General features: G+C 60.7%; 40 protein-coding genes and 2 pseudogenes (1 of these 42 only partly in view). 26 read left to right on the top strand and 16 right to left on the bottom strand.

All coding sequences use genetic code 11. The features are described 5' to 3' along the window. Window positions 1-333: nucleotidyltransferase domain-containing protein (locus BSG20_RS11685; protein ID WP_143147475.1), on the bottom strand; the 333-nt coding region annotated here is incomplete at its 3' end. A gap of 127 nt (window positions 334-460) precedes the next feature. Here BSG20_RS11685 and BSG20_RS11680 point away from each other — a divergent pair. The 10 genes and pseudogenes from BSG20_RS11680 to BSG20_RS11635 all read left to right on the top strand — a co-directional run. Next, window positions 461-823, top strand: a pseudogene (locus BSG20_RS11680) (gluzincin family metallopeptidase); the annotation flags it as partial. 203 nt (window positions 824-1,026) lie between these two features. Then, a complete protein-coding gene (locus tag BSG20_RS11675) occupies window positions 1,027-2,055 on the top strand; it encodes a substrate-binding domain-containing protein (protein WP_072374657.1) in 1,029 nt (342 codons plus the stop codon). Window positions 2,056-2,236: 181 nt separating this feature from the next. Then, complete coding sequence (locus tag BSG20_RS11670; protein WP_072374660.1) at window positions 2,237-3,763, top strand: sugar ABC transporter ATP-binding protein; 1,527 nt, start codon at window positions 2,237-2,239, stop codon at window positions 3,761-3,763. A gap of 16 nt (window positions 3,764-3,779) precedes the next feature. After that, window positions 3,780-4,769: an ABC transporter permease gene (locus BSG20_RS11665; RefSeq protein WP_072374662.1), complete on the top strand. Its 990-nt coding sequence runs from the start codon at window positions 3,780-3,782 to the stop codon at window positions 4,767-4,769. A gap of 1 nt (window position 4,770) precedes the next feature. After that, the gene (locus tag BSG20_RS11660) at window positions 4,771-5,778 is read left to right on the top strand and encodes a sugar-binding transcriptional regulator (protein ID WP_072374664.1); all 1,008 of its coding nucleotides are present in this window, start codon (window positions 4,771-4,773) and stop codon (window positions 5,776-5,778) included. Continuing rightward, window positions 5,775-6,770, top strand: coding sequence for an aldo/keto reductase (locus BSG20_RS11655; protein ID WP_072374666.1), 996 nt, complete (start codon window positions 5,775-5,777; stop codon window positions 6,768-6,770). The genes BSG20_RS11660 and BSG20_RS11655 overlap by 4 nt, the downstream gene beginning before the upstream one ends. Window positions 6,771-6,781: 11 nt before the next feature. Next, window positions 6,782-8,530, top strand: a complete 1,749-nt coding sequence (locus BSG20_RS11650) for a glycerol-3-phosphate dehydrogenase/oxidase (protein WP_072374668.1) — start codon at window positions 6,782-6,784, stop codon at window positions 8,528-8,530. Next, complete coding sequence (locus BSG20_RS11645; protein ID WP_072374670.1) at window positions 8,503-9,345, top strand: class I fructose-bisphosphate aldolase; 843 nt, start codon at window positions 8,503-8,505, stop codon at window positions 9,343-9,345. Before BSG20_RS11650 ends, BSG20_RS11645 begins: the two co-directional genes overlap by 28 nt. 101 nt (window positions 9,346-9,446) lie before the next feature. Continuing rightward, the gene (locus tag BSG20_RS11640) at window positions 9,447-10,976 is read left to right on the top strand and encodes an FGGY-family carbohydrate kinase (protein WP_072374672.1); all 1,530 of its coding nucleotides are present in this window, start codon (window positions 9,447-9,449) and stop codon (window positions 10,974-10,976) included. A 2-nt stretch (window positions 10,977-10,978) separates the two neighbouring features. Continuing rightward, entirely contained in the window at window positions 10,979-12,598 is a 1,620-nt protein-coding gene (locus tag BSG20_RS11635) for a GMC family oxidoreductase (protein WP_093041123.1), read from the top strand. Between the two features lie 1,411 nt (window positions 12,599-14,009). Here BSG20_RS11635 and BSG20_RS11625 read toward each other — a convergent pair. Further along, on the bottom strand, window positions 14,010-15,842 hold the full coding sequence (locus tag BSG20_RS11625; RefSeq protein ID WP_072374676.1) for an adenylate/guanylate cyclase domain-containing protein: 1,833 nt from the start codon (window positions 15,840-15,842) through the stop codon (window positions 14,010-14,012). A gap of 359 nt (window positions 15,843-16,201) precedes the next feature. Here BSG20_RS11625 and BSG20_RS11620 point away from each other — a divergent pair. The 3 genes and pseudogenes from BSG20_RS11620 to BSG20_RS11610 all read left to right on the top strand — a co-directional run. After that, window positions 16,202-16,486, top strand: a pseudogene (locus tag BSG20_RS11620) (amidohydrolase family protein); the annotation flags it as partial. A gap of 14 nt (window positions 16,487-16,500) precedes the next feature. After that, entirely contained in the window at window positions 16,501-17,547 is a 1,047-nt protein-coding gene (locus BSG20_RS11615) for an AI-2E family transporter (RefSeq protein WP_072374681.1), read from the top strand. Between the two features lie 690 nt (window positions 17,548-18,237). After that, window positions 18,238-19,122, top strand: coding sequence for a DUF2971 domain-containing protein (locus BSG20_RS11610; protein WP_072374684.1), 885 nt, complete (start codon window positions 18,238-18,240; stop codon window positions 19,120-19,122). 354 nt (window positions 19,123-19,476) lie between these two features. On the opposite strand, the gene BSG20_RS11605 is transcribed toward BSG20_RS11610, so the two are convergent. Then, the gene (locus BSG20_RS11605) at window positions 19,477-21,276 is read right to left on the bottom strand and encodes a diguanylate cyclase (RefSeq protein ID WP_072374687.1); all 1,800 of its coding nucleotides are present in this window, start codon (window positions 21,274-21,276) and stop codon (window positions 19,477-19,479) included. A gap of 278 nt (window positions 21,277-21,554) precedes the next feature. On the opposite strand from BSG20_RS11605, the gene BSG20_RS11600 reads away from it, so the two are divergent. Together BSG20_RS11600 and BSG20_RS11595 are read left to right on the top strand one after the other, a co-directional pair. After that, window positions 21,555-22,259: a GntR family transcriptional regulator gene (locus tag BSG20_RS11600; protein ID WP_072374690.1), complete on the top strand. Its 705-nt coding sequence runs from the start codon at window positions 21,555-21,557 to the stop codon at window positions 22,257-22,259. Between the two features lie 125 nt (window positions 22,260-22,384). Further along, window positions 22,385-23,347 carry a dihydrodipicolinate synthase family protein gene (locus BSG20_RS11595; protein ID WP_072374693.1) on the top strand — a complete coding sequence of 321 codons (963 nt, stop codon included), beginning with the start codon at window positions 22,385-22,387 and terminating at the stop codon, window positions 23,345-23,347. 75 nt (window positions 23,348-23,422) lie between these two features. Here the strand turns inward: BSG20_RS11595 and BSG20_RS11590 are convergent, their stop codons facing one another. Then, a complete protein-coding gene (locus BSG20_RS11590; protein ID WP_072374696.1) occupies window positions 23,423-24,460 on the bottom strand; it encodes an Ldh family oxidoreductase in 1,038 nt (345 codons plus the stop codon). A gap of 150 nt (window positions 24,461-24,610) precedes the next feature. Between BSG20_RS11590 and BSG20_RS11585 the strand changes: the two genes are divergently transcribed. From BSG20_RS11585 to BSG20_RS11550, 8 genes are all read left to right on the top strand, one after another. Continuing rightward, entirely contained in the window at window positions 24,611-26,128 is a 1,518-nt protein-coding gene (locus BSG20_RS11585; RefSeq protein WP_072374699.1) for an aldehyde dehydrogenase (NADP(+)), read from the top strand. A 185-nt stretch (window positions 26,129-26,313) separates the two neighbouring features. After that, window positions 26,314-27,123: an ABC transporter substrate-binding protein gene (locus tag BSG20_RS11580; protein WP_072374702.1), complete on the top strand. Its 810-nt coding sequence runs from the start codon at window positions 26,314-26,316 to the stop codon at window positions 27,121-27,123. Window positions 27,124-27,191: 68 nt separating this feature from the next. Then, entirely contained in the window at window positions 27,192-27,857 is a 666-nt protein-coding gene (locus tag BSG20_RS11575; RefSeq protein ID WP_072374704.1) for an amino acid ABC transporter permease, read from the top strand. A gap of 12 nt (window positions 27,858-27,869) precedes the next feature. After that, entirely contained in the window at window positions 27,870-28,523 is a 654-nt protein-coding gene (locus BSG20_RS11570) for an amino acid ABC transporter permease (protein WP_072374707.1), read from the top strand. Next, window positions 28,516-29,238 (top strand): amino acid ABC transporter ATP-binding protein, encoded by a 723-nt coding sequence (locus tag BSG20_RS11565; RefSeq protein WP_072374710.1) that lies wholly within the window; start codon window positions 28,516-28,518, stop codon window positions 29,236-29,238. The genes BSG20_RS11570 and BSG20_RS11565 overlap by 8 nt, the downstream gene beginning before the upstream one ends. Then, window positions 29,238-30,479 carry an NAD(P)/FAD-dependent oxidoreductase gene (locus tag BSG20_RS11560; protein ID WP_072374713.1) on the top strand — a complete coding sequence of 414 codons (1,242 nt, stop codon included), beginning with the start codon at window positions 29,238-29,240 and terminating at the stop codon, window positions 30,477-30,479. The genes BSG20_RS11565 and BSG20_RS11560 overlap by 1 nt, the downstream gene beginning before the upstream one ends. An 87-nt stretch (window positions 30,480-30,566) precedes the next feature. Continuing rightward, the gene (gene lhpI, locus BSG20_RS11555; protein ID WP_072375178.1) at window positions 30,567-32,258 is read left to right on the top strand and encodes a cis-3-hydroxy-L-proline dehydratase; all 1,692 of its coding nucleotides are present in this window, start codon (window positions 30,567-30,569) and stop codon (window positions 32,256-32,258) included. A 9-nt stretch (window positions 32,259-32,267) separates the two neighbouring features. Then, entirely contained in the window at window positions 32,268-33,296 is a 1,029-nt protein-coding gene (locus BSG20_RS11550) for a trans-3-hydroxy-L-proline dehydratase (RefSeq protein WP_072374715.1), read from the top strand. 196 nt (window positions 33,297-33,492) lie between these two features. Here BSG20_RS11550 and BSG20_RS11545 read toward each other — a convergent pair whose 3' ends face one another. From BSG20_RS11545 to BSG20_RS11495, 11 genes are all read right to left on the bottom strand, one after another. Continuing rightward, window positions 33,493-34,476 (bottom strand): ABC transporter ATP-binding protein, encoded by a 984-nt coding sequence (locus BSG20_RS11545; RefSeq protein WP_072374719.1) that lies wholly within the window; start codon window positions 34,474-34,476, stop codon window positions 33,493-33,495. After that, window positions 34,469-35,476 carry an ABC transporter ATP-binding protein gene (locus tag BSG20_RS11540; RefSeq protein ID WP_072374722.1) on the bottom strand — a complete coding sequence of 336 codons (1,008 nt, stop codon included), beginning with the start codon at window positions 35,474-35,476 and terminating at the stop codon, window positions 34,469-34,471. Before BSG20_RS11540 ends, BSG20_RS11545 begins: the two co-directional genes overlap by 8 nt. 1 nt (window position 35,477) lies before the next feature. Beyond that, window positions 35,478-36,395: an ABC transporter permease gene (locus BSG20_RS11535; RefSeq protein WP_072374725.1), complete on the bottom strand. Its 918-nt coding sequence runs from the start codon at window positions 36,393-36,395 to the stop codon at window positions 35,478-35,480. Beyond that, complete coding sequence (locus tag BSG20_RS11530; RefSeq protein WP_072374729.1) at window positions 36,392-37,315, bottom strand: ABC transporter permease subunit; 924 nt, start codon at window positions 37,313-37,315, stop codon at window positions 36,392-36,394. Before BSG20_RS11530 ends, BSG20_RS11535 begins: the two co-directional genes overlap by 4 nt. Window positions 37,316-37,363: 48 nt before the next feature. Beyond that, window positions 37,364-38,944 (bottom strand): peptide ABC transporter substrate-binding protein, encoded by a 1,581-nt coding sequence (locus BSG20_RS11525; protein WP_072374732.1) that lies wholly within the window; start codon window positions 38,942-38,944, stop codon window positions 37,364-37,366. Window positions 38,945-39,592: 648 nt separating this feature from the next. Then, a complete protein-coding gene (locus tag BSG20_RS11520) occupies window positions 39,593-40,822 on the bottom strand; it encodes a class I SAM-dependent methyltransferase (RefSeq protein WP_072374735.1) in 1,230 nt (409 codons plus the stop codon). A 4-nt stretch (window positions 40,823-40,826) separates the two neighbouring features. Then, window positions 40,827-41,897, bottom strand: coding sequence for a CDP-glucose 4,6-dehydratase (gene rfbG, locus BSG20_RS11515; protein ID WP_072374738.1), 1,071 nt, complete (start codon window positions 41,895-41,897; stop codon window positions 40,827-40,829). Next, window positions 41,894-42,661 (bottom strand): glucose-1-phosphate cytidylyltransferase, encoded by a 768-nt coding sequence (gene rfbF, locus BSG20_RS11510; RefSeq protein WP_072374741.1) that lies wholly within the window; start codon window positions 42,659-42,661, stop codon window positions 41,894-41,896. Before rfbF ends, rfbG begins: the two co-directional genes overlap by 4 nt. 40 nt (window positions 42,662-42,701) lie before the next feature. After that, window positions 42,702-43,487 (bottom strand): cephalosporin hydroxylase family protein, encoded by a 786-nt coding sequence (locus BSG20_RS11505; RefSeq protein WP_083539898.1) that lies wholly within the window; start codon window positions 43,485-43,487, stop codon window positions 42,702-42,704. Beyond that, on the bottom strand, window positions 43,465-44,535 hold the full coding sequence (locus tag BSG20_RS11500; RefSeq protein ID WP_244541313.1) for a class I SAM-dependent methyltransferase: 1,071 nt from the start codon (window positions 44,533-44,535) through the stop codon (window positions 43,465-43,467). Before BSG20_RS11500 ends, BSG20_RS11505 begins: the two co-directional genes overlap by 23 nt. Window positions 44,536-44,537: 2 nt before the next feature. Then, a complete protein-coding gene (locus BSG20_RS11495) occupies window positions 44,538-45,359 on the bottom strand; it encodes an NAD-dependent epimerase/dehydratase family protein (RefSeq protein WP_072374743.1) in 822 nt (273 codons plus the stop codon). Between the two features lie 125 nt (window positions 45,360-45,484). Between BSG20_RS11495 and BSG20_RS11490 the strand changes: the two genes are divergently transcribed. Next, a complete protein-coding gene (locus BSG20_RS11490) occupies window positions 45,485-46,015 on the top strand; it encodes a dTDP-4-dehydrorhamnose 3,5-epimerase family protein (protein WP_072374746.1) in 531 nt (176 codons plus the stop codon). 98 nt (window positions 46,016-46,113) lie between these two features. Next, window positions 46,114-46,569: a GFA family protein gene (locus BSG20_RS11485; RefSeq protein WP_072374749.1), complete on the top strand. Its 456-nt coding sequence runs from the start codon at window positions 46,114-46,116 to the stop codon at window positions 46,567-46,569. A gap of 65 nt (window positions 46,570-46,634) precedes the next feature. On the opposite strand, the gene lepA is transcribed toward BSG20_RS11485, so the two are convergent. After that, on the bottom strand, window positions 46,635-48,467 hold the full coding sequence (gene lepA, locus BSG20_RS11480; RefSeq protein ID WP_024316243.1) for a translation elongation factor 4: 1,833 nt from the start codon (window positions 48,465-48,467) through the stop codon (window positions 46,635-46,637). Between the two features lie 142 nt (window positions 48,468-48,609). On the opposite strand from lepA, the gene BSG20_RS11475 reads away from it, so the two are divergent. Next, window positions 48,610-48,616: the start of a helix-turn-helix domain-containing protein gene (locus BSG20_RS11475; protein ID WP_072374752.1), read on the top strand. It continues 560 nt past the right edge of the window; the window shows 7 of its 567 coding nt (coding positions 1-7); the start codon lies at window positions 48,610-48,612; the stop codon falls past the right edge of the window.

Genomic DNA, 48,616 nt, shown 5'->3' with positions numbered 1-48,616 from the left:
CTTCAACAGCTGCTCGTCGATGCCTTGCCAGAGGTCATGCTCGTCGGCAAAGGCCTTGGTGTTGACGACGATCAACAGGTCGTAGTCAGAGCGGTAGCCGCTGAGGCGATCCTCGACCCAGTCACCCCTGGCGTAGGATCCATACAGGATGACCTTCAGGATCCTGCCGGCGCTTTTCTTCTCCGACAGCTTGCTTGCTTGAAACCCCTCGACCTCGGCAAATAGGATCTCGATGATGCGCGCCAACTCGCGCCGCTTCCTGTCCGGCAGGTGCTCAATGTGATCGGTCAGGGTCAAAGCAGCGTCGAAGCCTTCAGTGTGAATCGCATCCATCGTAGCTGTTCCATCATGATTGCACACCCCAAACCGTTTACGCGAACGTCATAATAACCACAATTATAAGATGGATAAGTTTCGAGTGGGTACCTAAGCGGAGGTCCGCAATGGGGCCGAGGAGCGCTTGATCTCGCGCGCCGTTGAAGATCTCGCAGATATTGCCGAATTCGATCCGGCTGCCGAGGCACCCGTGCAGTATGCTTTCGACCGCGCTTTCGAAAGAAACTCAGACGGACTTGTCGAAGCACTGCTCGATGCGCGCGATATCGCCGGAACCTATCTGGCAGAAACCTTATGGGCTCTCGCTCCCGATTTTCTGGACTACGGAGATGTCGCGAGAGCGTTGCTTGCGATTGATCGGGACGAAAGTGGTGGCCAATTCGCAAGGATCATCAGCAGGAACTTCAGGCAGCGGGCGATCGGCGAATTACACGCTGGTCCACACCTCAAAGGCGGCGAGCATCGCAGCCATGTCCACTCTGCGCGGATGTTCTCCACCCAGCCTCATTCAGTCCGCTTCGCTTATCCATGAAATATATTTCATTAAGTGAATTATATTGACATACATTTCGTCTTCGCCTTTATTGCTCTCATCGGACTTCGAGGAGGAAGTTCGGTTTCAACGCGGTCAGCGGCGTCGACGTGACGCCCTCAGGCTTTTGGGAGGGGCTTCGGCCTCGAGGAGGAATCTTGCGCAAATTTATCAGCTCGACCGCCATGGTGGTCCTTGCAGCAACGCTTTTTACCGGCACAGCATCCGCGGAAACGGACAATCCGTTCCGCTGCAAACCTGGTGAAAAATACGTCATGAACGTCATGGTCTCGGGCGTGGAATACTGGTTCCCGGTCTATGAAATGTTCAAGCAGGCAGGCCAGCAGCTCGGCTGCGAAACCGAATATACCGGCACGCCGGAATATGACGTCAACAAGCAGATCGCAACCTTCGACCAGGCTCTGGCCCAGAATCCGGCTGGCATCCTCGTCCATCCGATGAACTCCGATCCGTTCATCGAGCCGATCAACCGCGCCATCGAGCAGGGCACGGCCGTCGTCACGTTTGCCGCCGACTCGCCCCTTTCCAAGCGCGTCTCGTTTATCACCTCGGACAACACCCGCGAAGGCATCTATGCCGCCGACGCAATCGCCGAGAAGCTGGGTGGCAAGGGCGAATATGCAGTTCTGGAAAATCCGGGTCAGGACAATCACGACAAGCGCATCGCCGCCTTCATCGGCCGTATGGAAGAAAAGTGGCCGGACATGAAGCTGGTCGGTCGCGCCGCTTCCAACCAGGACCCGACCAAGGCCTATCAGGGGCTTTCAAGCATCATCCAGGCAAATCCGAATCTCGGCGCGGTCTTCATGCCGGAAGCGAACTCCGCGATCGGCGCCTCACAGGCGTCCAAGGAAAACGGCGGCAAGGTTCTTGTCATGTGCGCCGACGTCAACGCCAACATTCTCGACATGATCAAGGCTGGCGAAGTCTTCGGCTCGATCAACCCGAACCAGGGCATGCAGGGTTACATGGGCTTCATGCTGTTGTGGCTTTCCAAGCATCCGGAACTGATCGACCCAATGAACGACGCCAAGCGCTCGGGCTTCAACCCGATGAGCATCCCGGTGGTCGATAATGGTCTTTCGATCGTCACTGCCGAAAATGCCGAGGACTTCTATTGGGATAAGTACCTGAAGCGCCGCGGCACGAAGGGTATCGAGGAGTAAGGGCATCGGCCTTTGTCCCCTTCGCCCCGGCGGGGAGAAGGTGGCCCGGAGGGCCGGCCCTGAATCTGCCGCACTCCCCCTCATCGCCTTGCAAGCGAGGCACTTCTCCCCGCCGGGGAGAAGAGGCAGATTATCGCAGCCGCCTCGATCCGGGACCTGGCTATGAATAAGGAAAATGAAGATGGCGGAGCCGGTGCTCACCATTCAAGGTATGACCAAGCATTTCGGGGCGATCCGGGCGCTGACGGATGTCAACTTCACGCTCGAGCGCGGCGAAGTCCATGCGCTCTGCGGCGAAAATGGCGCCGGAAAGTCGACGCTGATGAACATCATCGCTGGCGTCCTACAGCCGACCGACGGCGAAATCCGCGTCGATGGAAAACCCATCCGCATCGCTTCACCGGCTGCCGCGCAGGCGCTCGGCATTGGTCTGGTGCATCAGGAAATCGCGCTCTGCCCTGATGCGACGGTGGCCGAGAATATGTTCATGGCCGCGACCAGTCGCCGGCGTTCCCCTTTCATGAATTACGGTGCTCTGGAGCGCGATGCCCAGCGGGTGATGAACCGGCTGGCTGCCATCGACGTCCGCCAGAAGGTCGCGGATCTTCCGATTTCCAGCCAGCAGCTTGTCGAGATCGCCAAGGCGCTGACGCTCGACTGCCGCGTGCTCATTCTGGACGAGCCGACCGCAGCGCTTACCGAAACCGAGGCGCAGCAGCTCTTCTCCATCATCCGCGACCTCAAGGCGAACGGCATCTCGATCATCTATATCAGCCACCGCATGGCCGAGATCTTCAGCCTCTGCGACCGCGTGACCATCTTTCGTGACGGCCGGTATGTCTGCACCGACAAGATCGACGATGTCACGGCCGATGATGTTGTGCGCCGCATGGTTGGCCGCGAGATCACCCAGCTCTATCCGGAAAAGCTCGGGGCCGAAGACGCCTCCAGCGAAACCATCCTCGAAGTGGATGGCCTCGGCGATGGCGCTCGATTCCATGATGTCAGCTTCGATCTGCGCCGGGGTGAAATCCTCGGCATCGGTGGCCTGATCGGCTCCGGCCGCACGGAGATCGCCGAAGGCATTTGCGGGCTTCGAGCACATACGGCAGGCGAAGTCCGCCTGCATGGCAAGCCACAGGCGATCCGAGCCTATGCGGATGCGGTCAAGACGGGCATCGTCTATCTGTCGGAAGACCGCAAGGGGTCCGGCATCTTTCTGGAAATGTCGATTGCCCAGAACATCTCGGTGCTGAACTTGAAGGCGCTCACTAACCATGCGGGCCTGCTGAACGGCCGTGCCGAGGCGGCGCTGGCGGAGGATTTCGCGCGGCGGCTTGCCGTGCGCATGGGCGGCGTCGAGGCGCCGGTGAAGTCGCTGTCCGGTGGCAACCAGCAGAAGGTGGCGATCGCTAAGCAGCTTGCGGTGAAGCCCAAGGTGATTCTGATGGACGAGCCGACGCGCGGCATCGATGTCGGCGCCAAGACCGAAATCCATCGGCTGCTGCGCGATCTCGCGCGCTCAGGCATCGGCATCGTCGTCATCTCATCGGAAATGCCGGAATTGCTAGGACTTTGCGACCGCGTGCTGGTCGTCAGGGAGGGACGTCTTGCCGGCGAGCTTGGCCCGGAAGACATGACGGAAGAAGCCGTGATCCGCCTTGCATCGGGGATCAGTGCGGCAAGGACGGCAGATCATGCCGCGTAAGGAGGGAGAGACGGGAATGGCAATCGACACGATGGCGGCGGACATGGCAAAGACGGGGCACTGGAAACGCATCGGCACCATGCGCGAAGCGGGGTTGATCGCGATCATCCTGACGCTCTGCATGATCATGAGCTTTGCCTCGCCGCACTTCCTCACGCTCGGCAACTTCCGCGCCATGCTGATGAGCTTTTCGGTGGAAGGCATCGTCGTCGTCGGCATGACGATCCTGCTCATCGTCGGCGGTATCGATCTCGCGGTCGGCTCGGTCGTCTGCTTTGCCATGGTGCTCTCCGGGTCGCTTTTCCTTGCCGGACTCGATCCGTGGACGGCCTCGCTGATCGGCATTCTCGCCAGCGGCGCCATTGGGGCGATCATGGGGTTCTTCGTGACGGTGGTGGGGCTCAACCACTTCATCACCTCGCTTGCCGGCATGGTGATCGTGCGCGGGCTTTGCCTGGTCATCACCAAGGGCACGCCGCTGTCGCTCTTCACGCTGCCGGCAGGCTTCAAGGCGGTCGGGCAAGGCACCTTCTACGGCGTTCCCTATGTGATCCTGATCTTCGTCGCCGTCGTCATCCTGTTTGATTTCCTGCTGCGCCGGGCAACGGCCTTCCGCAAGGTGTTCTATACCGGCAGCAACGAGAAGGCGGCGCTCTATTCCGGCATCCGCACCAACCAGGTGAAGTTCTGGGTGACGGTTCCGTGCTCGACGCTCGCCGGTGTCGCAGGCGTCATCTATATGTCCCGCTTCGGTGCCGCGACGCCCACTTTCGGCGTCGGCATGGAGCTGAACATCATCGCTGCGGCGGTCATCGGCGGCGCTTCGCTGAACGGCGGCTCGGGTACGATCTTCGGTGCCATCCTCGGCATCGCGCTGCTCTCAGTCGTCACCTCATCGCTGATCCTGCTCGACGTTTCCGTCTATTGGCAGGACATGATCAAAGGCTGCATTCTGCTCGCTGCCGTCTCCATCGACCATTTCCTGCACAAGCGGAAGGCCGCCTGATATGCCGATTGCCAAACTGAAACCCAAGACAACTGCGCCGCGCGAGGAAATCGTCATCGCGCGCCAGATGCACCAGGCGCTCGTGCTGCACTTTCTCGAAGGTTTGACGCAATCGCAGATTGCCGACCAGCTCGGCATCTCGCACGCCACCGTGAACCGGCTGATCAAGCGCGGCCGCCAACTCGGCCTCGTCGAAATCAAGATCAAGTCGCCGGTCGAACCGCTGGTGGATATGGAAGAACGCCTGCTGGCACTCGGCGGCATCGGTCGCGCCGTGGTGGTGCCGACCGTTTCCGATAATCCGCAGACGGCGCTGCAAGCGGTTGGGGAAGCGGCGGCACGGCTGCTGCTGGAGGAAATTGCTGATGGCGACACGATCTGCATCACCGGCGGCAAGGGTGTCGGCGCCGTCGTCGCCGGCCTGCAGCCCGCTCGCCGCTTCGATGTCGAGGTGATCCCGGCGACCGGCTGCGTGCAGGGCAAGCACTATACCGACGTCAACCACGTCTCGACCCTGATGGCAGACCGGCTCGGTGGACGCTCCTATCAGATCCATGCGCCGCTCTTTGCCGATGATGCCGAGCAGCGGGACATGCTGATCAATATGCGCGCCGTCGCCGATGTCTTCCAGCGGGCGCGGGAGGCCAAGATTGCGGTGGTCGGCATCGGCTCGATCCTCAGCACAGATTCGACCTATTACGATCTGCACCCCTCCTCCAGCGAGGACCGCAAGGCCATCGAACATTCCGGTGCGAGCGCGGAACTGCTCGCTCATCTGCTCGATGGTGAGGGCCGGGTCTGCGACTACAGTCTCAACCGAGTACTCGTTTCTCTGACGCTGGAAGAGTTCGCCTCGATCCCGACGAAGATCGGCGTGGCAAGCGGCCTCAACAAGGCCAGCTCGATCCTGAGCGTGCTGCGAGGCAACCACCTCGATACGCTCGTCACCGACGAGGCGACCGGGGCACGCATTCTTGAAATAGCATCCGAGGAAGGGTTTTCGGCATGAGCAGCGAACAGTTGATCCGCGAGATCGGGCGCTCCGGCGTCAAGGCGTCTGCCGTCGGGCTCGGCACCTGGGCGATCGGCGGCTGGATGTGGGGCGGGACCGACGAGGCGCAATCCATAGCCGCCATTCAGGCCTCGCTCGATGCCGGCGTGACCCTCATTGACACGGCTCCGGCCTATGGTCTCGGCCGCTCGGAAGAGATCGTCGGCAAGGCGATTGCCGGGCGCCGCGACAAGGCCGTCATCGCCACCAAATGCGGCCTTGTCTGGCATACGCGGAAGGGCAATCACTTCTTCGATCAGGACGGCAAACCGGTTCACCGCTATCTCGGGCGCGACTCGATCATCCATGAGGTGGAGGAAAGCCTGCGCCGGCTCGGCACGGATTATATCGATCTCTACATCACCCACTGGCAGGACGCGACGACGCAGATCGAGGAGACGGTGCGGGCGCTGGAAGAGCTGAGGGCGGCCGGCAAGATCCGCGCCATCGGCGCCAGTAATGTCGATCGCTCCGAGCTTCAGCAATATATCAGCACCGGATCGCTCGATGCGATCCAGGAGCGGTTCAGCATGATCGATCGCGAGATCGAGGCGGGCCTGCTGCCGCTCACCGTTCAAAACGGCGTGTCGACGCTCAGCTATTCCTCGCTGGCGCTCGGCCTGCTCTCCGGCACCATCGAACCGGACCGCGTCTTTTCGGGTGATGACCAGCGCAAGGACAACCCGCGCTTCTCCGTCGCCAACCGGCAGAAGGCGAAGGCGTTTTCCGAGGCGATCCGGCCGGTCGCGGAGCGGCATGAGGCCAGCATCGCGCAGGTGGTGATCGCCTGGACGCTGGCGCAGCCCGGCGTGACCTTTGCCCTCTGTGGCGCGCGAAACCCGGCGCAGGCGCTCGACAATGCGCGGGCCGGAACACTCAGGCTTACTGCGGAAGAACTTTCGGCCATCGACGCGGCGCTGGCTGCGAAACTGGCCAACATGGACGGATAACAGGCTGTCATATGAACCGTGAAGAGACATTGGACGGGCTCCGCAAGAGCCCGAAGGTGGACGTGTGCGTCCTCGGCGGCGGCATCAACGGGCTCAGCGTCTTTCGTGAGCTTGCGCTGCAGGGTGTGAACGTGCTGCTCGTCGAGAGGGGCGATTATTGCTCGGGTGCGAGTGCAGCGCTGTCGCGCATGGTGCATGGCGGCCTGCGCTATCTCGAAAATGGCGAGTTCAGCCTTGTCCGGGAATCGCTGGTTGAGCGTGACCGGCTGCTGCGCAACGCGCCGCATTACGTCGCGCCGCTGCCGACCACCGTTCCGATCTTCGATGTCTTCTCCGGCCTCGGCAACGGCATCGTGCGTTTCCTCGGCCTCACCCACCGCCCGAGCCGCCGGGGCGCCATCACCATCAAGGCAGGGCTCGGCATCTATGATTTCCTGACCCGCAAGCGCGCATTGATGCCGAAGCATCAGTTTCGCGGTCGTCGCAGCACGCTTGCCAAATGGCCTGCGCTCAATTCCGCGATCCGCAATTCCGCCACCTATTACGACGCCTGGGTCAGTCACCCGGAGCGCATCGGTGTCGAGATCTTGCGCGACGGGCTCTCTGCCGGCCCGAATGCCGCTGCTTTGAACTATGCAACGATCGAGCAAGCCCCGGCTGGAGGTTTCCTCCTGCGCGACGACGTCTCCGGCGAGGTGCTGACGATCAACCCGTCTCTCATCATCAACGCCACCGGCGGCTGGATCGATATTGCCAACGGCGCGCTCTTTCCGGAGGATGCACGGCCCGCGCCGCTGATGGGCGGTACGAAGGGCTCGCACCTGATCATCGATCATCCCGGCCTGCGCGACATGCTCGACGGCCACATGATCTATTACGAGAACGAGGACGGACGCATCTGCATCCTGTTTCCCTATCTCGGCAAGGTGCTGGTCGGTTCGACGGATATCCGGGTGGACGACCCTAGAACTGTGCGCTGCGAGGCAGACGAACGGGATTATATCCTGCAATCGCTCGCCTTCGTGTTGCCGGGCATCGTCATTCGGCCGGAGGAGATTGTCTTCCAGTTTGCGGGCGTGCGGCCGTTGCCCGCCAGCAACGACAGTTTTACCGGCCGCATTCCGCGCGATCATTTCTGCACGATGCTTGAAGGCAGCGATGGCGGTCCCCCTGTGCTCTGCATGATCGGCGGCAAGTGGACGACTTTCCGTTCCTTCGGGGAACTCGCCGCCGACATGGCGCTGGAACAGCTTGGCTTGCCGCGCCGGCTGGATACAGCCGAACGCACGTTCGGGGGAGGGCGCGGCTTTCCTGATGATCGCGATGACTGGCTGCGGCAACTTTCGGCCACGACTGGCCTTGCCGCCGATCGTGTCGCCACGCTCTTTACACGCTATGGCACCGATGCCGCCGAGATCGCCCGCTTTATCTGCGCGGGCGCGGATCAAGCCCTGCCCCACGCCGGCTACAGCGCCCGCGAACTCATCCATCTCATCCGCTCTGAGGCAGTCGAGCATCTGGATGATCTGCTGCTGCGGCGAACGACGCTGGCCGTCAGCGGCGAGCTTTCGCTTGATGTTGCAGATGTCGCCCTTGCTATCCTCGCCGCCGAGAAGGGCTGGCCGCCCCAGCGCGCGGCCGAAGAGCGCGCCCGTTTTCTGACCCTCCTGAACGACCGCCACGGCGTTTCGGAGGATACCCTTTCCGCGAGGAACGAACAAAGGAGTGAACTATGCGAGACATCAGCAAGGTCCGGATGAACCGGCTGTTCCGCAACGGCCGTTGCCTGGATGTGGCGATCGATCATGGCGTTTGTAACGAGCCGTCTTTTCTCGACGGGCTGGAAAATATGCCGGCCGTTCTGAAGGCGTTGGTCGATGCGAAGCCCGATGCGATCCAGATGAATTACGGCCAGGCCGACCTCCTACAGAGCCTGCCCGGCAAGGACAAGCCGGCGCTGGTCATGCGCATCGACATGGGCAATCCCTACAACCGCATCCGTCACCGGGATATGTGGGCCGTGCTGCAGAACGAGGCCGAGCCGCTGATCGGCGCGCTGCAGATGGATGCTGCCTGCGTCGTTGTCAATCTGTTCATGCTGCCGGACGAGCCCGATCTCTTCCGCCAGTGCGTCCAGAACATTGCCCGCGTCCGCGCCGACTGCGAGAAATACGGCATGCCGCTGATGATCGAACCGCTGGTGATGCAGCCGGTAACCGAGCGCGGCGGCTACATGGTCGATGGCGATGCCGAGAAGATCGTGACGCTGACGCGGCTTGCCCGCGAAATGGGCGCCGATATCGTCAAGGCCGACCCGACGACCAACGCGGGGGACTTCCACCGCGTGGTTGAGGCAGCGCGCTGCCCGGTGCTGGTGCGCGGCGGCGGCAAGGAAGACCTGTCCGCCGTCTTCGCCAAATCCGCCGGCTTGATGCGGCAGGGGGCGATGGGCATGGTCTATGGACGCAATATCTATCAGCATACCAATCCGAGCGCCGTCGTCCGCGGTCTGATGGCGATCATCCATGAGGACAAGAGTGGCGAGGAGGCGTTTGCGCTTTATCAGCAGGGATGAGGTTGGGTTCCCTCTTCTCCCCAGCGAGGAGAAGAGGGTGTCGGCGCTGGGCTTTCGGCCCGAACCGCGCAAGACTGTCAGAACCTTGGGAGGGGTTCGGAATGGAAAAATATCTGTTGGGGCTCGATGCCGGAAACACCGTCATCAAGGCCGTGATTTTCGATCTTAAGGGCAGGGAGGTGGCCTATGCCGGAGAGGAGGGCCATAGCCGCATGCCGTGCCCCGGTCATGTGGAGCGGGATCTCGGCGAACTCTGGGCCAATGCCAAACGGGTGATCCGCACCTGCCTCGACAGAGCGGGCATTGCTGCCAAGGATATCGCGGCCATCGGCTGCGCCGGCCATGGTAACGGGCTCTATGCGCTCGATCGCGACGGCCAGCCGCTTCTCGGCATCCAGTCGCTCGATACGCGCGCGATCGGGCTTGTTGAGGAATGGGCGGCCGAAGGGGTCGGCGACCGCACGGTGCCGATCGCTCGCCAGCGCCCCTGGCCCTCCCAAACGCCGACGCTGCTCGCCTGGCTGAAACGCCATCGTCCCGAGCTTTTCCAGCGCATCGGCACGGTGTTCCTCTCCAAGGATTTCGTCGTCAACCGGCTGACGGGAAACCGTGTCAGCGAGGTTTCCGACATGTCCGGCGCCGGCTTGCTGGATCTCGCCGCCCGCCGCTACGACAGGACGCTGATGGCGGCCTACGGGCTTGCCGACAGCATGCATATGCTGCCGCCGTTGATCGAAAGTACCGATATCGCAGGGCATGTAACGGAAGATGTGGCGACAGAGACCGGGCTTGCCGCGGGCACGCCGGTTGTTGGCGGGCTGTTCGATGTTGTGGCGTCGGCGCTCGGCTCGGGGGTGTCGCGCACCGGCAGCGCCTCGATCATCGCCGGCACCTGGAGCATCAATCAGGTGATCATCGATGGCCCCGACCTCGATGGCCCGGTTTTCATGTCCTCCACCTTCGACCGCAGCCGCTACATGGCGATGGAAAACAGCGCCACATCGGCCGCCAATCTCGAATGGCTGGTGCGGGAATTCTTCGAGGACGAGCATCAGGAGGGCGTCTCGCCCTTCGACGCGGCTTGCGCGCTCGCGGCTGCGGTCGCGCCGCTTGCGGATGATCCGCTCTATCACCCCTATCTCTATGGCGCCCAGCAGGATGGCCATGCGCGAGCCGGTTTCTATGGCATGGCTGGCTGGCACACCAAGGGGCATCTGATCCGCGCACTTCTGGAAGGTGTCGCCTTCGGTCATCGTCAGCATATCGAGACCATCCGCAAGGCGGGTGCGACCTTCGAGGAGGCGGTGCTCTCTGGCGGTGGGTCGCGCAGCAGGCTCTGGCCGCAGATTTTTGCGGATGTATTGGGCGTTCCCGTCACCGTTGCTGTGTCGCGGGAGACCGGGGCGCTAGGGGCTGCGATTGCGGCCGGGACCGGTGTCGGATTGTTTGCCGATTTCACCGAAGGAGCCACCGCCATGGTGCGAACCGATCGGCATTATCAGCCCAATGCTGTGCTTTCGGCCCACTACGCCCGTCGTTACGGACTTTACAAGGATATTAACGAGGCGATGACACCGCTGTGGCGGCGGCTTTCGGAGGCGCAAAGTCTCGCAAAAGGAGTTGCAGCGTGACCATGCCCATGAATGAAGCGCCTGTGGATGAAGGCGTTTACGATTTCATCGTCGTCGGTGCGGGGTCGGCCGGTTGCGTGATGGCAAACCGGCTCTCGGCTGATCCGAGAAACCGGGTGCTGCTGCTCGAGGCCGGCGGCTCGGATCGGTATCACTGGGTCCATGTGCCGATCGGCTACCTCTATTGCATGGGCAATCCGCGCACCGACTGGATGATGAAGACGGCAGCTGAGGCCAGCCTCAATGGCCGGACGCTCAATTATCCGCGCGGAAAGGTGCTCGGCGGCTGCTCCTCGATCAACGGCATGATCTATATGCGCGGGCAGGCGGCGGATTACGACGGCTGGCGGCAGGCAGGCAATGCCGGTTGGGGCTGGGATGACGTGCTGCCCTGGTTCCTGAAATCGGAAGACAATTATCGCGGAAAATCGGCCTTGCACGGGGCGGGAGGCGAGTGGCGCGTCGAACGCCAGCGGCTGTCCTGGCCGATCCTCGATGCCTTTCGCGATGCGGCCGAGGAACTCGGTATCCGCAAGACCGACGATTTCAACGACGGCGACAATGAAGGGTCCGGCTATTTCGAGGTCAATCAGAAGGGCGGCCTGCGCTGGAACACGACGAAAGCCTTCCTGCGCCCGGCGATGAAGCGGGAGAACCTGCGCGTGCTGACGGGCGCGGAGACCGAGCGGCTGGAATTTGATGGCAAGGCTGTATCCGGCGTGCGCTTTCGCCTCAATGGCCGCTCCTGCGTCGCCCGCGCGTCGCGCGAGGTCATTCTGTCTGCGGGTTCGATCAACTCCCCGAAAATTCTGGAGCTTTCGGGCGTCGGGCGACCGGATGTGCTGTCGAGCCTCGGCATTCCCCTGCATCATGAGCTTCAGGGTGTCGGCGAAAACCTGCAAGACCATCTGCAGATCCGAACCGTCTTCAGGATCGAGGGTGCGCGCACGCTGAACCAGCTTTACCATAACCTGTTTGCCCGTGCGGGCATGGGTTTGCAGTATGCGATCAGCCGTTCCGGTCCGCTCTCGATGGCGCCAAGCCAGCTCGGGATCTTCGCCAAAAGCGATCCGTCCGTCGCTACCGCCGATCTCGAATATCACGTTCAGCCGCTCAGCACCGACCGGCTCGGCGAGCCGCTGCATCGTTATCCTGCCGTGACTGTCTCTGTCTGCAACCTCCGGCCGGAAAGTCGCGGCACGGTGCATATAACGACACGTGATGCCTCGGCCGCCCCTGAAATTCGTCCCAACTATCTTTCGACCACGGGCGACCGGCTGCTCTCGGCAAATTCGATCCGTCATGCGCGCAGCCTGATGGAAACGAAGGCTATCTCCCGTTTTCGACCGCAGGAGATGCTGCCGGGCCGGGAATATCAGAGCGATGACGAGTTGATCCGGCGTGCAGGTGATATCGCCACCACGATCTTTCATCCTGTCGGCACCTGCAGGATGGGAAGCGATCCGATGGCGGTGGTGGATGCAAAGCTACGCGTGCACGGGCTTGAGAAGCTACGCGTCGTCGATGCCTCGATCATGCCGACGATCGTGTCCGGCAATACGAACTCCCCGGTGATCATGATCGCGGAAAAGGCAGCAGAGATGGTGCTGAGGATGCAATAGCCGGACGGTGTTTTCTTCCATCCGACTAGACATCCGGGAGCATCTACAGGTACCCCAGATGTTCATGTTCAGCGCTGTGCCAATGGTCAACGTGCCGCACACATCTGCCGAGATGCAGGCCTTTTTTGTAAGTCCCTGTGTGGTCAGGCCCCCGCAACCAAATCTTAAAAAGCAACCGAAATAACCAGACCCAGATGGCGCTGGCGATCCTAGCGCAGCCGTCGTGCTCAATTCCGACTTCACAGCTTCACGACTTCACGGCCGCTCCTGCAGCTATTAAGGGCGGCGCTCACCGAGAATTCCGCACGACAGCGTTCAAGCCGATTTTGGTAACCTCGGACTTTCTGAGAGAACTCGTGCTTGGGCTATGGAAACGCCATAAGATGCAATCAGCCACAGGCTGAGTGCGACCGCACGGGGTACCGGCTGTTCACCCGACGCCCACCGGCGGCTCGTGAGTTCATCGACGCCAAAAAGCTCTGCGGCGACGCTTGCTGTCAAGCCAGTGACAGCCAGCGCCGCCCTGTATTCGGACGGAGTCATTTGATGCGTTCCCGGCGCGATTTGCGCGCGTTTTATTTCGTTGTGCCGCACTCTAACTTTCATTTAATTTCGTGATATCTAATATACGACATTTATTTGTCGTTTTACGACCCGCCGCCTTTAGTTCTGGTTCGCGCGTCGAGACCCGGAAGACGCAAGAAGAAACGAGCCCGGCGACTAGACATCGATTGCCGCGCCGTTTGAAGAAGACAACCTACCCGGTTCGACATTGACAGTACGTCATCCATGGAAGACCGAAGCGTAATCGATAGGCTACTTTACACAAGTTTGATCCGAAACGAATTTCAGGGGAGTGCACCATGCGCGCCGGTCCCATGGAGACCTTTATCACTGTCACCACCACGGCTTGCCCGTCAGCAGACGGCGATTTTTGTCATAAGGCGACGCTGCATTAGGATATTCTTAAAGTTTGCCACGCAGGCTAATCGTGTCGCAGAAGTAATAGGTCGCGACAGGCAACATCGACTAGCTGAAATTGGTCCGTCTCTTTGGAGGCGGACCTTTTGCTTTGACAAGAGACCAAAAAGCCCAAGAGCCATGCCTCCTCTGCCCGACGTTTCAGACCTATTCCCGCAGGCATAAGCAGCGCTTCCAAGCGGTCTGGGGCAAGTTTCCGCAGGAAGCCGGCGTTACCCGCGAAGGCGGTTGGAAGCGATCGCTGCTCTCATAGCCTTCCTGGTCTCGCCGGCAGCCCGCTGGATGACCAGCCGGCGCTGCGCATGGATGGTGGCGAAGTTAAGTCGATCTGGCAAAGGTGAGGGCCAGCGACATCATCCCCGATCGCGCTGCCGGGCTCCGCTCTCCAGCGGCTGAGTCCCAAAGCCAACGATGCTTGCGACCAAATGTGTTACTTTAGGGGGTCGCAGTCCGGCAAAGTCCCATTTTGGAAGCGAGATCTTGCTGCAAGTATGATTTGAGCGAAACGCGGCAGTGAACGCAAGCTGTCCAAGTCGTTGTCGTTTTCCATCCACACCAGCAATTCAGGGCTCATCTTCGGCGCAATGCGCTCGAGTGCGTCCAGCGCCGATGCGGCATCACCACTTATTGCCCATGCACAAACAAGATTTGACTGGAGCTGAATGTTGTCGGGCTCAAGGAGGCTGGCGCGTGACGCCCATTCTCGGGCTCGCTCGCGATCGCCGAGGAGCGCAAGGATACCGGCCCCATGCCCGATTGCGCCGCTATGGTCGGGTTCGGCAGCGACGATGCGCTCGATGCGCACTAGCGCACGGCGACAGGCGTCAAGCGCCGCCTGCTCGTCGCCCTTGCCCTGATAGCATTGGATGACCATCGCGGCGGCGTTGTAGTCTGCGGGCGCCAGCGCTGCAGCCCGCTCAAAATGGCGAATGGCGTCGTTGAACCGGCGCAGCATGACAAAGGTCCGCCCAGCGGCCAGATTGGCGGCGTAGTCGTCCGGCTCGAGTTGCAGGGCGATCGCACATTGGCGCTCTGCCTCCTCAAACTGTCCCCTGTATAGAAATAGCAGCGCCTTTCCGGCGTGGGCGCTGGCGAGGCCGGCATCGAGTTCGAGGGCGCGGTCGATTTCCGCTTCGCCCGTCTCGGTGCCACCAATGCTGCGCGTGAGGCGATTGAGCGTTTCGCCAAGAAGTGCCCAGGCACGCGCGTTGCCCGGTTCCAAGTCGGTCACGCGGCGGCAGAGCCGGATGATCAGCGGCAAGTGCCGCTCCGATCCCGTGACATTGTACTGCCGTGCCAGAAGAAACAGCTTGTACGCCTCGGGGTCGGTCGGGGCATAACGCTCGAGCGCCTGGCGCTCTGCGGGCAGCAGGCGAAGCCGGAGCGCCTCAACGACGGCCTTTGCGAGGTCTGACTGCAGCGCCAGGACTTCCTTGATATCCCGGTCGAAGCGCTCGGCCCAGACGGTCGCATCGTTTGTCCCGTCGACCAACTGCGCGGAAAGGCGGATTCGTTCACCTGCCTTGCGTACGTTGCCTTCGAGCACATAGGCTACATTCAGCTGCTGCGCGATCGCTCGCGCGCTCAGGGCCTTCATGCCGAAGGACGTCGCGCGGGAGATCACCGTGAGAGATGAGAGCTTGCTCAGATCGATGATGATGTCCTCGGTGACGCCCGCGCTGAAGTAGTCCTGCTCCGGATCGCCGCTGATATTGGCGAACGGCAAGACGCAGATCCCGATCCGCTCGCGGCTGGATTTGGCCTCCGCCGGCGAATCACCCTGGATGGCGAAGACCCGGATGGGCCGCTCAATGTTCTTCAGCGACATTGGCCCGAGATCTTCAAGGGCAACGTTCAACTTTCCGCCTACGTGCTCGCGCACCGTCTCCGAGAGTATGATACCACCCGGCTGGGCGAGGGCCTGCAACCGGGCTGCGATGTTGACTCCTTCGCCGTAGAGATCGCCGTCCTCGACGATCACATCTCCCAGATTGAGGCCCATGCGGAAGCGAAGGGTTGGGTCGGTTGCCGATGCCACGCTTTGCAGCGCGATAGCGCCCGCTGTCGCATCAACGGCGCTTGCGAACTCAATCAGGGCGCCGTCGCCCATGAGTTTGACGATGCGACCATGGTGTCGTTCTAGCACAGGATCGAATGCCGCAAACGCCGCCTTGACGCGGGAAAGCGTGCCAGCCTCGTCCCGCCCCATCAGCTTGCTGTAACTGGCGACATCGATGCAGAGAACAGCAGCCAGTTTGCGCATGCAACCATTCCTGTGAAGGTGAGCGCTTGCGACGAAAGCTCGGATTTGCGTCTGGCTAGTCCATCACATTCTGACATCGGAAACAAGCGAGTGAACGTGATTGTCGGCTTGGCCTAGTGCGTGATGAATCCGGCGCTCATCGGCGCCTATGATCGGCGAGATCGACCGCCTGCTGGTCAAGCCGATTGAGATCGAGGATGGAGATTTATAAACGGTCAAGTAGTAGATTCCGCTCATGTACAGTGCTACGTTCCTGGTTGTGTCCCAGGGGCCGCTGGTTCGGCGGGATGCCATGTTCCGATTGGGCAAGGATGGGAAGCGCTGCCAATGCCGATGATGTGGGAGGATTGCAGCGACCGTTCTCTCCGGCGTTGACGCCTCGCCAGAACACGATTCTGACCCATCTGGCCAACTGGTACACCAATGCCGAGGCCTTGCGCATGGCGACGTCGGGCAATGCGGAGCTTCTCGCGCTTTCAAGCACGCCGAATGCCGGAAAACTCGGCGTCATCGAAGCAGGCGCGTTCGCCGATATGCTAGTCTGGGACGGCAATCCGCTTGATGATCTTAGGATGGTTGAAGATCCGCAACGGAAGCTGAGCGTCGTCATCAAGGATGGACGGATTTTCAAGAATACACTCTAGGCGACGAGGAAACGATGCTGGCACGGAGAACGGTTCCTGCAACCCCGGTTCTGATTGCGGTGCTTCTCCTCGTTGCAATGCTTTCGATGGCAAACACCGTTCTTGCTCCGTTGACATTTGCCCTCCTTGTGATTGCGCTTCTGTGGCCTATGCAGCGGCGCATGCAGAGGATTATTCCGCGATATGTCGCGCTCCTCGTTAGCCTGTTCGTCGTCGTAATGGCCTTCGTGGTTTTCGCATGGATCGTGGCCTGGTCCTTCGGGCAGGTGGGGCGGTGGGTCATGGCCGACGCGTCGCGCTTCCAGCAGCATTACGAGGAAATCCGTCTATGGCTTGAGGACCACGGCATCGTCGTTGCGGTCCTTTCGGCCGACAGCTTCTCGGCGGCTTCCATCCTGCGCGCCGTTCAGACCGTCAGCAGCCGCGTCAACAGCGCCTTCAGCTTCTGGCTGATCGCGCTGACATACGTTCTGCTTGGTATAATGGAGGTCGAGGATTTCGAGCGCAGGATTGCCCGAATGCGAAGTCAGGTCGCGAGAAAACTCCTCCTGGACGGCAGCCGCCAAACGGCGCAGAAACTTCGACGCTATATGGCAATCAGGACGGTGATGAGCATCGCAACCGGGCTGCTTGTGTGGCTTTTCGCACGCGCGGTCGGTCTGCCCCTCGCCGAAGAGTGGGGTGCCATAGCATTTGCCCTGAACTATATCCCGTTTATTGGACCGCTGGTAGCAACGCTGTTCCCCACGATGTTTGCCCTCATTCAGTTCGACAACTGGCAGTCGGTAGTGGCGATCTTCCTGGGACTGAATCTCATACAATTCACCATCGGCAGCTACATCGAGCCACGTGTCTCGGGCAACGCGCTGTCCCTTTCGCCCGTCATCGTGCTGTTTTCCGTATTCGCCTGGGGTTACCTTTGGGGAATATTCGGTGCATTCATCGGCGTCCCGATCTCGATCGCCTTGCTGACGTTTTGCCGTCATCATCCATCCAGCCAATGGGTCGTTGAGCTGTTTGGAGCCGGTGGCGAGGGCGACGCGGCACCACCACCGCCCTAGATCTGCGGCGCGATCGGGCAGCCTCGACTGCCTTCAGCCTTCCGGAATTTCCCCGGCCTGATAGTTGGGAAGCCGACCGGCCGGCAGCATCGCCAAGAGAGCGAGAGCAGCCACGATCAGCAAGCCGATCGTCAACGCCAACAGCCTCGATTTCGTGTTAGTACGTCGCGCCTCTGCCCTCCGCTCCGGGTGGCATTTGTGTTCCCGATAACCGTCGCAAGTCGATCATTGCTGACAAAAGGTGATGCTATCGAGATTCACCTCGGACTGGATCTCGATCGGCAATGTGGTTTTTTGCCAATTGCCGCACGACTGCCGAACTGAGGAGGTCCGCCAGCAACGCCCTGCAACGGCAGTGCCGACACATAGGAAATTTGCAGTCACGAAAAGGGTCTGGAAGTTCCGTACACACTTTTCCCTTGCAACCTGCGCAAGCCTGACAGCATTCAATGAATGTTTCTTGTCCTGGTTGTGGGACGATAGTCTCTTAGAGTAGAGTATCTTTGCAATAGGTACGAGAAATGCCGGAAGGCGGTTCCTCGGGTATGGGCAAGCAATCCTGTCTGGGAATGTCGGGATCGTCACATGTTGATCCGGAAGATTAAACCAGGTCGCTTCGCCGATAAAAGGCGGACGCACATTCCGACCCGGGACGAGTAGAGTGGTTCTGCCCTCAACGGAGCTCGACCGATGCCAAACCTGATTGATAATCACCTGTCCCTTTTGCCGACATCACCCGGCAGGGTTAGTGCGACAAAGCGGCCGCGGCTTTTCCACTACACAACGCTTCAAGGGCTTCTCGGTATTGTCAGCTCGAAAGTGATATGGGCGACAAATATCCATTATCTGAATGATTCAGAGGAGTTCGCCTACGGCCTCGGCTATCTAAGGACAGAAGCGGAGGCCCGCGCAAGAAACGCATCCTCAGGACATCGGGCCATATTGCTTCGGGTCGCCTCTCTCGTTGATTACTTCAAGCAGGGATATGTCTACACAGCGTCGTTTGCTGAGGACGATGACCTCCTGAGCCAGTGGAGGGGCTATGGTGCTGGAGGGGGTGTATGCCTCGGGTTTGTTGTCGGTGACCTGCAAGAGATTGCGAAAAGGTCGGGTTTCCGCCTGATTAAGTGCATCTATGAGCAAAGCCAGAAAGCAGCACTCGCTAAGGAATTCATCGTTCATTCTTTGCCGACGATCGATGCCGCCACCACGTTGGACGATGAGCGGGTCGAGGAGTTCGCAAACCAGATCGTCACCCGCTACCAGCAACTGGCATGTGCCTTTAAGGATCCGTCCTTTCGCGAGGAATGCGAATGGCGCATCATTTCGAAGTTTGTGCCGCTTGACCATCAGTCTGTGAAAGTCCGTGGGACGCCAACGATGCTGGTGCCGTACTTCGAGGTCGACCTCGATCTGGGTCAAGATAGCCATGGACGGACGAACATTGGGATTGATACCCTGGTCGTCGGCCCCAGCCTGCAGAAGGAGCGAATTCTCCAGGCAGCTTCGATCGCCACTAAGCACTTGACCATTGAAGCTTCAAGGCCATCGGAGATCCCATACCGATCGCTATAGCAGCGCCTTCCGGACGGGCGCGAAGTTGGCGACGAACTGCCGACTTAATGTCCGCCGCGCAGCAGCGGATGGTTTCATTAGGAGACTTTCGCGCTCCAAGCACCCGCTGAACGTCCCCTTTTTATGACGGCGGCGACAGGCTCGTTGAGGTTCACGACGTGGGAGGGCGCGGTTTCGCGATGATTTCAGTAAAGAGGAAACTGGTTACACCCGAAATCCGGCGCGCCGGGCAAGCCGTATCGCCGGCTCAGTCGGCCTCAAGGTCGTGCGCTCTGGCGTCAGGCTTGCAATAGCGGTGCCGCCTTCAGTGGGAGGCGGAGGTGTGTGCTTGCCGCAGCGGACGGCCATGAAGGCCTACCCGGCAAGGCGGTGATTGGGCGATCCGTCGCACCCGTCGACGAGGGTAATGTTTCTGCCCTCCGATTTCGCCCGAAGCAGGGCAGCGTCTGCTCTTTGCAACAAAGTGGCGGCCGGCTTGCCATCTTCCGTCGAGGCAATCCCGATTGACACGGTCACAGTCCCCAGCGGCCGCCCCTGATAGGTGACGGGCGCGGCCTCAACTGCGCTACGAAGCTTCTCTGCAATATCGATGGCAGACCCCCCCGTTGCCTCGGGCAGAACGATCGTGAACTCCTCGCCGCCGAAGCGGTAGACCGAACCTGACTTTCCGGCCGTGTCGGCCATGAGTGTCGCGACCTGCCGCATCACATGATCGCCGGCATCGTGTCCGAATTCGTCATTGAAGCGCTTGAAGTGATCGATGTCGACCATCAAGCAGGCCGTCGGGCGATCCACGGTGTCTCGGCGTAGCCGGTTCATTTCGTCGTCCAGCGAGCGGCGGTTCAGAAGACCTGTGAGGGGATCTCTTATGGCAAGATGTGTCAGTCGGTCTCTAAGCTGCAGATTAGCGATCGCCAGTCCGATATTCTCCGCGATGATTTCGATGTAGAGCCTTGCAGTCACCATTGCCTTGCCGCCATCCGTTCCCTCGAAATAGAGGAGCCCGACCGTATCGCCGTGGGCGGACAGCGGTATGCAGATGCAAGCATCGTCCCCCTCTTCCAGATGCTGGCAGGGTACATCGTCGCGCGAATGGTCGCTGATATGGGGTCTGCCGCGTCTCAATCCCCAGCATTCCGCCGGCGCCAACACGTCGCGCGACCGGCTTGGCTGAAGCCAACGGCTGGTGGAGGTCAGCGCCGACCGGCCGCCGTTCATGAGGTATAAGTGTCCGGCGAGGTGCGGAAAGATCTGGGGCGCGAAAAGGGAAACGACCTCGGCAAGTTCTTCCTGCTGCTGGCAGGCCTGAAGCCGATGCATCAAGTGAAGGATGTGATCCTTCGTCTTCTGGTCACGCCGCCGCTCGGCATCCAGGCGCTCTCGTTCCAGGCCATTGTCTCGGAAGATCTGGATCGCCTCGTTCATCTCGCCGATTTCGTCGCGGCGACTGTCGGGAAGCACCTCGACGTCGTAATCCTGTTTCGCCAGTCGATTGACGATCCCGGTCATTCGGAGCAGTGGCGTTGCCACCCGACGCTTCAAGACAAAATACAGGACGCCGATGAAGACGGCGGCGGTCAGCCCTAACATCGACTTGGCTATGTTATCCCAGAGATCGGTTCGCGCTCTTGCACCAGCGAACTCGTCGTCGGCGCGGGTCGCGACAAGATCGATAAAATGCTGAACACTGGCGAGGAGGTCGGTCTGCAAGCGTTCGTGCTCCGGTCCAAAAAGGGTTTGCCGCGCACCGTCGCGATTGCCGTTTCCGTAGTCAGCAATCGCTTTTTCCTCGATCTGGTCCAGTGCTTCCGCATCACTTTCCAGCCGGCGTAGCGCAACGAGTTCCTGTGGCGACAGGTCGGTTGACTTCAAGCCCTTGATTGCGTGTTCGCGAGCGCGTTCCTCTCCTTCAGCGCTGCGAAATGCCTGAAGATGACGCTCCTCTCCTCGCATCACGAACAAACGAGCGTCCTCGGTTGTCTGTTCGACTGCTATGGCCAGCTGATCAACAAGCTCGTCGAGCTGCTGGCGGGTCTCGACCGCGGTTCGTTCGCGAACGGCGCTATGAGCGGACAAAATGAACGCTCCGCCTGAGAGAATGGTGAGCACAACCGTGACGGCGTATGCCCAGTTGGTGATCGTGCTGATCCGCATCCTGTCTCGTACTCCGCGACACATTGGTTCGCCTGAGTGGGCGTCCTGCGATGCTAAATTAGAGCGATAAATGAGCACTTAATTCAGACTATCTAACCGAAACGCAAGGCTCGCACCAACGAAAGCGTCGCTGGCAGTCTATCACGTTGTCATTGGTTGCCGCCGCCCCTTTTGTCTATTTCCCGTGACGTCATGCCCATTCACTCGCCGGGGTTGCCGGCGCTATTGATCCGGCGCGCGAGAAAAAGTATTCCTTTTGTCGACAAGAGGATTCTAGGATGACTGATACCGACCCGAATTCCACTCCCGAACGCAAGCGCGGCTCCGGCGTCAAGATGGTCTACGACCTCTTGCGTGATGAGATCCTTGATTTGGTTTTGCCGCCCGGCAGCCCGATCGATGAGGTGCAGCTGGCCGAGCGGTTCAAGATGTCGCGCACGCCGATCCGTGAGGCGCTGGTGCGACTGGCGGGCGAAGGGCTGATCGACACGCTGCCCAACCGCTCGACCATGGTCGCGAGCATTGATTTCCTCAACATGCACACCTTCTTCGATGCCTTGGTACTAATGTATCGCGTGACTACGCGTCTGGCCGCCCAGTATCACCGCGCCGAGGATTTGCAGGTGATCCGCGCGCATCAGGCCGACTTTGCCGCCGCCGTGGCGGCGCAGGATGCTTTGGCGATGATTGCCACCAACGCCGCCTTCCATTCGGCCATCGCCGAGGCCGGGCGCAACGCCTATTTCACCGGCCTCTTCAATCGCCTTCTCGATGAGGGGCGGCGCATCCTGCGGCTCTACTACCAATCCTATGAGGATCGCCTGCCGCAGCGTTTTGTTGATGAGCATGAGGACATTATCGCCGTCATCGCCGCGCGCGACAGCGAAGCCGCCGATCGCTTGGCAACGATCCATGCCGAGCAGATCGTACAGCAAATACAGAAGCTTTTCGCCCGCGGCGGAAAGTTGGATATCGCCCTTTGATGGGCTGCATAATTGTTGTCGACAAATAATATGCAAGTGTTATAACTGCTCTCGAAAACGCGGGGACGGGCGCCAGTGGTGGCGCGTCGATCCCTGTCCGTCCGCCAGGCAACAGGAGTTTCGCAATGAAGGCCAAGATTTTCTCCGGTGTGATTCCGGCTCTGATGACCCCCTGCAAGGAGGATCGCACCCCCGACTTCGATGCCCTCGTCCGCAAGGGACAAGAGCTGATTGCGCAGGGCATGTCGGCCGTCGTTTACTGTGGCTCCATGGGTGACTGGCCGCTCCTGACCGACGCGCAGCGCATGGAAGGCGTCGAGCGCCTGGTAAAGGCCGGCATCCCGGTCATCGTTGGTACCGGCGCAGTCAACAGCGCCTCTGCTGTTGCGCACGCGGCCCATGCCCAGAAGGTTGGGGCGCAGGGCCTGATGGTCATCCCACGCGTCCTGTCGCGTGGCTCGGTGATTGCGGCCCAGAAGGCGCACTTCAAGGCAATCCTCTCGGCCGCTCCGGATCTTCCGGCGGTCATCTACAACAGCCCTTACTATGGCTTCGCCACGCGCGCGGATCTGTTTTTCGCGCTGCGTGCCGAGCATCCGAACCTCGTCGGCTTCAAGGAATTCGGCGGCGCCGCCGACATGCGCTATGCCGCAGAAAACATCACGAGCCGAGATGAGGGCGTTTCGTTGATGATCGGCGTCGACACGGCAGTCTTCCACGGCTTCGTAAACTGCGGTGCGACGGGTGCCATCACCGGTATCGGCAACGTCCTGCCGAAGGAAGTGCTCCATCTCTGCAACCTCGCCCAAGCCGCCGCTGCCGGCAATGCCGATGCCCGCCAGCGGGCGCTGGAGCTCGAGCAAGCGCTTGCCGTTCTCTCCTCGTTTGACGAAGGCCCGGACCTTGTTCTGTTCTTCAAGCACATGATGGTGATGAAGGGAGACAAGGAATACACACTACACTTCAACGAAACCGACGTCCTGACGCACAGCCAGCGCGGCTATGTCGAGTCTCAGTTCAAGCTCTTCAACAGCTGGTATGCTGAATGGAGCAAGCTTTCCGGTGCTGTTGAGAAATACAAGGCCTGATTTCAAAGGCTCTCAACTGAAAGGCTCTCCATTTGGAGGGCCTTTATTGCATCGTCGGCAGTATGACGCCGTGGCTCAGGCCACCGCCTCCAACCCGAGTGCGAACAACCGCTCGAGCTGCTTGATTTCGGCGTCGGTGAGCGTGATGCCATCGGCTTCGGATTTTGCGCGCGCCAGATAGCGGCGCTGCGAGGGCAGGCGGGCGCCCTGGCCGACGATCGCCTCGAACAGTGTCTCTGCCCGCGCAAATGGATTGCCTGGCCGGCCGGCGGCGAAGGCTTCGGGGGAGAAGGCGATGATCAACTCGCCGTGGAAAGGGGCAAGCGTCGTCGTGCCGAGATAATCGAGCACCTCGGGGCTCGTCAGGTCGCCGATCATGATGCCGGCCAGCAGCTCGATCATCGTGCCGATGGCTGACCCCTTGTGTCCGCCGAAGGGGAGCATGGCGCCGGCGAGTGCGGCTTCCGGATCGGTCGTCGGATTGCCGTCGGCATCGATCGCCCAGCCCTCAGGCAACGGCTTGCCGGCCCGCCGGTGCAGTTCGATCTCCCCGCGTGCGGCGACCGAGGTTGCAAAATCGAAGACATAGGACGACTTGCCGACGCGCGGCCAGGCGAAGGCGAAGGGGTTGGTGCCAAGCAGCGGTTTGTTGCCGCCGGTCGGTGCAACGGTTGCATAGCTCGGGCACATGACCAGGCCGGCAAGTCCCTGTTCGCTCAGTCCTTCAGCTTCCGACCAGAGCGCGGAGAAATGCGTGCAGTCGTTGATGACGAGTGCTGCAAGTCCGCAGGAACGGGCACGCTCCACGAGTGCCGGCAGGCCGAGTTCGAAGGCCGGATTGGCAAAGCCGCCCTTAGCATTGACCTTCACAATCGCCGAGCCTTCCTGCAGCAGCAGTTCCGGCACCGCATCCGGCTTCACCTTGCCCGCCTTGACGGTGCGCAGCGCACCCTCGATCCGGTAGATGCCATGCGATTTGCAGGCATCCCGTTCGCCGGCCACGATCACGCGAGCAAGTGCGCCGGCTTGGATCTCGTTGAGGCCGGCCTTGCGGAAGATCGCATCGACCCGCTCCTGCAGTGCCGGGACGGTCAGGGTGGTGTTATCACTCATCTTGTGTCTCTCATGGATGGCCCGGCCGCCAAAGGCGATCGAGTGTTGATGTTATAAATACATAGAGTATACAAAGATCCGACGCGTGCAATTCGCCTGCGGATGGATTTTCGCGTAAAGCACCCCGGGCTCTCAAGAAAGGAATCGCAGATGGTCTTCACTCCCAATGGAAAACACCTCGTCGCTGGCGAATGGCTCGACGGAGTTGGTACTTTTGCATCCGCGCCGGCGCATGGTCCAGTGCATCAGTTCGCCGTCGGCACGGTAGACCTGGTGAATCGCGCATGTGAAGCTGCCGAAGATGCATTCTGGAGCTACGGTTACTCCACTCGTGCGGAGCGAGCGGCGTTCCTGCGTGCCATTGCTGACGAGATCGAGGCTCGCGCCGAGGCGATCACAGAGATCGGTAGCCAGGAAACCGGTCTGCCGGAAGCGCGCCTGCAGGGCGAACGGGGTCGCACAACCGGCCAGTTGCGGCTTTTCGCCGATCATATTGAAAAGGGCGAGTATCTCGATCGCCGTCTCGATGCCGCGCTGCCCGACCGACAACCCGCGCCGCGGCCGGAGATCCGGCTCATCCAGCGCCCGATCGGCCCGGTTGGCGTCTTCGGCGCCTCGAACTTCCCTCTCGCCTTCTCAACTGCTGGTGGCGATACCGCCGCCGCGCTGGCGGCAGGTTGCCCTGTCGTCGTCAAGGGCCATTCGGCGCATCCAGGGACCGGTGAGATTGTCGCGCAGGCCATCGAGGCGGCCATCCGCAAGACGGGTGTCCATCCGGGCGTGTTCTCGCTGATCCAGGGCGGTAGCCGCGAAGTTGGCCATGCGCTGGTGCAGCACCCACGGATCAAGGCGGTCGGCTTCACCGGCTCACTCGCCGGCGGCCGCGCACTCTTCAATCTGTGCGCCGCGCGACCGGAACCGATCCCGTTCTTTGGCGAGCTCGGTTCTGTCAATCCAATGTTTCTGCTGCCCGAAGCGTTGAAGGCGCGCGCCGAGACGCTCGGCCAGGGCTGGGCGGCGTCGCTGACGATGGGCGCCGGTCAGTTCTGCACCAACCCTGGGATCGCTGTGGTGAGCGAGAGTGCCGACGCCGATCGCTTCGTGGCCGCGACGGTCGAGGCACTCGGCAAGGTGGCGCCGCAGACGATGCTGACGGATGGGATCGCGAAGGCCTATCAGGATGGGCAGGCGCGCTTTGCAAGCCGCAATACGGTCAAGCCGCTGTTCGTCGGCGAAACCTCCAACCGTTCTGCTGCCCCGAACCTATTCGAGACGACGGGCGCGCAGTTCCTCGCCGATCACGCTCTGGGCGAAGAGGTCTTCGGACCGCTCGGTCTCGTGGTGCGCGTGGAGGCAATCGATGAGATGGAGCAGCTTGCGCGCGGCTTCGAAGGCCAGTTGACGGCAACGATCCATATGGACGCTGGCGATCTTGCTGACGCGCGCCGCCTGCGTCCCGTGCTGGAGCGCAAGGCCGGACGCGTGCTGGTTAACGGGTTCCCCACTGGGGTCGAGGTGGTCGATTCCATGGTCCATGGCGGGCCCTATCCGGCGTCGACCAACTTTGGGGCCACCAGCGTCGGCACGATGTCGATCCGGCGTTTCCTGCGTCCGGTCTCGTACCAGAACATGTCCGAAGAGCTTCTGCCGGAAGATTTTCTCGGCTGATTCCTACCGCCGATAGAAAAAGCAAGGGCGGCCACGACTTGGCCGCCCTTTTTTGTCGACATGAATATCGATGATCTTATACTTTTTGTATACTGGATGTATTTTTACATTGATTTGCGCGCGCTGACGGGGAATAGTGCGCCTCGTCCGTCAATGGACAATCCAACTCTGGGAGAGAGAAAAAGATGAAATCCTCGGTCCTCGCCTTCGGCCTTCTGGCCGCCGCCACCCTCCTGACCAGCCCGGCCAAGGCTGACAAGCTGGACGATATCATCGGTTCGGGCACGCTGCGTTGCGCTGTCGTGTTGGACTTCCCGCCGATGGGTTCGCGCGACGAGAACAACAATCCGATCGGCTTCGACGTGGACTACTGCAACGATCTGGCCAAGGCGCTGGGCGTAACTGCCGAAATCGTTGAGACCCCGTTCCCTGAACGTATTCCGGCGTTGATGTCCGGCCGCGTCGACGTGGGCGTTGCCTCCACGTCCGACACCCTTGAACGCGCCAAGACCGTCGGCATGACGGTTCCCTACTTTGCTTTCGAGATGGCTGTTACCGCCAATGAGAAGTCGGGGGTGAAGTCCTTCGAAGACATGAAGGGCAAGGTCGTCGGCGCCACGGCCGGCACCTATGAAGCGATCGCACTCGAGCAGCAGGTCAAGGCTTTGGGTACCGGCGAGTTCCGTCCTTACCAGACGCAGGCCGACGTATTCCTGGCGCTGAGCCAGGGTCAGCTCGATGCCACCGTTTCCACCTCGACCGTGGCGCAAGCGAACGTCAAGACCGGCAAGTTTGCGGCTATCTCAGTGGTCGGCAAGGCGCCCTTCGATATCGACTACGTCGCGCTCTTCACCAACCGTGAGGAATACGGCCTCATCAACTACCTGAACCTGTTCGTCAACCAGCAGGTTCGAACCGGCCGCTACGACGAACTCTACAAGAAGTGGGTCGGCGGCGAGGTACCGTCTCTCGCGGTCAATGGCGTATATCGCTGATCTGACCGTTTCTCCCGCGGCGCGAGGCGTTCCCTCGCGCCGCAGCTTTACAGAAAGGTGAGACGGTCATGTTCAACTACACCTTCCACTGGAACCAAGCCCTGAAAGCATTGCCGCAGATGCTTGATGGTGCGCTGGTCACACTGCAGATTGCGCTCTTGTCCATGGTCATCGGACTGGCTTGCGCGATCGCGCTGACCTTGTTCCGACTATCCGGCAACCGCATCCTTGGCGGCTTCACCATGGCCTGGGTCGAGATCGCCCGAAATACACCTGCGCTGTTCCAGATTTACATGGCCCATTTTGGCCTTGGCAATTTCGGCATTCACCTCACTCCATTTACCGCGCTCTTGGTGGGCATTGCCTTCAACAACGGCGGCTACCTGGCTGAAAATTTCCGCGGCGCACTGACGGCGATCCCGGAGACGCAGACACGGGCCGGGCGCTCGATTGGCATGACGTCGATGCAGACCTTTCGCCTGATCGTCTTGCCACAGATGCTGCGCGTGGCCTTTCTGCCGGCGACCAATCAAATGGTCTGGGCAGTTCTAATGACGTCGCTCGGCGTGACCGTCGGCATGAACACCGACCTTGCCGGCGTGACCCAGGAACTGAATGCGCGCTCCTTCCGCACCTTTGAATTCTTCGCCTTGGCTGCCGTGATCTACTACGTCATCGCCAAGGTTCTGACCCTTGCTGCCCGGGCGCTCGCCTGGCGTATGTTTCGCTACTAAGGGAGGTGAGAGATGTTCAATACTGCCCTCACCTGGGGTGATCTGACCTTCCTGGCGCAAGGCGCTGGGATGACGCTTGCGGTCACTGCCGTTTCGGTCGCTGCCGGCACCCTCCTTGGAATTCTATTCGGAATGATCCGTGTCGAACTCGGGCCCTACTGGTCCGCACCGCTGACCTTCGCGCTCGACGTCTTCCGCTCGGTGCCTTTGTTGATCCAGCTTGTGCTTGGCAATGCACTCCAGTCGATCACGCGGCTTGGCTGGCCTCCGTTCATGACCTCCTGTGTGGTGCTGTCGCTCTATACCGCCGCCTATTGCACGGAGATCGTGCGCGGCGGCATTTCCTCGGTGCCACCAACCACGCGTCGTGCGGCTCGTTCGCTCGGCATGACCTGGTGGCAGGATATGCGCTATATCGTTGCGCCTCTTGCCACCCGCGTTTCGCTGCCGTCCTGGATTGGTCTGACGCTCGGCGTCATGAAGGATTCCGCGCTGGTGCTCTGGCTTGGCCTTATCGAGTTGCTGCGCGCCTCGCAGATTCTCGTTACCCGGCTGCAGGAGCCGCTGTTCGTCTTGATGATCTGCGGCGCCGTCTACTTCATCATCAGCTTCCCCATCGCCCGGATTGGCGGGTATCTCGAAAAACGGTGGTCCCCCAATGATTAAGATTGAAAACGTTCGCAAATCCTTTGGCCCGTTGGAGGTTCTGAAAGGCATCGACCTCACCGTCCAAAAAGGCGAAGTGGTCACCGTCATCGGCGGTTCCGGTTCGGGCAAGTCGACGCTGCTCACCTGTATCAACGGGCTGGAGCCTATCGATTCGGGGCGCGTCGTAATCGACGGCACCGAGGTTCATGCCAAGAGCACCGACCTCAACAAGCTTCGTCGCAAGGTCGGGATCGTCTTCCAGCAGTGGAACGCCTTCCCGCATCTGACCGTACTGGAAAACGTGATGCTGGCGCCCCGCAAGGTTCTCGGCCTGTCGAAGGACAAAGCCGAGGAGATTGCCGTCAAGCAGTTGACCCATGTTGGCCTCGGCGAGAAGCTGGAGGTCTATCCGAACCGCATGTCGGGCGGCCAGCAGCAGCGCATGGCGATTGCCCGTGCGCTTGCCATGTCGCCGGAATACATGTTGTTCGACGAGGTGACGTCGGCGCTGGATCCCATGCTCGTTGGCGAAGTGCTGGACACACTGAAGATGCTTGCCGAAGAGGGAATGACGATGATCTGCGTCACCCACGAGATGGCTTTTGCTCGGGACGTATCCAAGCGTGTTGCCTTCTTCCATCAGGGCATCATGGCCGAGATCGGTACGCCCGATCAGATTTTCGGCGCGCCGCAGCATCCTGAAACGCAGAAGTTCCTGGCGAGCGTGCGCTGATGGCCGGACCTGACGTCATCGTGGTTGGCGCGGGGGTCGTTGGGCTATCCGCGGCGATCGCAGCACAGGCAAGAGGGCTTTCGGTGGTCGTACTCGACCGAGACGGTCCCGCTGCTGGAGCATCGGCAGGCAATGCCGGCGCCTTCGCCTTCACCGACATCTTGCCGCTTGCCTCGCCTGGCATTCTGAAGAAAGCACCGAAGTGGCTTCTCGATCCGCTCGGTCCATTGTCGGTCCCGCCTGCCTATGCCTTGCAGATCGCGCCCTGGATGTTTCGGTTCTGGCGTGCCTGTGCGCCGGGCCGTGTCGCACATTCCACAGCGGCGCAAACCGCGCTGATGGATCTTTCGAAGGCGGAGCTCGAGCCGTTTCTGCAGCAGACCGGCACCGCAGCCATGCTGCGCAAGGACGGCAATCTCCAGGTCTACGAGGGCGAAGCGGAGCTGAACGCATCGCTTCCCGGCTGGAAGGCGCGGGAAGCGCACGGCGTTGAGTTCCATCACCTCGATGCGCTCGGCATGGCTGAGATCCAGCCCGGCCTCGCGCCGCGCTTTACCCATGGCACCTTCACGCCGGGCTGGTACTCCATCGCTGATCCCAAGCTCTATACCCTTGCCTTGGCGGGCCACTTCCGCGCCATGGGCGGCACAATCGAGCGCGCGCAGGTAACGGCGTTGCGTCCCGTAGAGGGCGGCGTCGATGTTGTGAGCACCGGCGGCGGTTCGCGACGTGCCGCGCGTGTGGTCCTGTCGGCAGGCGCCTATTCCCATCAGGTGGCCCGCACCATCGGCGAGAACATTCCGCTGGAAACGGAGAGGGGCTACAACACCACCCTTCCTCCCGAGGCTTTCGACTTGCGCACCCAGGTTACCTTCGGCGGTCACGGGTTCGTCGTTACCCGGCTATCGACGGGTATCCGTATCGGTGGTGCCGTCGAGCTCGGGGGGCTCAAGCTCCCGCCGAACTTCCGTCGCTCCGAGGCGATGCTGGAGAAGGCCGTGAGTTTCCTGCCGGGCCTGAAGCCGCAGGGTGGCGTTCAGTGGATGGGCTTCCGTCCATCCTTGCCCGACAGCTTGCCCGCCATCGGCCATGCCCGCGACAGCCAGCGGGTTGTCTATGCTTTCGGTCACGGCCATCTCGGCCTGACTCAGTCGGCAGGGACCGCGCGGATCGTCGCGGATCTGCTGACAGGCAAGAAGCCCGCCATCGACATCGCGTTCTTCTCGCCGCAAAGATTCTGATGGAGGCCAACAGCGTGCCAACCGCGATGTTGGTTCGCAACGCCCCCGTTGGTGATCGTCATCTCTCCGCTCAAGGCTTCGCGTGAAATGAAACAATCCGCACTCGATCGCAGCATTCTCGGAGGCTCCGCCAAAGGTCCCGTCATCGCCACCAAGGAGGCCTTGAGCTTCTGGGGTGGGGTCGATCCGGCGACCGGCAGCGTGATCGACGTGCACCACCCGCTTCACGGGACCTGCCTGACAGACGGCATCCTGATGATGCCGTCGAGCCGCGGGTCCTGCACGGGTTCCGGCGTGCTCCTTGATCTTGTCCTGACAGGGCGTGCACCGGCCGCCTTGGTTTTTTCCGAGGCTGAGGATGTGCTGACGCTCGGCGCGCTAATCGCATCCGAAATGTTCGGCAAGCCGCTGCCCGTCCTGAGGCTTGGGCCGGAAGCCTTTGCGGCGCTCTCCCGCGCGAAGACGGCTGAGATCCGCGATACGGCGGTTGTGGCGGACGGGTTGGAGATTTCGATCGCTCCTCCGAAGACCGCTGCGCTCGACCTCACCGAAGCCGATCGCGCCATGCTTGACGGACGGCAAGGTGTCGCCGCGCAGCAGGCTATGCGCATCATCTGCGCCATGGCGGCGCAGCAAGGTGCATATGGGCTCGTGGATGTCACGCAGGGCCATATTGACGGCTGTATCTACGCCAGCCCGGCAAATCTCACCTTTGCGGAGAAGATGGCGGATATGGGGGCGCTCGTTTGCGTGCCGACGACCATGAACGCCATTTCCGTGGATCGCGCCAATTGGCAAGCGCAAGGCGTACCGTCGACCTTCGGCGACCCGGCCGCGCGGCTTGCCGATGCCTATGTCCGGATGGGCTGTCGGCCGACTTTCACCTGCTCTCCCTACCTGCTCGACAGCGCGCCAAAGGCAGGCGAATCCATCGCATGGGCGGAATCCAACGCGGTGATCTTCGCCAACACCGTCCTCGGGGCAAGGACGGCAAAGCACCCCGACTTCCTCGATCTCTGCATAGCGCTGACGGCCCGCGCGCCGCTATCCGGTGTCTATCTCGACGAGCACCGCAAGGCGCGGCGTATCGTCGATGTCGAACTGCCTGAGCACGTCGATGACGCTTTCTGGCCGCTGATCGGCTATCTCGCCGGTCGTGCAGCACCGGACCGCATTCCGCTTCTGCGCGGTCTCAGTCCCGCGCAGCCTTCGCAGGACGATCTCAAGGCCCTTTGCGCCGCTTTTGGCACCACGTCCGCAGCACCCATGCTGCATGTGGAGGGCGTCACTCCTGAGGCCGCCGACGCGGCACCCGATGGCGCCGATCGCGCCTTCATCTCGCGCGCCGACATGGCCGCGGCCTGGACGATTCTCAATGAAGGGCCGGAGGACGTAGAACTCGTCGCCATCGGCAGCCCTCATGCCTCTCTGAGCGAATGTCGTGCCTTGGCAGATATGTTTGCTGACCGCATCCGGCACTGCGATGTCACGGTGATCGTCACCGCCGGTCGGCAGGTCATCAGCGCGGCGCGCAAGGAAGGCTTACTAAGCAGATTGGAGGACGCAGGCGTACAGGTGTTGCCCGATCTCTGCTGGTGTTCGATTTCCGAACCGGTGTTCCCGACGCGGACCCGCGCCCTGATGACGAATTCGGGCAAGTATGCCCACTACGGCCCCGGCCTTTCCGGTCGTGCCGTTCGCTTCGGCAGTCTTGCCGATTGCGTTACCGCGGCTCTGACTGGGCGGGTTCCGGCACAGTTGCCAGATTGGCTTTCCTGAGGAGGGATCATGCGCAGTACCAAGACCATCCATGTGATTTCCGCCCATGCCGAAGGTGAGGTGGGAGATGTCATCGTCGGCGGCGTGATGCCGCCGCCCGGCGAAACGATCTGGGAGCAAAGCCGCTGGATCGCCCGTGACCAGACGCTGCGCAATTTCGTGCTGAACGAACCGCGCGGCGGCGTCTTCCGTCACGTCAACCTGCTGGTGCCCCCGAAGCATCCCGATGCCGATGCCGCCTTCATCATCATGGAGCCGGAAGACACGCCACCCATGTCCGGCTCGAATTCGATCTGCGTGTCCACGGTGTTGCTTGATAGCGGCATCCTGCCGATGCAGGAGCCGGTCACTGAAATCACTCTGGAGGCTCCCGGTGGCCTGGTTCGTGTGCGCGCCGAGTGCCGCAACGGCAAGGCCGAGCGCATCTTCGTGCAGAACCTGCCGAGCTTCGCAGAACGGCTGGATGCAAAGCTGGAAGTCGAGGGACTGGGCACATTGACCGTCGATACGGCCTATGGCGGCGACAGTTTCGTTATCGTCGACGCCGCAGCCATGGGCTTCCGCCTATCACCGGACGAGGCGCATGACATTGCGCGGCTCGGTGTACGGATCACCAACGCGGCCAATGCCGCATTCGGATTCCATCACCCCGAGAACCCGGATTGGAAGCACTTCTCCTTCTGCCTCTTCGCCGGCCCCGTGGAGATCACAACGGAAGGCCTTCGTGCCGGCGCTGCCGTCGCGATTCAGCCCGGCAAGGTCGACCGCTCGCCCACCGGCACGGCGCTGTCGGCGCGCATGGCGGTGCTGCACGCCCGTGGGCAAATGACCCTTGAGGACAGGCTGACCGCCGTTTCGCTGATAGGCTCCACCTTCACCGGCCGCATTCTCGGCACCACCGAAGTCGGCGGTCATCCGGCGATCCTGCCGGAAATCTCCGGTCGCGCCTGGATCACCGGCACGCACCAGCACATGCTCGACCCCTCCGACCCCTGGCCGGAAGGCTACCGTCTCACAGACACCTGGGGCGCCCGCTGATTGCCCAATCAGCTTTGAGCGGTGCGGATAGGATCTGCTCAAGGCTCCTTCGAGGACCTTTGCTTGTGCGCTAGGAGTGATACGCTCGAAGCACACCCGCCAAGAACGAACAGGTGGCGGTTTTGGTGTGCCGGATAAATGCCGAACGGCCCGCTGGACAATCAGCGGGCCGTTCGGGACTTTCATTGGTACCGGCTTAGCGGTCCATGTGGTAGCAAGCGGCGGACTGTCCTGGCCGAACCTCTTCGGTCGGCGGCATTTCCGTGCGGCAAATATCCGTGGCTTTCCAGCAGCGCGGAGAAAACACGCAGCCTGGCGGCGGATTGAGCGGCGAGGGTGGGTCGCCTTGCAGCCGGATGCGCTGCCGGTTGCGGGCGAGCTTCGGATCGGGTACCGGCGCGGCCGAAAAAAGAGCCTGCGTGTAGGGATGCGCCGGGCGGTCGAACACGGTGGCGCAATCCCCGGCCTCGACCACCTTGCCGAGATAGAGCACCAGAACGTCGTCAGAGATCAGCCGGACGACCGAAAGATCGTGGCTGATGAAGATCAGCGTCAGCCCGAACTCCTTCCGGAGCTTGCGCAAGAGCGTGATCACCTGCCCCTGGATCGACACGTCGAGCGCCGAGACGGGCTCGTCGCAGATGATCAGCTTCGGTCGCGTCACGACCGCGCGGGCGATGCCGATGCGCTGTGCCTGGCCGCCCGAGAACTCGTGCGGATAGCGGTTGATCATTTCGGGCACCAGGCCGACGGCCGCCATGATCTCCCGGACGCGCGTCAGTCGTTCCGCTTTCGTAAGCTTCGGCTCGAAGACGGTGAGGGGTTCGGCAATGATGTCGCCTACGGTCATGCGCGGGTTAAGAGAGGCGATCGGATCCTGGAAGATGATCTGCATGTCGCGGCGGGCCGCACGCATGTCCTCGTCCGATAGGTCGAGCAGATTCCGCCCCTGCCACAGGATGCGGCCCTTCTGCGACTTGAGGAGACGTAAAATCGAACGGCCGAGCGTCGACTTGCCGCAACCGGACTCGCCGACGATGCCTAGCGTCCGGCCTTCTCTCAGGTCGAAGCTGACATTGTTGACGGCAGTCAACAGCATCGGCGGCTTGAAGAAGCTCTTCGACGGCAGCTCGAACTGGGTCGTGAGGTTCTCGACTCTCAAAAGGGACCGGTCAGCCATGGTTCAAAACCTCCTCACGGCGCGGGAAGGGATGGAAGCAGGCCGCGGAATGACGTTCCGCCAGAATTTCGAGCTTCGGTGACACGTCGATGCAATCGTTCTGGACCATGGGACAGCGCGGCGAGAAGCTACAGCCCTTCGGCAGGTGTTGGAGATTGGGTGGGCGACCGGGGATGACGGCGAGCTGATCGACGTCCTGGTCGGGCCGCGGGATGGAGGCGTGCAGCGCCGCCGTATAGGGATGCGCCGGCACTTCGAAGAGTTCGTCGACCGGTGCTTCCTCGACAATCCGCCCGGCATACATGACGGCGACGCGGTCCGCGAGGCCCGCGACGACACCCAAATCATGGGTGATCATGACAAGCGCCGTGTTCATTTCCGCCGTCAGGTCGTTGAAGAGATCGAGGATTTGCGCCTGGATTGTCACGTCGAGCGCCGTTGTCGGCTCGTCGGCGATGAGCAGCTTCGGTTTGGTTAGTAGCGCCATGGCAATAACGATGCGCTGGCGCATGCCGCCAGAAAGCTCGTGCGGGTAGAGGTTGAAGCGTCGCGACGGGTCGGGGATGCCGACACGTTTGAGCATGTCCAGGGCCTCGGCAGAGGCTGCCCGCGCCGTGAAGCCTCGGTGGACTTCCAGCTGTTCCGTCAGTTGTCGGGAAATCCGCAGCGACGGATTGAGGGCCGTCATGGGGTCCTGGAACACCATAGCCATGTCCTTTCCGCGGACACGGTCGAGTTCGCGCGACTTCAGCGCGAGCACGTCCTTTCCCTCCAGTAGTGCCTGGCCGCTGGTGCGGCCGTTCTTGGCAAGCAGACCCATAACACCGAGGAAGGTCTGACTCTTGCCGGATCCGGATTCACCGACGATCGCGACGCGCTCGCCGCGCCGGACTGAAAGGTTCATGTTGGAGACGGCCTTCACTTCGCCATCCGGCGTCGCAAAGGTGATCGAATAGTCTCTCAGTTCAAGAAGCGCATCGTTTTTTGTTTCTGGGTGCATTCTATCGATCCTTCGGGTCGAACGCGTCGCGCAGGCCATCGCCGATGAAAAGCAGGCTCATCAGCAGGGCAACGAGGAAGCAGGCCGGGAAGATCAGCAGCCACGGCATGCTTTCCATGGCATCGGTGCCCTCAGCAATCAGCGTGCCGAGCGAGGTGAGGGGTTCCTGAACGCCGAAACCAAGGTAGGACAGAAAGCTCTCGGTCGCGATGATTTCCGGGACGGTCAGCGCAGCAAAGATCACGACCGGCCCGACGAGGTTCGGGATAATGTGCTTGAGGATGATCTTGAACGGCTTCTGGCCGGACGCGCGTGCCGCTTCGATGAACTCGCGTTGCTTGATCGAGAGCGTCTGTCCCCGCACGATTCGGGCCATCGTCAGCCATTCCAGCGCACCGATTGCTGCAAACAGCAGGTAGACGTTGCGGCCGAACACCACCATCAGCAGGATCACGAAGAGAATGTAGGGCAGGGCATACATGATATCGACAAAGCGCATCATGATCGCATCGAGCCTGCCGCCAATGTAGCCGGAAATCGCGCCATATAGTACGCCGATTACCACGGACACGATGGTCGCCGTCGCGGCGACGGCGAGCGAGACGCGGGTGCCGTAAAGAACACGCGCAAGCAGGTCGCGGCCGTTCGGATCGGTTCCGAAATAGTGGCCGCTCTCCATCTCAGGGGGCATCCGGAAAGCCGCCCAATCCGGTTCCTCGTAGTCGAACGGAATGAGGTACGGGCCGAGGAATGCGGCCAGGATCAGGAGGAGGAGCACAACGATGGCAACGACGGCTGCCTTGTTGCGGGAAAGACGACGCAGAGCATCGCCGGTCAGCGAGCGGCTCTTTTGCGAGAGCCCTTCAGCCTCCAGAAGTTCAGCCGCGAGCAGCTCTCTCTTTGCGGGATTGAGGATCATCGGTTTCTCACTTTCGGATCGAGCCACGCATAGGCAATGTCGACGAGAAGGTTCAGAAAGACGATCAGGACCATGTAGAATATGACCGTGCCGAGAACCATGCCGTAGTCGCGGTTCAGCGCCGCGTTGACAAAATAGCGGCCGATGCCGGGCAATCCAAAGATGCTCTCGACAACGAGCGAGCCGGTGAGAAGGTAGCTCGCCGCCGGGCCGAGATAGGAAACGACCGGCATCATGGCAGGCTTCAGCGCGTGTCGCATGACGGTCAGCCGCGGACCGATGCCCTTGGCCTTGGCGGTGCGGATGTAATTCTGGTTCATCACCTCGATCATCGAGCCGCGGGTCATGCGTGAGATGCGGCCCGCATGCGGCAATGCCAGCACGACGATCGGGATGACGAGATACCTGAACGAGCCGTCACCCCATCCCCCGACAGGCAGCCAACCGAGATGGATGCCGAAAATCAGCTGTAGGATGGGCGCGATGAGAAAGTTCGGAAGAACCAGGCCGACGAGAATGACCAAGCCGAGGAGATAGTCAGGTGCCTTATTCTGGTAAAGCGCCCCAAGGCAGCCAACTGTCACACCGATGAGGATGGCAAGGATGAAGGCGAGGCCACCAATCGTGAACGTGTAGGGCAGGCCGATCATGATCTGCTGGCTGACGGTAAAGTCTTCATTGGCGAAGGAAGGACCAAGGTCGCCCTTCAACACGTCGTAGATGTAGATCAGGTATTGGTCGATAAGCGGCTTGTCGAGATTGTAGTGAGCCGCGAGGTTCTTCAGGATCACCGGCGGCAATGGCCGCTCGCCATCGAATGGGCCGCCGGGAGCAAGGCGCAAGACAAAAAAGCTGAGTGTCACGGCGATCCACATGACGGGGATCGTCGACAGCAGGCGACGGAGTGCATATTTGATCATGGTCGTGGATCGGCCCTTCCTGCAGCAGGCGGGAAGGGCCGGTGTTCCTTATTCTTTGATCGACAGCCAGCGCGTACGGTGGATGTCCTGAATATTGTCTTCGAAGCCCTGAACCTTCGGCGAGACGACGTTCTTCGAGACATAATAGTACAGCGGAATGGCGGCACTGTCGTCGAGCGCGAGCTGTTCAGCCTTCTTGAAGATTTGCGCGCGCGTCTTCAGGTCGGTCTGGGCGTTCGCTTCCTTGATCAGCTTGTCGTAATCGGCGTTGCTCCAACGGCCGTAGTTCATCGAAACGCCCGAAACGAGCAGGCCGAGGAAGTTGTCCGGATCGTTGTAGTCGGCGATCCAGCCGGCGCGGCCGATTTCGACCTGACCATGCTGCATTTCGTCGTAATGCACTTTGGTTTCGGTGTTGTAGAGCTCGATCTGGACACCGAGCGGCTTCCACATCGAGGCGATGGCGACTGCCACGCGCTTGTGATTGTCGTTGGTGTTGTAGCGAAGCTGTGCCTTCAGCGGGTGGTCGGGTCCGAAACCTGCTTCCTTGAGCAGCTTCTTCGCCTCTTCCACCTTCTCCTTGTAGGGCATGTCCTTCCAGCTGACATAGGCCGGATCGCCGTAGTTGGCGGTGCCCGGTGGAACCCACGAATAGGCTGGTAGTTCGCCGGTGCCGAGGATCTTCGGACCGATCACATCGCGGTTGACGGCCATCGACAGCGCCTGGCGGACGCGCTTGTCGTTGAACGGCGGCTTCTGGGCGTTGAGGACGTAGTAGTAGCTGGCCAGGAACGGCGTCACGTGCGCCTGACCCGGCAGGTTCTTCTTCATCCACTCGTATTGATCGGTCGGGAAGTCGGTCATGATGTCGAACTCGCCGGCGCGATAACGCTTCAGAGCCGCTTCCTGGTCTTCGAGCGTGAAGAACTTGACGCCGTCGATCTTCAGGTCTTTCTCGCCGTAGTACTGGTCGTTCTTGATGGTCGTGACGGACGCACCTGGGATCCATTCGGTCGGCTTGTACGGGCCGTTGGTGACGATGTTGCCGATCTTGACCCAGTCAGTCCCCTTCGCCTCAACCACATGCTTCGGCAGCGGGTAGGCGGTGTAATGCATCAGCGAGTTGATGAAGTAGGGGGTTGGGTTCTCCAGCGTGATCTCGAGCGTCTTGTCGTCGATCGCCTTGACGCCGAGCTGGCTGAAATCGGTGATCTCGCCCTTGTTGATCTTCTCCGCGTTCTTGATGGTGAACTGCAGATAGGCGTATTCGGCGGCATTCTTCGGATCGAGAAGGCGCTGGAAGGCGAAAACAAAATCCCCTGCGGTCACCGGCTGGCCGTCCGACCACTTGATGCCGTCGCGCAGCTTAAAGGTATAGACCTTGCCATCAGGCGAGACAGTCCAGCTTTCGGCCTGCCCCGGGATCGGATCGTCCTTCGGGTCTTCCGTTACGAGGCCCTCGAAGATGTCGCCTGCAATGCGGTTCTCATAGTCGCTCGACAGCTTCTGTGGGTCGAGCGACTGCGGGTCGCCGCCATTGTGGATGTTGAGCGTCGCTGCGTGCGCCGACACGGCCAGCAGCGAGCCAAACACTGCTGAAGCCAGGAATTTTTTCGTAAGAAAGCTCATATGGGGGCCACCTTTCTAGGCTTTGCGCCTTTTATTAGTCGTTTGTTCCCGTGACCAGTTACGTTCAGGTCAACGCGCAACCTATCGTAAAGGTCTGGCGTTGCAAGCCCCCAAATGAAACAGCGAGCGACGCTTCCTGAGGCCGTGATTTTTGGCCCCCATTCTATCACCAGGCTACAGAATGGGCGATTTTTCGCAGCTGCGAGGGCGTTTCGATCAAATGGGCATGCCGCGACACAGTCAATCACTGGTTGAACAAGCTGACTCTAGCCGGCTCAGTTTTCGACGCGTTTGCGGTGAATTGCGTTGATAAATCAATGGCTACCGCGTCTATTTGGTGTCTATTTGCGACATGTGGTCGCTATCGATTTTTGAAATGTTGCGTTGTCTCCGGAGGTCCCGTGAAGACCGGGCCAGATCACGCAAAGGGACCCAGAGAAGCGCGAAAGGCCGATGGTGGGGGCACATCATGATACGAACAAGGTACCGCTTGTCTGAGAAACAGACGCCGCCCGAACGATATCCACACCCACGAGTCCCACGACCTCCACGTCGTTGGCGGCAAGGTTACCAGGCACCTCCGCAGGACAGGCGTGCGACCCCGTAAAACGAAGCGATGCCAACCAGCATCGCTCTGCTTCATCAATCTCAAAGAATCCGTAGCGTCGGGATCGCCACCACGAAACGTCCGTCCCATGCCCGGATATAATCGTTCGACTTGACGATCTCTTCGGTCAGATTCCACGGCAGGATGACGAGATAGTCCGGCTTCGCGGCTTCGATATGGCTCGGCGCATAGACGGGAATATGGCTTCCCGGTAACAACTTGCCTTGCTTGATGTCGCTGCGGTCGACGACGAAGACGATGTCGTCGGCGTTAACGCGGCAGACGTTCAGGAAGGTGTTGCCCTTGGCTGCGGCGCCATAGGCGGCGACCGTTTTGCCAGCGACCTTGGCTTGGCGAAGGAAGGCCTTGAACGCTTCGCACACGCCTTCGATCCGCGTCCCGAACCGTTCGTAGGTCGCCATCTCCTTGAGGCCGAAGGCCTCTTCCTTTGCGCGCAGCGCAAGCAGCCTGTCTGTCACAGCGCGGGCGCCTTCCGCCTTCTGTGCGAAGACGCGCAACGATCCGCCATGCGTCGGAATCTCCTCGACATCGAAGACCTTCAGCCCGCAAGCGCCGAAAATGCGCTCGACCGCGAGCAGCGACATGTACGAGTAGTGTTCGTGATAGATCGTGTCGAACTGGATGCCATCGATCATCGTCAGAAGATGCGGGAATTCGAATGTCGAAACGCCGTCCGGCTTCAATAGGATGGCAAAGCCACTGACGAAATCGGCGATATCTGGCACATGAGCAAGGACGTTGTTGGCGGCCGTCACGTCGGCGCGCACGCCGCCCTCGACCAGCGCCTGGGCGGTCTGCCTGCCGAAGAACGCCACCTTGGTCGCCACGCCGCGGCTTTCCGCGATCTTTGCTGCATTCGCGGCCGGTTCCACGCCGAGCACCTGGATGTCCTTGGCTGCGAAATATTGCAGGAGATAGCCGTCGTTCGAGGCGACTTCGACCACTGTCGAAGCTGCCGAAAGTCCGAAGCGCTCGGTCATCATCTCGGCGTAGCGCTTGGCATGTTCGAGCCAGCTGGTCGAGAACGATGAGAGGTAGGCATAGTCGGCGTTGAAAATTTCGTCCGCCGGCACGTTCTCGGTCGTTTGAACCAGGAAACACTCCGCGCAAACCATGACCCTCAACGGAAAGGAGCGCTCCTTGGCGATCGCGGCTGCATCTGGCAGAAAGGCGTTCGACCACGGTGTCGATCCAAGATCTGCGACAACGGTCGTCAGCGGCGCTGAGCAGAAACGGCATTGGTGAGACATGCGATTAGGAGCCTTTCGTGAAAGCATCAATCTGGCCAGCGACGAGCGAGAGCGCATCTTCGCCCCGGCGCCATTGATCGTACCAGCGTGCAGCCCAGTCTATCGCTTCGGTCTGGCTCAGCTTTGCCCGCCAGGAGAGGCAACGATAGGCTTCGGCAGGATCGAGACCAAGCGCGTGCATCTCGCGCGGCTTGTCGACCGCCGACGTATCCTGCCAGGTTTGCCCGAGCCCCATGGCTGCTTGGACCGATGAGGCAACACGACCGACGGGAATTTGCGCTTCGTCAGGGGATGGCCCAAAGTTCAGCGCTTCCACCGACGCAGTCCCGCTATACAGCGCCTCGCAGAACAGGAAATAGCCGTTCAGGCAGTCGAGGACATGTTGCCACGGCCGCGTTGCAAGCGGGCTGCGGATATCAAGAATCTGCCCGGCTATGGCAGCGCGGACGATGTCGGGAACCAGCCGGTCCTCCGAAAAGTCGCCGCCACCGAGCACGTTTCCGCCGCGCGCGGTGCCGACATGCACGCCCTTCGGACGGAAAAAGGAGTCCCTGTAGGTCGCCGTTGCGATCTCGGCTGCGGCCTTCGAGCCGGAGTAGGGGTCATGTCCGCCAAGCCGATCGGTTTCGACGAAATGCCGGCCGCTTTCGTCGTTGCTATAGACCTTATCGGTCGTCACGACGAGAATGGCTTTGAGCGCTTGAAGCGGCCGCGCCGCCTCCAGCAAACGGATCGTTCCCATGACGTTGACATCGAATGTGTCAACCGGTTCGAGATAGCTGCGTCGCACCAGCGGCTGCGCCGCCATGTGCAGGATGATATCGGGATCGCACACGCGAAGCGCATCCGCAAGAGCGGTCCCGCTGCGGATGTCGGCGATCGTCTCGGCAGCCAGCCCGGAGGTGTCCGCCAGCGCATGCAGCGACGGCGTCGTCGCCGGCGAAAGCGCATAGCCGGTCACCTCAGCGCCAAGCCGTGAAAGCCATATCCGCGCCCACGTCCCCTTGAAGCCGGTATGGCCCGTCAGGAAGACGCGTTTGCCTGACCAGAAACGCTGATCCGGCAGCGGGCTCATGACCAGACTTTCCACGGCGCATGGCCGCTCTGCCAGAGTTCTTCGAGCTGGTTCTTGTCGCGCAGCGTATCCATCGGGCGCCAGAAGCCGTCATGTGGGAAGGCCATCAGTTGGCCGTCGCTGGCAAGTCCTTCGAGCGGCGCACCCTCGAATGGGGTGGAGTCCCCCTCGATACGATCCAGCACCGACCGGTTGAGCACGAAGAAGCCGCCATTGATGCGTCCGTTGTCGCCCGCAGGTTTCTCGGTGAAGCTCATCACCTGCCCGTCCTCGGTCAGCAAGGCGCCATAGCGTCCGGGCGGCACCACGCTGGTCACCGTCGCCGCGCGTCCGTGGCTTTGGTGAAATTCGGTCAACGCCTTGATGTCGACATCGGCAACGCCGTCGCCGTAGGTGAGGCAAAACGTGTCGTCGAGATAGTTCGCGACGCGTTTCAGGCGCCCGCCGGTCATCGAACCTTCGCCCGTTTCGACAAGCGTCACGCGCCACGGCTCCGCTTTCGTAGCATGATACGTCGTCTCGCCGCGCTCCATGTCGAAGGTGACATCCGCTGAGTGCAGGATGTAGTTGGCGAAGTATTCCTTGATCATGTAGCCGCGATAGCCGAGGCAGATCACGAAGTCGTTGAAGCCGAAATGGCTGTAGATCTTCATGATGTGCCAGAGAATCGGACGACCCCCGATCTCGATCATCGGCTTTGGCCGCAGGTGGCTCTCTTCGGAAATGCGGGTACCGTATCCACCCGCGAGAATGACGATTTTCATATGGTATGTCCCGGGCTAAGAACTCTGATTCCAGAGAGTTCTATCTGTGTCGCTTTAGAAAGCCGTCTGGTGCCACGGTGATCATAAGCTTTTGGTCGATCGATCGGTCGATCTCGAATTCGGGATGCGTTTCGAGATACGTCCACACAGCCGTTTTGGGATTGTCACCCGGTCCCCACGACCGGTCAGGATAAGCGTCCGCGGGCATGTCTTCGATCAGGGTGTCGAAAACGACGCAATAGCTGCCGACCGAAGTCAGGGGCGCGTAGGCTTCAAGCTCGGCCAGGACATGATCGTGCGTGTGGTTGCTATCCAGGCACACCAGAACGCGTTTGAACGGCTTGGCGATCTGATGGACCTGATCGATGACGCCCCGATCGATGCTCGACCCTTGAATCATCTGAATGCGCGACGCCATCGGATGCGCTTCGATGGCGGCTCTATTATGCGCCCGGATATCGATATCGATGCCGAGAACACGCCGATTCGAGGTGCGGGGGTCCAAGGTGGCGCCAGCTTCCATCGCGTCTGCCATATCAAGGAGAGCAAGCATGGACGCGCTCAGGATCAGTGAGCCGCCATGCGCGATCCCTGTCTCAATGATCAGGTCCGGACGTGTCTCCCAGATGATCTCCTGCATGGCGACCATGTCCTGGGGGTACTGGATAATCGGGCGACCCATCCAGAAGTAGTTGTAGGAGTACTTCGGTTCGACGGACTTGCGCAGGAAATCGGAAGCGCTTCTTTTGAAGTCTTCGTTGCCTTGGATCGCGACAATGCGGTCGGCCACTTCGCTCTTGAAATCAACCACGGTCAACCTCGACATAGTTGTAGGCGTTGTTCGACATTTTCTTGATCTCTTCAGAATAATTGCGGTTCATCACGTAGATATCGGAGCCTGGCGGCAGTTCCGGCAGAACCTCGCTCGGGGATTGAACTTTCAATCCAGTCAAAGGCAGGAACTTGCCTTGCTTTGAAGGATTGATGTCAATCACAGCCGTGACGGGACGGCCCTTTCGCTGTCTCAAAAGCGAAAATATGACGCCCTTGGAAGCGCCACCCCAGACCACTGCAGTTTGCGTTTCGCCAGGGCTGATGCTTTCCAGCTTCGCGACGAAGTCCGCGGGCATTTTTACGCGGTCGTCCTGGTCGATCGTCGGATCACGCAATGTCGCCAGATCGGCGACAACATAGAGATACTGACCGCCGAAGATCCGACCGCTCGCGACAACCGTCCCGAACATTCGGTGGAAATCTGAAAGTCTGAAATAGTTGACGTGTTCGTAGAAGACGTCAAACCATGCCCGCTGCTCGCAGATCCAATCGAAACAGGGAACTTCGATATAGATGTGTCCACGCCCGCCGTTGGCTTCCTTCAGTTGCCCAAGGAATGCGACTGGGTCCAAAATGTGTTCCAGAACATGCCGGAGGATCAGGCCATCGCTTTCAATCCCGCTGCCAGGTTGGAAATACTCTTGGCGAATTCGGCGGTTTGTTCCCTCATAGGCAGGGTCGAAGCCGGTGATTTCGACACCGCGCTCTTCCAGCATCTCCAGGAAAAGCCCCTTGCCACAGCCAACCTCGACAAGGTTCTTCCGGCCGATATTCGTCGTGATGATCGCAGCGACCTCGTCCAGATGGCGACGAAACATCGGACTGAGGCCCTGCTCGTTCTGGTAGGATGTATCATAGATCATCAAATCGGGCTGAAACGCAGCGTTGCGAACGAGACCCGTGCGGAGATCTTCCACCAAACACATGTCACCTCGCGGCGAGGCCAGCGCGTCCTCCAAGGTGTCATACATTCGATTCTGAAAGATCGGCAGGCCCCGCTGCTCGTAAAGCACGCGGACATCCGTTGGTGCTGTATCCAAGACTATGGCACTCCCAAGACGAAGGGCGGATCGACAAGATTATCGGGCCGCGCTCCAAAGTTTAAAAGATCTCGTCGACCATACTGATCGGCGATTCGCTCTGCGAGCTCCCGCACGGTCACAGGAACACCGGAGCAAACGTTGATAGCGCCCGTGGCTTTTCCGAAGGTGACCTCGCATATGCGAGCGGCTGCATCGCGGACGTCCATGAAGTCGCGAACCTGCCTTCCTTCGGTCAGATCAGCCCGTTGCCCCGCTTCCAGCGATTTCCGAAGATACGGCACGAAGCGACGCTCATCTTCGCCTTCGCCATAGAGATAGAAAAGTCGGCACCACGCAAACTCCACGCTTTGCGCCGGCAACCACTGCGACAGGGCAATGAAGGCCGCCGCTTTGGCCGCTGCGTAGGGGGTAAGGGGCTTCAATGGTGTTTCTATTGAGAGCGTTCCGACGCTGACGTCGTATTCGAAGCACGTGCCGACCCCGACAAAGCGGCGCACGCTTACCTCTGCTGCAGCTTTCGCCATCGTCAGCGTGCCGGTGAGGCAGTCCAGATTTTCCGGTGCCGTCAGATATTTTCCAGGTTCCGCGTACCACGCCAGGTGGACGATTGTATCGATCCCGCTAAGAGCATCAGCCCACCAGGTTTCGCTCTCGGAAAAAGGCGAAGGGCTCTCTACAACCTCAATCGCTGCGAGGGTCTGCACCTTTTCGACTGCATTCGGCCGAAGGACGGCACGCACATCGGCTCCCTGTGCTACAAGTGCGCGCAGGAGGTGTCGGCCTACAAATCCGGAGGCCCCGGTGATAAGTACTTTACCCAAATCAGTGCTCTCGAACAGTGGTTGCTAATGAGCCCTTTTTCAGTGTCAGGTCAAGTTTGCGTCGACCAAAACAAGTCGATAAAGCGTTCCGCCGGGCTATCCTGAAAACATTCCGATCGAGTTCCATGTCCCGTTTCACCCGCATCCCCACTGCCCTCAGCAACCTCCTCGTCATCGAGCGTCAGCGGCTTGGCGACGAGCGCGGCTTCTTCTCACGCTTCTTCTGCACCGAGGAGCTTGCCGATTTCGGCATCGGCCGCATCGCGCAGATCAATCACACGATGACACAGGCAAAGGGGGCCATTCGCGGCATGCATTTCCAACGGCCCCCGGATGACGAAGCGAAGTTCGTTTCCTGTCTCGCCGGAGCCGTCTTCGACGTCGCCGTCGATCTCAGGCCGCAGTCGTCAACCTATCTCAGGTGGCATGGTGAGGTTCTTTCCGCCGAGAATGCGCGTTCGATGATGATCCCGCCAGGCTTTGCCCATGGCTTCCAGACGCTGACGGAAAACTGCGAATTGATCTATCTGCACGACAAGCCTTACGCGCCCGGCGCCGAAGGCGGAGTCAACGCGCTCGATCCCAGGATCTCGATCGCCTGGCCGCTGCCCGTCGCGCAGATGTCAGAGCGAGATCGTAACTTCCCGATGCTCTAAAACGCCACGCCGCCGTCGGCTTGTCTGCGGTCGCAAGCCGGCTGATTTGACGCCGCGCCGCCCGCCACTAGATTGAGCATGACGAAAGGGAGGCCGTGATGACCGAAGTAGATCTGCCTTGGGAGGGTGGCTGCCGATGCGGCCGTGTGAGATTGAAGATCAGCGCCAAGCCGCTGCTGACCATGGCCTGCCATTGCACGGGCTGCCAGAAGATGTCGTCGAGTGCCTATTCGCTGAGTGCCGCCATTCCAGCGGAAGGCTTCGAGATCACCGAAGGGGAGCCGGTGGTCGGCGGTCTGCACGGTGCTGAGGCGCACCACTATTTTTGCGGCCACTGCATGACCTGGATGTTCACACGGTCCGAGGGGATGGACTGGTTCGTCAATTTGCGTCCGACGATGTTGGACGATCCGCGCTGGTTCCGGCCATTCATCGAGACCTGGACGCGCGAGAAGCTGCCCTTCGCAGAGACCGGCGCAGCCCGCAGCTATGAGGCGCTGCCGGAAATGGACGCCTATGAAGGGCTGGTGAAGGAGTATATGGCCTGCAGCTGAAGCAGAGCGGTATCCAGACAGCAGCCCGGCCATGCGTCGCGTGCCGGCCGGGCTAAAATGATGCTTTACTCGTCGCCCATCTTGAGTGCGGCGATGAAGGCTTCCTGCGGAATCTCCACCTTGCCGAACTGGCGCATGCGTTTCTTGCCTTCCTTCTGCTTGTCCAGAAGTTTGCGCTTACGGGTGGCGTCGCCGCCGTAGCACTTCGCCGTCACGTCCTTGCGCAGCGCCGAGATGGTCTCGCGGGCAATGACGTTGCCGCCGATCGCGGCCTGGATCGGGATCTTGAACATGTGCTTCGGGATTAGTTCCTTCAGCCGCTCGCACATGTCGCGGCCACGCTTCTCGGCGGCGGCGCGGTGTACCAGCATCGACAGCGCATCGACCGGCTCGCCATTGACGAGGATCGACATCTTCACGAGGTTGCCGGCGCGGTAGCCTTCGAGGTGATAGTCGAAGGAGGCGTAACCCTTCGAAATCGACTTCAGCCGGTCATAGAAATCGAAGACGACTTCATTCAGCGGCAGTTCGTAGGTGACCATCGCGCGGGTACCGACATAGGTGAGTTCGGTCTGGATACCGCGGCGGTCCTGGCAGAGCTTGAGGATGCCGCCGAGATAGTCGTCCGGCGTCATGATCGTCGCCTTGATCCAGGGCTCGCGGATCTCGTCGATCTTGACGACATCGGGCATGTCGGCCGGGTTGTGCAGTTCGCGCTCGCTACCGTCAGTCATCGTCAGCTGGTAGACGACCGAAGGCGCCGTCGCGATCAGATCGAGGTTGAACTCACGCTCCAGACGTTCCTGGATGATTTCGAGATGCAGCAGCCCGAGGAAGCCGCAGCGGAAGCCGAAGCCGAGGGCGGCTGACGATTCCATCTCGAAGGAGAAGGAGGCGTCATTTAGGCGGAGCTTGCCCATCGCAGCGCGCAGATCTTCAAAATCGGCCGCGTCGACCGGGAAGAGGCCGCAGAAAACCACCGGCTGCGCCGGCTTGAAGCCGGGCAGGGCCTGCGCCGTCGGGCGCTTGTCCTCGGTGATCGTATCGCCGACGCGGGTATCGGCGACTTCCTTGATCGAAGCTGTGATGAAGCCGATCTCGCCGGGGCCGAGGCTGTCGGCATTGACCATCTTCGGCGTCAGCACGCCAACGCGCTCCACCTGGTACTTGGCGTCCGTACCCATCATGCGGATCGTCTGACCCTTGGTCAGCACGCCGTCGATGACGCGCACAAGAACCATGACGCCAAGATAGGTGTCGTACCAGCTATCGACGAGCAATGCCTTCAGCGGTGCCTTTTCGCCTCCCGGGCTCTTCGGCGCCGGCAGCCTCTGCACGATCGCTTCCAGAACATCGGGAATGCCGAGGCCGGTCTTCGCCGAAATCAGCACCGCTTCGGACGCATCGATACCGATCACTTCCTCGATCTGCTCCTTGATGCGGTCGGGCTCGGCCGCCGGTAGGTCGATCTTGTTGAGAACGGTGACCAGCTCGTGGTTGTTGTCGATCGCCTGGTAGACATTGGCAAGCGTCTGAGCCTCGACGCCTTGGCTAGCGTCAACGACGAGCAGCGAACCTTCGCAGGCCGAGAGCGAGCGTGAGACTTCATAGGCGAAGTCGACGTGCCCGGGCGTGTCGATCAGGTTCAGGATATAGGTCTCGCCGTCCTTGGCCATGTAGTGCAGGCGCACCGTCTGGGCCTTGATGGTGATGCCGCGCTCGCGCTCGATATCCATGTTGTCAAGCACCTGCTCGGACATCTCGCGCTCGGCCAGCCCGCCGGTCGATTGGATCAGGCGGTCAGCAAGCGTCGATTTGCCGTGGTCGATATGGGCCACGATCGAGAAGTTGCGGATATGGGAAAGCGGAGTCGTTGGATTGGTGCTCATGCGCGCCATATAGCAGCGCCGCCCCTTGCCGCAAAGCGGAAAAGCAGGGATTCGTTTACGATAAATCGCTCTTTCATAGGCCTAAACATAGCGCTTGATTCCATCACCAGAGTGTGCAGTTTCTATTATAGTAGAATTATAGGATCGGATGATGGAAC

This window comes from Rhizobium tibeticum, from assembly GCF_900110205.1.
GTDB classification, from domain to species: domain Bacteria; phylum Pseudomonadota; class Alphaproteobacteria; order Rhizobiales; family Rhizobiaceae; genus Rhizobium; species Rhizobium tibeticum.
This window is presented reverse-complemented; position numbering and strand designations above follow the sequence as displayed.

What these genes read in the sequence shown, in the direction of transcription:
- BSG20_RS11670 (WP_072374660.1), top strand. Translation starts at nt 2,237, where the DNA reads ATGGCGGAGCCGGTGCTCACCATTCAAGGTATGACCAAGCATTTCGGG.
- BSG20_RS11665 (WP_072374662.1), top strand. Translation starts at nt 3,780, where the DNA reads ATGGCAATCGACACGATGGCGGCGGACATGGCAAAGACGGGGCACTGG.
- BSG20_RS11660 (WP_072374664.1), top strand. Translation starts at nt 4,771, where the DNA reads ATGCCGATTGCCAAACTGAAACCCAAGACAACTGCGCCGCGCGAGGAA.
- BSG20_RS11655 (WP_072374666.1), top strand. Translation starts at nt 5,775, where the DNA reads ATGAGCAGCGAACAGTTGATCCGCGAGATCGGGCGCTCCGGCGTCAAG.
- BSG20_RS11650 (WP_072374668.1), top strand. Translation starts at nt 6,782, where the DNA reads ATGAACCGTGAAGAGACATTGGACGGGCTCCGCAAGAGCCCGAAGGTG.
- BSG20_RS11645 (WP_072374670.1), top strand. Translation starts at nt 8,503, where the DNA reads ATGCGAGACATCAGCAAGGTCCGGATGAACCGGCTGTTCCGCAACGGC.
- BSG20_RS11640 (WP_072374672.1), top strand. Translation starts at nt 9,447, where the DNA reads ATGGAAAAATATCTGTTGGGGCTCGATGCCGGAAACACCGTCATCAAG.
- BSG20_RS11635 (WP_093041123.1), top strand. Translation starts at nt 10,979, where the DNA reads ATGCCCATGAATGAAGCGCCTGTGGATGAAGGCGTTTACGATTTCATC.
- BSG20_RS11625 (WP_072374676.1), bottom strand. Translation starts at nt 15,842, where the DNA reads ATGCGCAAACTGGCTGCTGTTCTCTGCATCGATGTCGCCAGTTACAGC.
- BSG20_RS11615 (WP_072374681.1), top strand. Translation starts at nt 16,501, where the DNA reads ATGCTGGCACGGAGAACGGTTCCTGCAACCCCGGTTCTGATTGCGGTG.
- BSG20_RS11610 (WP_072374684.1), top strand. Translation starts at nt 18,238, where the DNA reads ATGCCAAACCTGATTGATAATCACCTGTCCCTTTTGCCGACATCACCC.
- BSG20_RS11605 (WP_072374687.1), bottom strand. Translation starts at nt 21,276, where the DNA reads ATGCGGATCAGCACGATCACCAACTGGGCATACGCCGTCACGGTTGTG.
- BSG20_RS11600 (WP_072374690.1), top strand. Translation starts at nt 21,555, where the DNA reads ATGACTGATACCGACCCGAATTCCACTCCCGAACGCAAGCGCGGCTCC.
- BSG20_RS11595 (WP_072374693.1), top strand. Translation starts at nt 22,385, where the DNA reads ATGAAGGCCAAGATTTTCTCCGGTGTGATTCCGGCTCTGATGACCCCC.
- BSG20_RS11590 (WP_072374696.1), bottom strand. Translation starts at nt 24,460, where the DNA reads ATGAGTGATAACACCACCCTGACCGTCCCGGCACTGCAGGAGCGGGTC.
- BSG20_RS11585 (WP_072374699.1), top strand. Translation starts at nt 24,611, where the DNA reads ATGGTCTTCACTCCCAATGGAAAACACCTCGTCGCTGGCGAATGGCTC.
- BSG20_RS11580 (WP_072374702.1), top strand. Translation starts at nt 26,314, where the DNA reads ATGAAATCCTCGGTCCTCGCCTTCGGCCTTCTGGCCGCCGCCACCCTC.
- BSG20_RS11575 (WP_072374704.1), top strand. Translation starts at nt 27,192, where the DNA reads ATGTTCAACTACACCTTCCACTGGAACCAAGCCCTGAAAGCATTGCCG.
- BSG20_RS11570 (WP_072374707.1), top strand. Translation starts at nt 27,870, where the DNA reads ATGTTCAATACTGCCCTCACCTGGGGTGATCTGACCTTCCTGGCGCAA.
- BSG20_RS11565 (WP_072374710.1), top strand. Translation starts at nt 28,516, where the DNA reads ATGATTAAGATTGAAAACGTTCGCAAATCCTTTGGCCCGTTGGAGGTT.
- BSG20_RS11560 (WP_072374713.1), top strand. Translation starts at nt 29,238, where the DNA reads ATGGCCGGACCTGACGTCATCGTGGTTGGCGCGGGGGTCGTTGGGCTA.
- lhpI (WP_072375178.1), top strand. Translation starts at nt 30,567, where the DNA reads ATGAAACAATCCGCACTCGATCGCAGCATTCTCGGAGGCTCCGCCAAA.
- BSG20_RS11550 (WP_072374715.1), top strand. Translation starts at nt 32,268, where the DNA reads ATGCGCAGTACCAAGACCATCCATGTGATTTCCGCCCATGCCGAAGGT.
- BSG20_RS11545 (WP_072374719.1), bottom strand. Translation starts at nt 34,476, where the DNA reads ATGGCTGACCGGTCCCTTTTGAGAGTCGAGAACCTCACGACCCAGTTC.
- BSG20_RS11540 (WP_072374722.1), bottom strand. Translation starts at nt 35,476, where the DNA reads ATGCACCCAGAAACAAAAAACGATGCGCTTCTTGAACTGAGAGACTAT.
- BSG20_RS11535 (WP_072374725.1), bottom strand. Translation starts at nt 36,395, where the DNA reads ATGATCCTCAATCCCGCAAAGAGAGAGCTGCTCGCGGCTGAACTTCTG.
- BSG20_RS11530 (WP_072374729.1), bottom strand. Translation starts at nt 37,315, where the DNA reads ATGATCAAATATGCACTCCGTCGCCTGCTGTCGACGATCCCCGTCATG.
- BSG20_RS11525 (WP_072374732.1), bottom strand. Translation starts at nt 38,944, where the DNA reads ATGAGCTTTCTTACGAAAAAATTCCTGGCTTCAGCAGTGTTTGGCTCG.
- BSG20_RS11520 (WP_072374735.1), bottom strand. Translation starts at nt 40,822, where the DNA reads ATGTCTCACCAATGCCGTTTCTGCTCAGCGCCGCTGACGACCGTTGTC.
- rfbG (WP_072374738.1), bottom strand. Translation starts at nt 41,897, where the DNA reads ATGAGCCCGCTGCCGGATCAGCGTTTCTGGTCAGGCAAACGCGTCTTC.
- rfbF (WP_072374741.1), bottom strand. Translation starts at nt 42,661, where the DNA reads ATGAAAATCGTCATTCTCGCGGGTGGATACGGTACCCGCATTTCCGAA.
- BSG20_RS11505 (WP_083539898.1), bottom strand. Translation starts at nt 43,487, where the DNA reads ATGTCGAGGTTGACCGTGGTTGATTTCAAGAGCGAAGTGGCCGACCGC.
- BSG20_RS11490 (WP_072374746.1), top strand. Translation starts at nt 45,485, where the DNA reads ATGTCCCGTTTCACCCGCATCCCCACTGCCCTCAGCAACCTCCTCGTC.
- BSG20_RS11485 (WP_072374749.1), top strand. Translation starts at nt 46,114, where the DNA reads ATGACCGAAGTAGATCTGCCTTGGGAGGGTGGCTGCCGATGCGGCCGT.
- lepA (WP_024316243.1), bottom strand. Translation starts at nt 48,467, where the DNA reads ATGGCGCGCATGAGCACCAATCCAACGACTCCGCTTTCCCATATCCGC.